Below are 55,211 nucleotides of genomic sequence, written 5' to 3'. Positions count from 1 at the left end.
CCGAGATCGAGACCGATCGGGCTGGCCAGACGAGTGAGTTCCGTCTCCGTCAAACCCGAAGCCCGCAACCGAGCCATGCGGTCGTCATGGGTTCGGCGCGATCCCATCGCGCCGACGAACGCCAGCGATGGAATGCGCAACGCCACCTCGAGCAGTGGCACGTCGAATTTGGGGTCGTGGGTCAACACACAGACGACGGTGCGTTCGTCCACCTCCCCCGCCGCGAACTGCGCGGACAGATAGTCGTGCGGCCACGCGACCACAACCTGCTCGGCTGCGGGAAACCGCTGCGGAGTCGCGAAGACTGCCCGTGCGTCGCAGACCGTGACTCGGTACCCGAGGAATGCGCCCTGTTGCGCCACCGCGGCAGCGAAATCGATGGCTCCGAACACCAGCATCCGAGGCGGCGGAGCGTGGCTCGAGACGAACACCTCCATCCCCTCGCCCCGTCGCTGGCCGTCGGGGCCGTAGGTCAGGACAGCCGAACGGCCAGCGGCGAGAAGCCCTTTCGCATCGTCGGCCACGGCAGCGTCGGCACGCTCACTGCCGAGCGAGCCTCGGGTGCCCGATTCTCCGACGACGATCCTGCGGCCGAGCCGTTCCGGATCGCCGTGCGCGACAACTGTCGCCATCGCCACGGGCACATTGGCGCGAACGTCCGCGACGAGGGCCTCGAATTCGGGAAACGTCTGTCGGGTGAGCACTTCGACGAACACGTCGAGCGTTCCGCCGCAGGTGAGCCCGACGGCGAACGCATCGTCGTCCGATACCCCGTATCGGGTGAGCACCGGAGCACCGGTACGCATGACGTCCTGCGCGAGTTCGTAGACCGCGCCTTCGACGCAGCCGCCCGAGACCGAACCGGCCACCGCACCGTCGGAACCGACGACCATGGACGCTCCGACCGGACGCGGCGCGGAATCGAAGGTGCGGACCACCGTCGCGACCGCTGCCACGTCGCCGGACTGCCAGGTGCGCAACGCGTCGTCGAGGATGTCGTGCACAGCACCTCCTTCGACCTGGGGTCGGAACGCTTCCGAAACCACCGCTTTCCCGCTGCGACCATCGCCCAACCCATGCCGGCGCGATCGGCGTATACGGAAAGGTACACTCGTCAACCGTGCTCGAGCGGGTCCGCCCGCACGTGCCAGCCTCCGTAGCTCAGGGGATAGAGCAAGGGCCTTCTAATCCCTTGGTCGCAGGTTCGAATCCTGCCGGGGGCACCCTCTGACCAGCACAAACGTAAGTCGGTTCGGCTCACTGTGGTTGACTTCGCATAACGAAGGGTCACACGTGCATCAGCTCACTCTCGGAGTCCTCTCACGTTCGCGCAAGCCCGATGAGCGGCGACTACCGATTCACCCACTGCATTTCGATCGAATAGATGCCGATATTCGCGCCCGAATGTTCCTGGAATCCGGCTACGGCGAGCCGTTCGGAATTTCGAATGAGCACCTGGCCACCCAGGTGGCGGGCATTCGCACACGCGAGCAACTCGTCGCCGAGTGCGATGTGATCCTGTTGCCCAAGCCCCAGGCCGAGGATCTCGCATCCTTGCGCCCAGGGCAGACACTGTGGGGCTGGCCGCACTGCGTACAGGACGAAGAACTCACCCAGATCGCCGTCGACCGCAAGCTGACGCTGATCGCCTTCGAGGCGATGAATCACTGGACCCACGAGGGCTCGTTCAATCTGCACGTGTTCCACAAGAACAACGAGTTGGCCGGCTACTGCTCGGTGCTGCACGCACTGCAGTTGATCGGGTCGACCGGTGATTACGGTCGCCGGTTGCGGGCTGCGGTCATCGGTTTCGGTGCCACCGCTCGCGGTGCGGTCACTGCACTCAATGCCCATGGCATTCACGATGTGGACGTTCTCACCCAGCGCGGCGTCACTGCGGTGAGTTCGCCGATCCACTCGGCCAACATCGTCAACTTCGATCTCGACGACGCCGATCCACGCCAGAGTCGGGCCCTCACTCCCGACGGCCGCGTACCACTGTCGAGCTTCCTCGCCGACCACGACGTCATCGTCAATTGCGTTCTGCAGGATACCAATTCACCACTGACGTTCCTGACGAACCAGGACCTGCCGACTCTCGCGCCGGGCACCCTCGTGGTGGACGTCTCGTGCGACGAGGGCATGGGATTCGAGTGGGCCAAGCCCACGTCGTTCGCCGATCCCATGTTCACCGTGGGCGACAACGTGCGGTACTACGCCGTCGACCACAGCCCCTCCTACCTGTGGAACTCTGCCACCTGGGAAATCAGTGAATCGCTGCTGCCGTACCTTCGGATCGTGCTCGACGGACCCTCGGCGTGGAGTGCCGATTCCACCATCGAGCGTTCGATCGAGATCAGGAGCGGCATCATCGTGAACCCGAATATCCTTGCCTTCCAACATCGCAGTGCGGAGTACCCGCACACCGCAGCGTGAACGAAGCGCACGGCATGAGCATCACGTGGATCGAGGACGGTAGCGAGCGGACGTGCCGCTGGCAGTCGGAGAACGGCGCTCCCGCACCCCGCACGGTACGCATCGTCGACGATTCGACGACGGCAGACGTTGCGTACAAGCTGGCCACGATCGGCGAAGCTCTGTTGTGGCGCGGCGATTACAACAATGCTCGGCAGCTGCTGTCGGCGATGACCCGGCGGGTACCACCGGCCAAACAGTCCTCCGACGCGTCACCTGCGGAGCAGTTTCATCTGCATCGTCAACATCGAGCCAGACGTGCCCGCGTGCTGGGAATGCTTCTGGTGGAACTCGATTCGAGCTGTCGACTCGACCTGGGCCGGGCTCCGGACGTCCGTGCAGCCGTATCGGAGGCACTCGGCCCCGACGCCACGCCGTGCGTGCTGTCGCTGCGCGAGCTGCTTGGCATGGTCGGCGCACACGAATGGCGACGCAAGGGTGTCTTCGTGCCGGCGCTGGATGCCTCGATCCACCCACACTACGGCGTCTTCTCCCCCGTCCGCGGCGAGTACATCCAACTCGTCGCCGGCGCACCGCTGCCGGACACGGACCGAGCGTTCGACATCGGCACCGGCTCGGGCGTTCTGGCTGCAGTGCTCGCCCGCCGCGGCGTGACCTCGGTGGCCGCGACCGACAAGGATCCGCGGTCGATCGCGTGCGCACGAGCCAACATCGATGCTCTCGGATTTGCCGATCGGGTCGAGGTGGTGCAGGCCGACATCTTCCCGTCCGGGCGTGCGGGACTGATCTTGTGCAATCCGCCGTGGATTCCCACGAAACCCACGTCGGGCATCGAACATGCGGTGTACGACCCCGGGTCGCGAATGCTCAAGTCCTTCCTCAGCCGACTCCGCGGGCACCTGACGCCGAACGGTGAGGCCTGGCTGATCGTGTCCGACCTCGCCGAGCTGCTCGGATTGGTCACGCGCGCAGAACTTCTCACCGCCATCGACGCGGCAGGCCTGGCTGTCGTCGGCCGAACCGACACCACCCCGACGCATTCGCGCGTCACCGACAGCTCCGATGTGCTGCACGCGGCACGCTCACGCGAAACCACGTCACTGTGGCGGCTCCGCGCACGCTGACAGTGGACACACGACAGCGCCGCCCGAGCAATGCTCGGGCGGCGCTGGTGGATCCGGTACTTCTTACCGTTCGCGGGTCTCGAACTCGCCGTTGATCACGGTGCCCAGCGGCGCGTCACGCTCCGCCTTCTTCGCCGCCTCACGCATTTCGATTCCGTCGGTGATCAGATCACCGATTTCACGAGTGACGTCGCGGACGGCTCCGGCGATGATCACCACGATCCGGCCGACGTGAGTCGCGGCCGATTCGGTGAACTCCTGCACGGTGTCCTTGTTGCGCTCGAACTTTCCTACCAACAGGACCGCCCCCTTCGAAGTCGTCACGCTGCGCTGGTCTTCTTACGCTCGACGATAACACCGGCCGGAGCCGCCGATCCCGTGAGCGAGTTGGGCAGGGCGAGCTTGAAGATCTTGCCCCACACGGTGCCGATCTGGTGGAAGAAGCCACCGGTGTTGTACGGCAGGTCGTACTTCTCGCACAGGGCCTTGACCTCCGGCGCGATCTGCGGGTAGCGGTGCGCGGGCAGATCGGGGAACAGGTGGTGCTCGATCTGGTGCGAGAGGTTGCCCGACATGATGTGGAACAGCGGAGTTCCCTCGATGTTGGCCGATCCCAGCATCTGCCGCACGTACCATTCGCCGCGGCTCTCCTCGGCGGTCTCTTCCTTGCTGAAGGTCTGGACTCCGGTCGGGAAGTGGCCGCAGAAGATGATCGAGTAGGTCCACACGTTGCGGATGAGGTTGGCGGCGACGTTGCCGACCACGGTGGACGCGAAGAACGGCCCGGTCAGCGCGGGGAAGATCACGTAGTCCTTGAGCGCCTGCTTGCCCGCCTTGCGCCACATGCCCTGCAGCAGCGGCTTGACGTCGTGCCACTTGCGCTTGCCCGCGACGATGTTCTCCGTCTCGAGGTCGTGCAGCATGACGCCCCACTCGAAGAACGTCATCAGCAGGAATGCGTACACCGGGTTGCCGAGGTAGTACGGATTCCACTTCTGGTCCTGGTCCATCCGCAGGATGCCGTAACCGATGTCGCGGTCCATGCCGACGATGTTGGTGAACGTGTGGTGCATGTAGTTGTGCGAATGCTTCCACTGGTCTGCCGGACAGACGGTGTCCCACTCGAACACCTCGGAGTTGAGGCCGGGCTCACGCATCCAGTCGTACTGGCCGTGCATGACGTTGTGGCCGATCTCCATGTTGTCGAGAATCTTCGCCACTCCGAGGGCACCGACACCTGCGAGCCATGCAGGCGGAAGGAAGGGCAGGTACATCAACGCGCGTCCGGCGACCTCGAGGCCGCGCTGCGCCTTGATGATCTTGTAGATGTATTCGCGGTCCTCGTCACCGAGCTTGGCGACGGTGCGGGCGCGCAGGTCGTCGAGTTCGCGGCCGAGCTCCTCCACCTGTTCGTAGGTCAGCACGGTCGGCTGGTCCGGCAGGGTCTCGTCACGGCGGAAGGGCAGGACGGTGGTGGGCAGGATCGAGAGAATCGTTCCGAGCATCTGATGATCTCCAATTCGATCGGGTCGAGATGGGTCTTGGGGTTGTCGCTGTTCGAGGTCGATCTAGATGTCGATGTCGACGTCGCCCACGGCGACGGACACGCACAGCTGGATCTTCTTGTCCGATTCGGTGTCGGTCTCACCGGTCTTGATGTTCTTGGTGCAGCCGGATTTCTTCACCGAGGTGCAGGTGAAGCAGATACCCATCCGGCAGCCGTTGGCCGGTGAGAGTCCCGCCGCCTCGGCCTGTTCGAGCAGCGTCTCGCCGTCGTTCTCCGAGGACACGTCGCTGCCGGAGAACGTGGTGGTGCCGGTGACGTCGTCGCTGACGGTGGCGAACGAGGGCGTGAACTCCTCGAGGTGCAGCCGCTCGCTGAGACCTGCGTCGTCGAAGTACGACGTCACGCTCTTCATCAGTCCGGGAGGTCCACACAGGAAGGTGTCGGCCTCGGCGAACCACGGGGCCACCGCATCGAGATGTTCCTGGCCGAAGAACCCGTGCAGGTCGCCGCCGGTCGTCTGCTCGGTGTACGCGAAGACGATGTTCACGTTCTCGTGCTGGGCGGCGATCTTCTCGAGGTCCTTCTTGTACGCGACGTCGTTTTCGGTGAACGCGTAGTGCAGGAAGGTCAGGTCGCTGCTGTACCCCTCGTCCAGCAGCGACCTGAGCATGGACAGCACCGGCGTGATACCGCTGCCACCGCTGATCAGCAACGTCTTTGCCGGGCGTGGTTGGGGAAGCTCGAACGTGCCGTCCGCCTGCGACAGGCTGACCACCAGGCCGACGTACGCGTTCTTGTGCAGGTACTGCGACACCAGACCCTCGGGATGCGCCTTGATCGTCAGTTCGATCCGGCCGTCCTTGCGGTACTGCGAGCACGCGGGCGAGTAGCAGCGGGTGTGGCGTACTCCGTCGATGACGAGTCCGACCTGAACGAACTGGCCGGCCTTGAAACCCTTCCACTGACGCGTGGGACGGATGGTGAGCGTCAACGAGTCTTCGGTGGACCGGTGTATCTCGGTCACTTCGCCGCGAAGGTCACGAACGGTCGTCATCGGGTCGACGAGTTCGAGGTAACGATCGAGCGCGTGGGGCGTGGCCATGGCCTCGATCAGGGAAAGAAGCGAGAACTTGCGCGAACCCGAGGCCCGCGACGGACGTTCTTGAAGCGTCATTCCATCCTCCCTTACCGGATCGAAACCTACGACCCATTCAGTGAACGATTGTGCACTAACATGAGTGTGGCAGAGCGACACCGGTACCTGTCAACGTTTATGTGACCGCCGTTACAGAGCGAATCGACAGTTCTGTGGGTGCCGGGGAGGAACCGGAAGGGAGATCACAGAATGCGCGCCCATAAACTGGACGTTGTGACAGAACCGGGGACCCGCGCCGAGCGCAAGGAGCGCACGCGGCAAGCACTGATCGAGGGCACCCTGGACCTGCTCCGCGAGCGTTCTTTCGCCAGCGTCAGCCTCCGTGAGGTCGCTCGATCCGCCGGCATCGTCCCCACCGCGTTCTATCGACACTTCGCCTCCATGGAGGACCTCGGCGTCGCTCTCGTCGAGGACAGCATGCGGATGCTGCGACAGATGCTGCGCGACGCCCGACGCAACCCCAGCACCAAGACGGCGACCGAGTCCTTCGGCATCCTGGTTCGCCAGGTTCGCTCCCACGAGGATCAATTCCGCTTTCTCAGTCGCGAACGGTACGGCGGCGTGACCGGAGTGCGCCGCGCCTTCGCCACCGAACTACGACTGTTCGTCAGCGAGCTGACCATCGACCTGTCCCGCATGCCCGGTCTGGAGCGGTGGGACGTCGCCGATCTGGAGATGACCGCAGACCTGCTCGTCTCGACGATGCTCACTGCGGTGGTCGGCCTGTTGGAAATCGACAGACCGGGTAGTCAGAACGAGAAGGATCTCATCGAGCGGACCGAGAAGCAGATCCGCATGATCATGCTCGGGATGAGCCGATGGGAACCACGACGGGCTTGACCGTTCGAGAACGAGACGGCCGCGAAGGGATGTTCATGACCGAGTTAAGTGTCGGCGAGTACGTGTTCGAGGTCGAGATGTCGGGACCACCGGACGGTGTTCCGGTGGTTGCGCTGCACGGCTTTCCGCAGACCAACGCGTCGTGGACCGCGGTGACGCCCGGCCTGGTCGGCGCAGGTTGTCGCGTGATCGCCCCGAACCAGCGGGGCTACTCCCCCGGTGCCCGTCCGGTCGGCGTCGAGCACTACCGCATCGAACATCTCACCGGCGACATTCTCGGATTGCTCGACACGCTCGAGCTGCCGTCGGCGCATCTGGTCGGACACGACTGGGGTGCGGTTGTCGCGTGGCATCTCGCAGCCGAACATCCGGACCGCGTCCGCACTCTCACAGCGGCGTCGGTCCCGCATTCGGCCGCGTTCAACTGGGCCATCCGCGAGGATCCGGATCAGCAGGAGCGGTCCACGTACTTCGGGCTGCTCCGAAAACCGGAGAAGGCCGAGCGAGTTCTGGTCGAGAACGACGCCCAGCGGCTGCGCGCGATGTTCGGTGCGGACAGCCTCGACGACGAATACGTTCGGCATCTCACCGTCCCTGGGGCGCTGACGGCCGCATCGAGCTGGTACGCCGCGATGACCAGGGAGTTCGCAAACCTTCCTCCGGTAACCGTGCCCACCACCTACGTCTGGAGCAACGGCGACACCGCCATCGGTCGAGCGGGAGCGGAGCGCTGCGGCGAATTCGTCGATGCGCCGTACAGATTCGTCGAATTGGACGGAATCTCGCACTGGATCCCGGAAGAAGCGCCCGAAAAACTGACGGCCGAGATCCTGGCCCGTATCGACTCCGCCTAGACCCGTTCGGGAGCCCGCACCTTCAGCAGCGCCAGCAGTCCGGCAGCGAGGACGATGATCAGCCCGGCGATACCCGCGCGGTCGGCGTCGAACATCCACACGAACAGACCGAACAGGGACGGTGCGAGGAACGAGGCGGCGCGTCCCGTCGTAGCGAACAGTCCGAAGAACTGACCTTCGCGTCCTGGTGGAGCCAGCCGGGCCAGGAAGGTGCGGGCGGACGACTGCGCCGGCCCGACGAACAGACACAGGATGAGCCCGAAGATCCAGAACATCGTCGGTCCCGAGACGAACAGCAGAATCGTCCCGGCGGCGATCATGCAGGTGAGCGAGAAGACGATCACTTTCTTCGGGCCGATTCTGTCGTCGAACCGTCCGGCCACGATCGCTCCGAGCCCGGCTATGACATTGGCAGCGACACCGAACAGCAGGACGTCGCCCGCTCCGATGCCGTAGACGCTGACGGCCAGTACGGCTCCGAAGGTGAAGACCCCCGCCAATCCGTCCCGGAACAGTGCACTGGCTATCAGGTAGTAGACCGCGCGACGGTCCACGCTCCACAGCTCCCGGACATCGCGAACCAGCACACGGTACGAGGCCGCGAACCCGGCTTCAGCGGCCTTGGGATCGGCGACGGCGCGGGGTACCTCGGGAACGGCGAACAGCACCGGGATGGCCGAGACGGCGAACCATACGGCAGCGAGCAGAGCGACGAGTCGAATGTTCAGTCCGCCGTCGGTGCTCAGCCCCAGAACTCCGCGGGTGTCGCCGTCGCCGGCAATGAAGCCGACGTAGCACAGGAGCAGCAGTACGATTCCGCCGAAATAGCCCATCGACCAACCGAACCCGGAGACTCGGCCGATGTTCGCCGGAGTGGAGACCTGCCGCAGCATCGAGTTGTACGGGATGCTGGCCAGCTCGAACATGATGGATCCGAGACCGAGCAGCAACAGGCCGAGCCACAGATAGTGGTAGTCGTCTCGGACGAAGAACAGGCCCGCCATGGCGACGACCGTCAGCGCGGTCAAGACCCCCAGCAGCCACTTACGTTTGCCGCGCGCGTCGAAGTACTGCCCGCAGACCGGCGCGAGGAGTGCGATGACAACGCTGGATATGGCAATCGACCAGCTGAACCAGGTGGTGGCCGAGATGGAACCGGGCAGATCGTCGCCGACGGCGTCGGTGAGATACACCGAGAACACGAACGTGAGAATGACGGCGTTGAACGCGGCCGAGCCCCAGTCCCAGAACCCCCAGGCGGTGACCTGCTTACGCGTTGTGGCGACTCCGACGACAGCGGCCTCCGGCTGGGTTCCCATGGTTGCCAACACTAGACCGCGGCATCCGAATTCATCGGTGCACCTAGTTGCATAGTCACCGTGTTGCATACATACTCTCGGGTGTGGCTTTGGAACACGCGATTCTGGTTTCCCTCACCGAGCTCAGCGGCTCGGGGTACGAGCTCGCCCGCCGCTTCGACAAGTCGATCGGATTCTTCTGGAGCGCAACGCATCAGCAGATCTACCGGACGCTGACGCGGATGGACGCGGCTGGATGGATCACCGGAGAAGCAGTCGCGCAGGACGGCCGTCCGGACAAGAAGGTCTACTCCGTCAGCGCTGCGGGTCGCGCGGAGCTCGATCGCTGGATCGCCGCTCCGACCGATCCTTCGCAGCTACGCGAGGAACTCGCCGTCAAGATCCGCGGGGCCGCCAACGGTGACATCGATGCTCTCAAGATCGAAGTCGCCCGCCATCGCGATGTTCATGCCACCCGCCTCGACGTCTACCGACTGATCGAGAAGCAGGACTTTCCGGCCCCCGCTGCCCTCACCGGCACCGCGTTGCATCAATACCTGGTGCTGCGCGGCGGAATTCGCGTCGAAGAAGGATTCACCGAGTGGTGCACCGAGGTATTGGAGAAGCTGTGAAGACCGAGCAGACTGCTGGCCCGTATCCGATTCTGTTGTCTCCGTTGGATGTCGGCGCAACCACGCTGAAGAACCGCGTGATCATGGGATCGATTCACACCGGCCTCGAAGATCGCGCCCGCGACACCGGCCGCCTGGCGGCCTATTTCGCCGAGCGTGCCCGCGGCGGAGTCGCGCTGATCATCACCGGGGGCTATGCGCCCAATCGCACCGGTTGGCTGTTGCCGTTCGGAGCCAAGCTGACCAATCGCATCGAAGCCCGTCGGCATCGCCGGATCACTGCTGCCGTCCATGACGAAGGCGGCAAGATCGCCTTGCAGATCCTGCATGCCGGGCGCTATTCCTACCAGCCGCTGAGCGTGTCGGCGTCGTCGATCAAGGCTCCCATCAATCCTTTTCGGCCGCGGCGACTGACATCGAGGGGCGTCCGCTGGCAGATCCGCAACTACGTACGCTGCGCCCGGCTCGCACAGAGCGCCGGCTACGACGGCGTCGAGATCATGGGCGGAGAGGGTTACTTCATCAACCAGTTCCTCTCCGAGCGCACCAACAAGCGACGCGACGAGTGGGGCGGTTCGGCGAAGAACCGTCGGCGGATGGCCGTGGAGATCGTGCGGCAGACGAGGGCAGCCGTCGGCCCCGACTTCATCGTCGTGTTCCGGCTGTCGATGGCGGATCTGGTCGAACAAGGCCAGAGCTGGAACGACATCGTCGCGCTGGCCGAGGACGTCGAAGCTGCGGGTGCAAACATCATCAACACCGACATCGGCTGGCACGAGTCGCGGGTGCCGACCATCGTCACCTCGGTTCCGCGCGCCGCATTCGCGGACATCACCGGCAAGCTCGAAAAACACGTGTCCATCCCGGTCGCCGCGTCCAATCGCATCAACATGCCCGAGATCGCCGAGAACATTCTGGCTCGCGGCGATGCGCAGCTGATCGCGATGGCCAGGCCGATGCTGGCCGATCCGTTCTGGGTCGAGAAAGCCGCCACCGACTCCGCCGACCGGATCAACACGTGCATCGCCTGCAATCAGGCCTGCCTGGACCACGCCTTCGTGCACAAGAAGGTCTCGTGCCTGGTCAACCCGCGTGCCGGACGCGAGATCGACCTGCAACTGCTGCCGACGAAGAAGACCAAGAAGGTAGCGGTCGTCGGAGCCGGACCCGCAGGCCTGGCCGCCGCGCTCAATCTCGCGCAACGCGGACACGCCGTCAGCCTTTTCGAGGCCAGAGACGAGATCGGCGGACAGTTCGGAATCGCGCGACTAATACCCGGCAAGGAGGAGTTCGCCGAAACGATCCGGTACTTCTCCAGTGCACTTCGCAGCGCAGACGTCGCCGTTCACCTCGACACCCGAGTCACCGCCGCCGAACTCGTCGCAGGCGAGTTCGACGAGGTGGTGCTGGCCACCGGCGTCACTCCCCGAATGCCGAGTATCCCCGGCATCGAGCACCCCTCGGTGCTGTCGTACGCAGAACTGGTGCGCGACGGCAAGCCCGTCGGCGATCGGGTCGCGGTCATCGGTGCAGGCGGTATCGGCATCGACATCTCCGAGTTCCTCACCACCGACGCCTCCCCCACCTTGGATCTGAAGGAATGGAAGCAGGAGTGGGGCGTCACCGAGCCCGAGGCCGCGCCGGGGGCGTTGACTACTCCGGTACCCGCACCGTCTCCGCGTGAGGTGTATCTGCTGCAACGCAAGCCGGGACGCATCGGCGCCGGGCTGGCGAAGACGACCGGCTGGGTTCATCGAGCTGCATTGAAAGCCAAAGGCGTGCAACAGCTTTCCGGTGTCAACTACGAGAAGATCGACGACGCGGGCCTGCACATCTCCTTCGGTGACAAGCACGAGCGTCCGCGCGTTCTCGAGGTGGACACCATCGTTGTCTGCGCCGGTCAGGAATCGGTTCGCGACTTGGTCGACGAGCTGAAGGCCGCGGGCACCACGACGCACATCATCGGCGGTGCGGACGTCGCTGCGGAGCTCGACGCCAAGCGGGCCATCGAGCAAGGCACCCGGCTCGCGGCCACGATCTGATCTGTCCGCTAGCCTGTCTCACCGTGAGCCTGCCCAAGCCCAGCCCAGATGCCCGCGCCGTCGTCACCGGAGCCTCTTCCGGAATCGGTGAAGCCCTGGCCACCGAACTCGCCGCCCGTGGTCATTCACTGATCGTGGTGGCTCGACGCGGCGAGTTGCTCGAGGCGTTGGCCGCAAAGCTCACGGCCGAGTACGGCGTCACCGTCGAGGTGCGTCAGTCGGATCTGTCGAACCGTGAGCAGCGACAGGAACTGGTGACCGAGCTGTCCGAGCGCGAGATCTCGATCCTGTGCAACAACGCAGGGATCGCAACGTTCGGGCCGTTGTCCGGTCTCGATCCCGCGTACGAGCGCGACCAGGTCGAGCTCAATGCCGTTGCGGTGCACGACCTCACACTGGCGGTCATGCCCGGCATGATCGGTCGTGGAGCGGGCGGCATCCTGATCACCGGTTCGGCGGCAGGCAACATGGCCATCCCCAACAACGCGACGTACGCTGCGACCAAGGCCTTCGTGAACACGTTCTCGGAATCGCTGCGCGGTGAGCTCGCGGGTACCGGAGTCAACGTCACCCTCCTCGCTCCCGGCCCGGTCCGCACCGAGACACCGGACCCGGCCGAGGCTTCGATCGTCGACAAGATGGTTCCCGATTTCCTGTGGATCGACAGCGCCTACACCGCGAAGGTGTCTCTCGAGGGCCTCGAGAAGAACAAAATGCGCGTCGTACCGGGTCTGCTGAGCAAGGGCATGTCGGCGGCCGGCCAGTACAGCCCGCGGAGCATCTCCGCACCGATCATCGGCAGCTTCTACAAGAAGCTCGGCAACTGATACCCGAATTTTGGTCGTTCCGCGGGCTCCACTCCCGACTGAGCGAGCTCAGCGTCGGCGGCGACGTCCGGTTCCGAAGATGCTGCGCGAGATCTCCCGCCCGGCGGCCGAGGCGGCCGATCGAAGGAAGCTCTTGACGGCAGGGTTGCCCATGATCCGCTCTGCGGCCGACGGCCCATCCGGCTCGCTCGGCGGTAGATCCGGCAGATCCGCAGGCAGGGGCGGGATGTCGAACTTCTCGGCCGGGGCCGGTACGTTCGCCACCCGCGCGTTCATCCGCTCGTAGGCCGACTCGCGATCGATCGTTTCTCGGTATTTCGAGGACAGGGTGCTCGACGATGCGGCCGCCGCGATGGCGTCGTTGCCGATGGTGTCCATCAGGGAGCGGGGCGGCCGAATCTTGGTCCACGCCACGGGAGTCGGTGCACCCTTTTCCGAGAGCACAGTCACGATCGCTTCGCCGGTACCCAACGAGGTCAGCGCCTTTTCCAGGTCGTAGGCGTCGGTCTTGGGGTACGTGCGGACCGTCTTGTTCAAGGCCTTCTGATCATCGGGCGTGAAGGCGCGCAGGGCGTGCTGAATCCGCGCCCCCAATTGCGAGAGAACATCGTTGGGGACGTCGGTGGGCAGCTGCGTGCAGAAGAAGACACCGACACCCTTGGAGCGGATGAGCTTGACGGTCTGCTCCACCTGCTGCAGAAACGCCTTCGAGGCGTCGGCGAACAGCAGGTGTGCCTCGTCGAAGATGAAGACCAGCTTGGGCTTGTCCACGTCACCCACCTCGGGCAGCGTCTGGAACAGATCGGCCAGCACCCACATCAGGAACGTGGAGAACATCACCGGCCGCGAAGCCTGCGCCCCGAGCTCGAACAAGGTGATCACGCCTCTGCCGTCCTGCCCGACGCGCAGCAGGTCCTCGGTCTCGAGCTCGGGCTCGCCGAAGAAGGTGTCGCCGCCGTCCGCTTCGAGGTTGACCAACGCGCGGAGAATCACGCCTGCGGTGGCCGAGGAGACGCCGCCGATGCCCTTCAGGTCGGCTTTGCCCTCGTCGCTGGTCAGGTGCATGATCACCGACCGCAGGTCTTTGAGATCGAGCAGGGCGAGCCCCTGCGAATCGGCCCAGTGGAAGATCAAGCCGAGAGTGGATTCCTGAGTGTTGTTCAGCCCCAACACCTTGCTGAGCAGAATCGGGCCGAATGCAGTGATGGTGGCGCGCACCGGGACGCCGATTCCGTCGGTACCCAAGGAGAGAAACTCGACCGGATGGCCGGAGGGAGCCCAGTCCGGAATACCGGTGTCCGCTGCTCGGCTGCGGATCTTTTCGTTGTCTGCTCCCGGCTGCGACAGGCCGGACAAGTCACCTTTGACGTCGGCCATGACCACGGGAACGCCTGCGGCGCAGAGCTGTTCGGCAATGCCCTGCAGCGTCTTCGTCTTTCCGGTTCCGGTGGCCCCGGCCACGAGGCCATGTCTGTTCAATGTGGCCAACGGAATTCGGATACGAGCGGACGGATCGGTGACGCCGTCGAGCACCACGGTTCCCAATTCCAACGCGGCCCCCTCCGACGCGTATCCGGCGGCGATCTCGGCGGCCTTACCGGTCGAGCCCGGAGCCTGTCCGGCTTCCGCTGCGAGCGCCTCGGCTTCGGCGGCGTCCGCTGCAGCCAGAGCTTCGGCGGCGACCCGTGCCGCTTCGACGGCGGCGGCCTTGGCAGCCTTCGCCTTCTCTGCCGGGCTGAGCGTGGGTGCAGGCTGCGTCGGGTCGACTGTCATGTCCGCGTCCTCCATGAACGTGTGCTGATGCTGAACTGGCTCGATCGCCACCGCAAACCCTAGTGGCACAGCGGCTCGCACTAGTGTGGTGCGAGTGCAGGACAAACTTGTGTGGATCGATTGTGAAATGACCGGCTTGGACCTGAGCAAGGACAAGCTGATCGAAATTGCGGCGCTGGTGACCGACAGCGAGCTCAACATCCTCGGGGAGGGTGTCGACATCGTCATCCATGCCGACGACGACGCGTTGGCGAACATGCCTGCCGTCGTCACCGATATGCATGCCAAATCGGGCTTGACCGACGAGGTGCGCGCGTCGACGGTGACGCTGGAGGAAGCCGAGCAGCGCGTCCTGGCGTACATCAAGGAGCATGTCCCGGTAGCCGGAACGGTTCCCCTCGCGGGAAACTCCATCGGCACCGATCGCGGGTTCATCTCTCGCGACATGACCGCGCTCGACACCTACCTCCACTACCGCATGATCGACGTCAGCTCGATCAAGGAACTCGCCCGCCGCTGGTACCCGCGTATCTACTACGGACAGCCACCCAAGGGCCTTGCGCACCGCGCTCTCGCGGACATCAAGGAGTCGATCAAGGAGCTGCAGTACTACCGCCGGACTGCCTTCGTAGCGCAGCCGGGGCCCTCCACCAGCGATATTGCAGCTGTCGTTCACGATCTCGACACGCAGTCAGGGGCGGATTAGCAACCCGGGATTCAACCCGCTAGTATTGTCGACGCTGCTGATGGAGAGCCCGAAAAGGTTCTGCGGATGCGTGCAATGGTGGGCGTAGTTCAGCTGGTAGAGCACCAGGTTGTGATCCTGGATGTCGCGGGTTCGAGTCCCGTCGCTCACCCCATACGAACAAGGCCGGTCTCCTCGTGAGGCCGGCCTTTTTCGTGTCTCCATTCCCCGAGCGACGAGCCCTCCGGTCCCGCCGCAACCACGCTGACCTCGAATTACGTTGTTGTAATTCAACTTTCAGGTTTCTTGTGGGGTTAATGTGACGTACGGTTACCAATGGCACTTTTGGGGAAGAAAAGTACCAATGTGATTCATGTGTTTTTTGCTACGTGAGTTCAGCGTGCCCCGAAGCGTCACCGAACATGTTCTTACGTCCTGCGCGCACCCATCCGAGGTGCGCGGAGGACGCAGACGAGGAGGCTTTTCGTGGGTCGCAGAATGCACAGAGTCATAGCGGGTTCGATCTTGTCGGCAGCACTGTGCATCGGCACAACCGGCTTGCTCAGCCCAGCGGTGGCCACCGCTCAACCCACCATCGAACTCCCCCAGATCCCGATACCGCAGCCCGACGCGCAGCAGCGGGCCGCGATTCTCGCGGCTGTCCTGGACGCCACCGGCGTCCTGATCAACCAGGTCGCAGCCATCGTTCTCGACAGCGACGTGCTCTCCGCACCGGACTCACCGGACGCTCCGAGCACGGTGGAAGTACCCGAGATCGAACTCCCGACCGCTCCGCCGACCGTCGGGCTCGGTGGAGCAGTGCTGCCCATCGATGCAGGCGACTACCGCATCACCTCCGGCTACGGCGGGCGCAACAACCCGACCGGCAACGGCGCGCAGTTCCACCAGGGTGTCGATTTCGCTGCGGACAGCGGAACTCCGATCCACGCGGTCACCGGCGGAACCGTCGTTCAGGCCGGAGATGCAGGCGACGGCTACGGCAAGCTCGTGCGGGTCAAGAGTGGCAACACCGAGACCTACTACGGCCACCAGTCCAGCATCGCGGTGTCGGTCGGCGACGAAGTGGCACCGGGCGATGTACTCGGCGCAGTCGGCAGCACCGGAAACTCGACCGGACCGCATCTGCACTTCGAGGTGCGCAACAACGGTTCGAGCGTCGAACCGGTGGCCTACCTGAAGACGCTGGGTATCGATCCCTCGCTATACCAGACCCGCGACCGAAGCTGATCGGCCGAACTCCGCTTCGATCAGACCGTAGTGGCGTTCCCGGCCTTCCACTCGTCCCACGGGACGTTCCAGTCACCGAGGCCGTCGGTACCCGACAGCGTCCCACCGACGGTGTTCTTCACGACGACGATGTCGCCGCGCTTGGTGTTGTCGTAGACCCACTTCGCGTTGGTGGGGCTCAGGTTCAGGCACCCGTGCGAGGCGTTGGAGTAACCCTGCTGTCCCACCGACCACGGTGCGGAGTGGAAGAAGATGCCGCTGTAGGACATCCGCGTCGCCCAGTCGACCGGGGTGCGGTATCCGCTGGACGAATTCACCGGCACACCGTAGGTCGAGGAATCCATCACGAGATGCTCGAAGCGGTCGCCGATGATGTAGACGCCGTTGTCGGTGGGCGTGCTGTCCTTGCCCATCGATGTCGGCATGGTGATGACGTCCTGACCGTTGACGTTGAACGTCACCTGCTTGGTGTTGTCGTCGGCGGTGGCGATGACCGCATCACCGATCGTGAACGAGGTCGTGGCGTTCTCCTGACCGAAGATGTCGTCACCCAGATCGCGTCCGTACACGTTCACCGCCACGTCGACCTTGGTGCCCGGTGCCCAGTAGTTCTGCGGACGCCAGCGAACTTCCTTGTTGTTGACCCAGTAGAATGCGCCCTCGACGGCAGGCGTCGTGGTGACGGTGATGGCGTTCTGTGCGGCCACTTTGTCGGTGATCGGTTCGTCGAACTGAACCGCGACCGGCTGACCGATTCCGACGATGTCGCCGGGGTTCGGCAGAACGAAGGGCTTGGTGAAGTTGCCGGGCTGGCTGGTGGTGAAGCTCGATACCGTGCTCGACGCTCCCCCGAGTCCGTACGCGTCGGCCTGGACGCGGTATTCACGGTCGTAGCCGAGCGGTTCGGTGTTGGTCCACGACAATCCGTCGGGCGAGATCGCGCCCGAGACCGGCTCGCCCTCCGGGTTGAGCATCGTCACCGAGGACAACTTGCCGTCGGCGACCGAGACGGTCACCGGGTCCGCCGGGGAGAATCCGACGGCTCCGTCGAGGACGCTCGAGGTCAGCTTCGGCTTCATCAGCTCGGTCATCGGGTTGGAATCGATCGGCACCGACGGTTCGGAGACGTCCGATGCAGAACTACATCCCGACAGGACTGCCACCGAAGCAACCACTCCCACCGCGGCGAGTACGAATCCGCGATACACCCTCATGAATCACACCACTTCCCACTTCGAGCCCGACCCGGACGATTGTGCCAGCGGAAAATCGGACACTCCACTCGACAGCCCGTTCGATGAGTAACGTTCGAGTACCAATCGCAGACCAGGAAGTTCGTGTTACCTCCCATCCGCCTCTCACCAGCTCCCGGGCGGACATCACCGCTCCTGGCGGGGCACGGTGAGGACAACGTCATATCCGGCTAACTGACGTGTAATGACGGCGCACCCTGGGCCGGGCACTGTGGAATCCATGGTCACCACGGTGAAGACACTCTGCGCGTACTGCGGCGTGGGATGCGGCATGGTGCTCGAGATCGGCGGCCGAACCGCGTCCTCCGATGCCACCCCGACCAGGCCTGTAGTGACCAAATCCGTCGGCGACAAGTCCCACCCGGCCAACTTCGGCCGACTGTGCACCAAAGGGACCACCACCGCGGACATGCTCGCGGGGCCCGGGCGGCTCGAGAAGGCCCAGATTCGCCATCGCCGCGGCGAGCAACCGGAGAGCACGGACACCGCGGTGACGATCCACGACACCGCTCGGCGGCTGCGCACCATCATCGACGAACACGGGCCCGATGCGCTCGCGTTGTACGTGTCGGGGCAGATGTCGATCGAGGCCCAGTACCTGTCCAACAAACTGGCCAAGGGGTTCATCGGCACCAACCAGATCGAATCCAATTCCCGACTCTGCATGGCGAGCGCAGGAACCGGATACAAGCAATCACTGGGAGCCGACGGCCCGCCCGGGTCGTACCAGGACTTCGACCACGCCGACGTGTTCTTCGTCATCGGCTCCAACATGGCCGACTGTCACCCCATTCTGTTCCTGCGGATGATGGACCGCGTCAAGGCAGGGGCGAAGCTGATCGTCGTCGATCCCCGTCGCACCGCCACAGCGGACAAGGCCCACCTGCATCTGCAACTCGAGCCGGGGTCGGACCTGGCGCTGCTCAACGGTCTGCTGGCGCTCATAGCGGAGAACGGCGACCTCGACACCGAGTTCATCGCGGAGTTCACCGACGGCTGGGACGCGATGCCGGAGTTCCTCGGCGACTACACCCCGGAGAAGGTCTGCGCCGCAACCGGTCTCGACGAGAAGGACCTACGAGCCGCGGCCGCGATGATCGGCGGTGCAGAGAACTGGATGAGCTGCTGGACGATGGGTCTGAACCAGTCGACGCACGGAACGTGGAACACCAATGCGCTGTGCAACCTCCATCTGGCGACCGGTGCCATCTGCAAGACCGGCAGCGGCCCGTTCTCCCTGACCGGGCAACCGAACGCCATGGGTGGTCGGGAAATGGGATACATGGGCCCCGGGCTGCCGGGACAACGAGCGGTGGTCAACGACGCCGACCGCGCATTCGTCGAGGATCGATGGGGCGTTCCGCGCGGAACGCTGCGCACCGACGTCGGCGGCGGAACCATCGAGATGTTCTCCAAGCTCGCTGCCGGGGAGATCAAGGCCTGCTGGATCATCTGCACCAATCCGGTTGCCTCGGTGGCCAACAGAACGACGGTGATCGACGGTCTCGAGCGCGCCGAGTTGGTCATCACTCAGGATGCGTTCGCCGATACCGAAACCAACGACTACGCCGACGTGATGCTGCCCGCCGCGTTGTGGACGGAAGCGCACGGAGTGATGGTCAATTCCGAACGCAATCTCACGCTGTTCCAACCGGCGCTCGAGGCACCGGGCGGTGCACTACCGGACTGGAAGATCATCGCCGACATGGCGTGCGCGCTCGGATATGCAGATGCCTTCACCTATGCGAGCGCCGAGGAGGTGTTCGAGGAGATCAAGCAGTTCTGGAATCCGAACACCGGCTACGACATTCGCGGAGTCACCTACGAACGGTTGCGCGAGAGTCCCATCCAGTGGCCGTGCCCGCCCGACGCGACCACCACCCGGCATCCGATCCGATACCTCAACGACGGAGTCAGCCAACGGCAACGAGTGTCCGACGACGGTTCGATCCCCGCACTGTCCTTCCCCACTCCGAGCGGTCGGGCCCAGTTCTTCGCCAGGCCTGCGATGGCACCCGCGGAGATGCCCGACGACGACTACCCGTTCGTGCTCAACACCGGACGCCTGCCACACCAGTGGCACACCATGACCAAGACCGGCAAGGTCGCCAAGCTGAACAAACTCGATTCCGGCCCGTTCGTCGAGGTACACCCACTCGACGCCGACCGGCTCGGCGTGATCGACGGCGACAGTGTCGAGGTCGCGTCCCGCCGAGGCCGAGCCGTCCTTCCTGCCGTCGTCACCGATCGAGTGCTCCCGGGCAGCTGCTTCGCGCCCTTCCACTGGAACGAAAAATTCGGTGAGTACCTCGCCATCAATGCCGTCACCAACGACGCCATCGATCCGTATTCTCAGCAGCCCGAGTTCAAGGCGTGCGCGGTCACTCTCACCAGAGTTGCTGCAGCCCAATCACCCTCACCCGTGGGCGACGAACCTTCCCACGATCCCGTCGAGGCGCTCGCCACGATCGTCGGTCTCCCTGCGCGTCCTTCTCAGCCGCTGACGACCGTCGAACAGCGTTATATCGCAGGGCTTCTCGAAGGTCTGGGCAGTGAGGCCGGCCGCAGCGCCGCCGGAACGCCCACTCTGCCGTCGCGCACTCCCCTGTCCCCCGAGACCCACGCATGGCTCGACGGCGTTCTCGCGGGCCTGTTCTCGCGTGGACCCGCCACCGGCGGTGCTGGTGCCGATGTACCGGCCGAGACCGCCGATCCGGGGCGACGGCCGGTGCTGTTGCTCTGGGCCTCGCAAACCGGCACCGCCGAGGAGTACGCCCAGGCCTGCCTGTCCCACCTGCGGGGAGCAGGCGTGTCGATCGCAGAGCACTCGATGGATACGTTCACCGTCGATTCTCTGCCCGCCGAGGCCGATGTGCTGATCGTCAGCAGTACCACCGGTGACGGCGAAGCACCCGACAACGGAACGACGTTCTGGGACAGTCTCGTCGCCGAGCCCGCCACGGAGCTTCCGGGAATCCGTTATGCGGTACTCGCTTTCGGCGACTCCAGCTACGCAGACTTCTGCGGCCACGGACGCAGGATCGACGAGCGCCTCACCGAGTTGGGTGCCCGGCGACTTCTCGAGCGGGTCGACTGCGAGCCCGACTACGAGAACGAGGCGGCGGCGTGGCTCGATGCGGTGGTCGAGAGGCTTCGACGCGATGACGACACCACCACCGAAGCAGCGGTGGAGTCCCCTGCACGCACCGTTCCGCAGACCCGAGCGGAGCCGGAACAGTACAGCAAGAAGTCACCGCTGGTGACGACTCTCGTACGTAATCGAGTACTGACCGCACGCGGATCCGTCAAGGACGTCCGCCAATTCGGATTCCATGTACCCGACGGGACTCTCGAGTACGAGGTCGGTGACGCACTCGGAGTGTGGCCGCGCAACAGCGATGCCTACGTCGACGAGTGGCTCGAGGCCACCGGACTGGACCGGGACACCGCTGTCGATCTCGCTGGACACGGTTCGATGTCGCTGCGCACAGCGCTGAGCCGCCACCTCGAAATTGCTCGTGCAACACCGGATCTCCTGAAGTTCGTCCACCGACGGACTGCGGACGACGATCTCGAGTCGATGCTGCACCCCGACAACAAGCATGCGCTGTCCGACTGGATGTGGGGTCGTCAGTCGATCGACGTGCTTGCTGCCCATCCGGTTCGAGCTTCGGTGGACGACTGGTTGGCAGTTCTCAAACCGTTGCAGCCACGGCTGTACTCGATTTCGTCGAGTCCGAAGGAGAACCCCAACGAAGTACAGGTGACCGTCTCGGCGGTGCGGTACAACGTGCACGGAGTTCCCCGGCGCGGCGTGTGCTCGACCTACCTGGCCGACCATGCGTCGAATCACGACGTGGGAATCTTCGTGCAGAAGTCGTCGCATTTCAAGCCGCCGGAGGACCCGACAACCCCGATGATCATGGTCGGCCCGGGTACCGGTGTCGCCCCCTTCCGTGCCTTCCTGCACGAGCGTCGCGCGCTCGGGCACACCGGCCACAACTGGCTGTTCTTCGGTGAACAGCACGCCGACACGGACTTCTACTATCGCGACGAACTGACGGCGATGCTCGGCGACGGTTCGCTGAACCGCCTGGACGTCGCATTCTCACGCGATCAGAAGGACAAGGTCTACGTCCAGGATCGGATGCGTGAACACGGGGCCGAGTTGTGGAACTGGATTCACCGCGGTGCCCACTTCTACGTGTGCGGCGACGCGTCCCGAATGGCCAAGGACGTCGACGCCGCGCTGAAGGGCGTGGTGGCGCAGCACGGCAAACTCGCGCCGAGCAGTGCCGAGGCCTACGTCAAAGCTCTTGCCGCAGAGAAGCGATACGTCCGCGACGTCTACTGAGTCGGTGGAACCGAGACGAAACGTGCCATCGGTCGATCAACGGCCGGAATGCTCCGCGGCGTAGGCGTCGACGCGTCCGTAGGCGATCTTGGGCGACCAGTCTCTGTGCACCAAGCCGAAGTTCTGTTCGGTGTCGGCGGTGTCGGAACCGGCGTCCCGGAGGCTGTAGACATAGGCCGGCCCCAGCCAGTCGTTACCGAGAACCGCGTCGAGGACAATCCCGATGCTGTCCGCCTGCGTCTGCTCGCTGACACTGTTGGGATTGGTGCCGGTGGGGGCTCCGAACTCGGTGATCCAGATCTGTTTGCCGCTGTCACCGCCGGCGATCATCGTGTCGCGCATGGACCACATCTTCATGGCGGTGTTCCACGACGCCGTGCTGGGGTCGTTGGGTAGGTAGGGCCACGTGTACGGGTGAACGTTGAAGGCGTCGAAGTACTTGTTCGATCCCTGCGCGTACATCTTCGACAGGAACGTCGTACCCGCGATGTTGCCGTTCGTGTCCTCGGCGGGTGCCATCCCGCCCGCGAGCACGGTGGAATCGGCTTGCACCTGCTTGATCGCCGTATAGGTCGCCTTGATCAGCGCCGAGTACGCCGTCACGTCGGGGGCAGGCTTGAAGAACGTCACGATGTTCGGCTCGTTCCACACCTCCCATATCTCGATCCGGCTCTGGTAGCGCTGAACCACAGTCTTGGCGAACGCCGCGAAGGTGGCGGGGTTCGCAGGACGGGAGTGCGAATCGTTGACGGCGGCGGCTACTCGCGCCCACCTCGGGGTGTACGCGATGATGCCGTGCACGCACATCCCGTGGGCCACAACAGCGTCGATCACCCGGTCGGTTCGGTTCCAATCGAATCTGCCCCGGGTCGACTCGATGGCAGACCAGTCGATGTCGAGACGAACCGCGAAAGCTCCGGCGTCACGAGCGAGCGTGAGTTCCCGATCGAGATCCGCAGGAGACAGCCCACCTATGGTCGCTCCGGGTGATACTCCGATCCGGACCGCGTCCGATTGCCGCGCACATCCTGAATCTCCTGCGGGCGCTTGCTGCGTTCGCAGAGCAGATGCAGCTGCGGGTACCGCCCCGGCCGCGAACGACAACAGCATGACCATCAGTGCTGCACTCGCTCGTCGCGTCGCATTCCTTCTCATCGGCAGATGCTAGCAACGACCAGGAACGGAATATCGCGGTATCGATATTGCTCTGTTGTTTCGTGCTTTGTCTCACTCCTCGGCAGCACAAACACACCGGAAATTCGAATAGTGGAATACACCGACGCGAGCGTCGGTATGACAACCCGGCCTGTACTACTATCTGGACAATGACGACAGGATTTCCCGGTTTCGACGACCGTCTGAACGATCTGCTCGCCCGGCAGGCAGAGAAATCCGGTCTTTCCACCGACGAATTCGTTCGAGGAGCGGTGGTCGACCGACTCGTGCGGGAACTGTCCGAAGATCAGGATTCCGACGTCGGCGCATTGCTTCGTGCGCTGCAGGAGGGCTCGGAGAGAGGCGTCGGCCCAGCCGAGGTCACGCGAGTGTTCGGCACCCCGATCGACGACCCCGACAGGTTGGCCGCTGTAGCTCGAACCGGACTGATGGACACCGGATCCGACGCGGGTTACGACCGGGTCGTCAGCATGGTCGCCGATGCTCTGAGTGCCCCGTCGGCCGCATTCTCGCTTCTCGACGACAAGCGTCAGTACTTCAAGAGCGCCCTTGGACTTCCAGCGGAACTCGGTGGCGCACAGGAGGTCCCCATGGACGGGTCGATCTGCCGCTACGCGATCGATCTCGGGCAACCATTGGTGGTCGAGGACGCACGATTGAACGACATCCTCAAGGACCACCCCTCCGTTCAGAGCAACCTTCTCGTGTCCTACCTCGGAGTTCCGCTCACCGACGACGCCGGCAACTCGGTGGGCACCCTGTGCGTGTGGGATCAGCAGCCGCGACAGTGGACTACGGGTCATGTGCAGATACTGCAGGATCTGGCGTGGATAATTCGCGAGCGCGTTTTCGAATAAGCAGGCTTTTACCCGACGAAAATAAGCATTCTCGGCCTACAACCGACTTCAGGTTTTTTTCGATAAGTCGACCAGGTAGCCGCTTTCGCGCCGGTATACATTGAATGGGATATATGGGACCAACCGATCCGAACTAGCCACCGGAAGTAGCTGTGCCTGAGACACTGGATTCACCGCGCACTCGCCCGAATGCTGCCGAGGCCGACACCGTTGCAGTTGGTCGCCCCCTTGTCGATCGGCTCAGAGTCGATCCACTCAATACCGCGATCACCGTCGCAGTGGATCTGCTCGCCGCAGCCGTCGCTCTGATCGGAGCATTGCTCTGGCACTCAGGCAGCCTCACCGACACCGGTTGGCTCCCATGGCTGTTCCTGCCACTGCTGATCGGAATCCTCGCCGGAAAGTCGATGTACCGACGCAGTCTCCGGCGCAACTTCCTCGACGAGATCGGTCCTGCCGAAACCGCTGTCGCGTTCGCGTCGCTCGCCCTGTTGGTCCTGATGTTTCTGGCGGACACCGACTACCGGCCCAGCGAGGTCGTGTTGCGACTGTGGTTGCTGAGCGCATTCACGATCGCAGTCGCCCGCTTGATACGTGTCGTCGTCCAGCGCACGCTGCGCATCAAGTTCGGATCGGCAGCGCCGACCATCGTGCTGGGCAACGATCCGATCGCGCATCAACTCGTCTCGCGCACAAGGCAGTTCCCCGAGTACGGTCTCGAACCCATCGGTTATGTGGGTGAGGCACCGGTCGCCGACATCCCTTCGAGCAACGAGGTGCCCCACCTACCGCACCTCGGACTTCCCCGCAATTTCGAAACGGTTGCCCGCGGGACCGGTGCCGAGGAGTTGATCGTCGCGTTCGCACCGACCGAGGATCGCGAGTTGATCGCCGCCATCAGGACTGCGCACCGCCTCGGTATGCGAGTGTGGGTGGTGCCCAGGCTATACGACGCCGTGGGCGTCAACACTCGCGTCGAGCACATCGGCGGTCTGCCGCTGATGGTGCTACCGCATGTGAACCCCAAGGGGTGGCAATTCGCCCTCAAAGGACTTCTCGATCGAGTCCTGACCGCATTCGGACTCCTGCTGCTCTCCCCCGTCTTTCTCACACTCATGCTGCTCGTACGCCTGAGCTCACCTGGCCCGATCTTCTTCAAGCAAGAGAGAATCGGCCGCGACGGATTGCCGTTCGATTGTCTGAAGTTCCGCTCCATGCGACCTCCACGTGCGTCCGACGCCGAGTTCGAGCGAAAGGCCGGGGACGCACCCGGCGGTGTCGAAGGTGTCGACCGACGAACGCGCATCGGAAAGATCATGCGACAGACCTCGATGGACGAACTTCCACAGCTGCTCAACGTACTTCGCGGCGACATGAGTCTGGTCGGTCCGCGCCCGGAACGCCCCGAATACGTCGACCTGTTCGAGATGCAGATCCGTAGGTACGGGGAGCGGCACCGCGTCAAGGCAGGCGTGACGGGATGGGCTCAGGTGCACGGCCTCCGCGGCCAGACGTCCATCGCGGACCGCGCCGAGTGGGACAACTACTACATCGAGAACTGGTCGGTGTGGCTCGACGTCAAGATCCTGTTCCTCACCGTCCTGGCCGTGCTGAAGCGCGCCGAGGACTGATCGTGGTCTCCGCCGAACACGGCCACGTTCGGGTCACCCCGTGATCACGTACGTCGCGCTCGCTTTCGGCGCAGCGGTCGTCCTCGCGCTCGGCTGCGCGGTGGCATCGGCGATCTACCGCCGCCCGCAGCGCGGCGTGCTGTTGCTCGCAGCATTCGTTCCGCTGCACGGCCTTCTGGTTCTGGTGCCCCTGCCAGGGGTGGTGTCCGGCTGGAAGGAAGGCCTGGTCGTCTTCACGGTTCTGTGCGCGTGGTTACGCCGACCGCGACACGTCCGTGGCTCGATGCCTCGGGTCTTCATGCCGTGGTGGCCCGCCGCTGCTGTCTTCGTCGTGTTCGGCAGCGTGTCTGCGTTCGCCACCTTCGGAATCGTCGGCGTGTTCGGCATCAAGGTGACCTTCTTCTACATTCTGCTGGTGGTCGTCATGTGGCTCGCGCCGTTCGACGCCACGGACCGAGACCACCTCGTCTCCGTTCTCATGGGCATGGGCGTGTTCACGTCGGCGGTCGGTATCGCGCAACTTCTGGCCGGGCCCGCCGCACTGGTGTCGCTGGGTTACGAATACGGCACTCAGGTCCGCACATCGGGCGGGCTACTGCGCACGTTCAGTACGTTCAACCTCCCGTTCCCGTTCGGGCTGTACGTGATGTTGGCGTTGCTGGTCGGCGGTGCGGTGGCGCTGGCCGATCCGCGCCGACGGCGAAACATGTTGTTTCTGTTCGCGTCTCCAATGATGGTGGTCGCGATGTCCAGTTCGATCGTGCGAGGGGCCATCCTGGGACTCGCGGTCGGGGTCATCTACCTGATCGCTGTGCGGTTTCGGTACCTCGCTGCGCCGCTGGCTCTGGCGGCGCTGGCCGTGGCGGTCACCGTTCCCTTCGTTCCCAGGATCACGTCGGTCTTCTTCTCGTCGAGCAGTCTGGGTCAACGCGGTGACGGCTGGGCCAACATCATCGCCAGCATCCTGGTTCATCCCGTCGGGACGGGGCTGGGATCGAGTGGGTCTGCGGCAGACCGCATTTCCACCGCCGAGGGTGTCGCATTCACGCAGTCCGGGCTCTCGACCAATTACCAACCCGACAACTACTACGTCAAGGCACTGCTCGAACTCGGACCGATCGGCCTGTGGGCAGTGGTCGCATTGCTCGTGACGTCGCTGCTGTGGTGCACGCGCCTGTCCCGAGCACTACCGGGCAACGACGGTGCGCTCGCCCTGGGCGTCGGTGCTTCCATCGTCGCAGCGATGTTCGCCAGTCTCGTCTCGACGTATTTCGAGATCTTTCCGATCGATGTCTATTTCTGGCTCTTGTTAGGAGTGGTGGGATGCGCAGCAGCGCAACACGAATCATCTTCGGGGCGCTCGCCCTCAGACCGGGAGGAAGCGGAGTACAGACCTACATTCGCGAGCTCCTGAACGAGCTCCCCCAGTGCCTACCCGCTGCCGATCTCGCCGCGACCGTCCAGCGCGACGCCGTCGGTGAGCTCCCACCCTCGGTCACGGCGTTGGAACGGCCTGTCACCAGCGGTGCCGCTCGTGCAGTGCTCGGTGCCCTCCCCGTCGGTCGTTGCGATGTGGTGCACGGCCTGGACGTCGACCTGCCGTTTCTGACCAAGGCCTTCACGGTGGCCACGGTGCACGACCTATCGGTCATCGACATGCCGTCGGCCTCCAGTCGATTTCGCGCGTTGGGCGAACAGAGACTGGTACGGCGCGCACTGCGCCGCGCAGATCTGCTCATCGCGGTCTCGCAGTTCACCGCCGATCGAATCAAGGCGGTCAGCGGCCGCGACGCCACGGTGGTCGGTCTGGCACCCGCAGCGTGGGCCGCTGTCCCCACCGACAGCCGGATAGATCTGGTTCGGCGCAAGTACGACTTGCCGGACCGTTTCGTGATGCAGGTCGGAACGGTGGAGCCCCGCAAGAACGTTCAGCTCGTGGCCGACGCAGCGGAGAGTCTCGGAATACCGTGTCTGCTGGCCGGGGCCGGCTCCACCGGTCCCCACGCCCCTCGCAATTCGCGGGGGCTCGGGTACGTCGATGTCGAGGATCTGCCCGGCCTCTACGCTGCCGCGACAGTCACTGCGTACGCCTCTCGGTACGAGGGCTACGGGCTTCCGCCGGTGGAGGCGATGGCGTCGGGCGGCGCGGTCGTCGCCAGTGCCGTCGGTGCCCTCCCCGACGTCGTCGGCGACGGTGCCGTTCTCGTCGAGTCCGAGAACGTGGACGACTGGGTACAGGCGATGAAACCACTCGCTTTCGACGGGGACGCGCGCGCAGCTCTTCTCGACGCGGCAGCCGTAGCCACCCGCGAGATCAGCTGGCGTAGAACGGCGGAGCTCACCGCCGACGCGTATCGAGCCGCGGGCATCGTCTGATGGCCGAGGAGCTCGCGCTCGACGGCACCGAGCAGCCACCGGACTACCGCGCCATCGCAGCGGATCCGAAAGCCGCGGCCAGAGCGACGATTGCCGTTCTGATCAGCAGAGTGATCATCGCGACGCTGGGGTGGGTGGGCAGCGTCGTCGTCGCGAGGTCCCTCGGACCGGACGAGTGGGGCCAGTTCAGCTTCGTCTTCGCGCTGCTGGGCTTGATGTCCGTCGTGACCGATCTGGGGGTCGGACGCGTCGTGCTGGCGAAATTGATGGACGACGATTCCGAGGAAATCGGTCGAACGGCGTCGGCGTTCCTGGCGCTCCGAACCGTGCTCGGTTTGGTGGGGTACGTACTGGCCGTCGCATACGTTCTGCTGCTGCAATATCCGAGCGAGGTGGTCCTCGCGACGGTGGTCGGCGGACTGGTGGTCGTGTTCGCAACCCCGGGTCACGCCCTGAGGGTGCTCTTTCAGAGCCGTCACCGCCTGGTACTCGTGGCCGTTGCCGAAAGCGCCGGGCAAGCAATCCAATTGGCGTTGACCGTGCTGGCCGCCGTGCTGGCCCCCACCCTGCTGATCTTCGTTCTCCCGGCCGTGGCCAACGAAGTGTTCAAGTTGGTGACCAAGGGTTTCGGCATCGGCAACCGTTCCATGGGCCTGCGACCGTCGCGGCACATCGACATTCGGCGCTGGGGGCCCTACCTGAAAGAGGCCGTACCACTCGCGATCGGCTTCGCCCTCACCATCGCGATGCTCAAGATCGACATGCTGATGCTCAGCCTGCTCGACACGTTCGAGGCCGTGGGACTGTATTCCATCGGCTACAAATTCTCGGACATGATCGACACCTTCGTGTTGGCGGCAGTCGCACCGATCAGCACCTTGCTCGTCGCGTCGTGGCCCCACGACGCCACCGCATTTCGCGCACGCTCGCGTTCGGCCGCACTGCTGTTCGCACTCTTCGGCGCAATGGCTGTCGCGGCGTTCGTACCGTCGGCCGAGCCGTTGATCGGGCTGCTGTACGGCGAACGGTTCGTCGACGGAGCCGACGCAGCCCGATTACTCGTCATCGGCGCGGCACTGATGTCGTTGGTGATGCTGGGAATCTTCCTGCTCGCGTCGGCCGGAATGCAGCGACACTACCCCGTGGTGGCACTGGTCGGTCTGGCCCTGAACGTCGGGTTGAACCTGTTCCTGATCCCGCGGATGTCGTACGACGGAGCCGCCATCTCCACCGTCGTGACGATCGGCACCACTCTCGTTCTGCTGTGGATCGTGATCGCGCGAAGCATGCCCATATCCGGACTGCTTCCCGTGCAATCCATTTCGGTGATACTGGTGGTCACCGCAGCCACTACGGTCGGCGGCTGGTTCCTGGTGCAACACTATCCGGGCCTGTGGCTGCTCGTCTCGGTTGCGGCAGCGTTGCTGGTCGCAATCGTGCTCTACGTGTTCGTCGCCATCGGACTCGTCGAGTCACCACTGCCGGGACCGGCCGAGAAAGGACGTCACCGTGCGCGTTCCGAATGACCATCGACACAACGGACACATCGCCCGATTCGGACCCCGCCCTGCGGAGTCGAAGTCGGGTTTCGCGAAGGTAGAAGACCGTTGCGCCCGTTCTTCGAATGTTGTTGATGTGCAGTTCCATTCACGAGCGGCACGGCAACGCGAACGGCATACTAGCCCGGCTATCATCGAGCCTGTCGGCTCCACGAATCTCCGAAGCGGTACGTCCGCTCGCATCGACGACGGAAGGGTACACGGTTGATGGCCGTCCACGATGCCGTACACCGGGGCGACGTGCCCCCACCTATCGACCTCGCGGGACACATGCGGGAACTCGGCCGGGCATTGCTGCCCGCCGTGATCGTTGCTGTGCTGGTGGGTGCGGGCGTGTTCTACCTCAGGAGCGAACTCACCGACAAGCAGTACGCCGCGTCGGTCGTGGCCGAGATCGAACCGGCCCAAAGCCTCGTTCCCGGTGACGCGTTCATCGAGCAGATGCGCGCACCGTTCGTCGAGTTGGCGACCGACCGCAGTGTGCTCGATCAGGTCCTCACACAGGTCGACTCCGGACTGAACGCTGCCGAGTTGGCGTCGAGCGTCGAACTCTCCCCCGGTACTTCACCTGCACTGCTGACCGTCACGGTGACGACCCGTTCTCCTGAGCTCGCCGCAGATCTGGCTCGCGCGATGGTGTCGACGATGGCAAGTACCAGCACTGCCAACGCGATCCGCGACTCGCGGGAGCGAACGGACGAAGCGCAGTCCGCGATCGACGCGCAACAGGCGCGAGTGGACGCTCTGCCCGCCGACGACCCGAGCCGGCCCGCATCCGTGTCGGAACTGGCCGAACTGCGCACCCGCCTGAGCGAGCTGCAGGCCACTGCGGGCGGAGACCGACTGGTCGTGCTGTCGAACCCCGAACAGAGCACCACAGCGGTGTCACCGAAACCGGTCTCGGAGGCACTCGTCGCTGCGCTCGCTGCACTGATCGTTGCCGCCGAACTGATCGTGTTGCTGCGAGGACGTCTCGGACGCAAGCCCTCTCGGTCCTGGGCTCGTCGGGTGTCTCGCAAATACGGAGCGAAATTCGACCCGACAGCGGGCGACACCATGCCGCCCGCCGTGGCCGCGCGGATCGCAGCGCTCGAACGCGGCGATCGACCCGTCTCCAGGGGTGCTCGGCACGCTGCGCCCAAGGGCGACAACGTGATCGTCCTGTTGGTCGGCGAGGGCGCCGTGACGGCCTCGACTCAGGATCCGGACCGGACAGGCGAACGTCCTCGGGTCACCGAAGAATTCGGGTTGTCGGAGCAGTGGTGGCAGCACACCGACGTGGGCGACGTCGAGACCGTCGTGGTGCTGGTGTCGACACGTGGACGCGACAAGAAGGCGGCAACCGCCGCGCTGCGGCGGCTCGACGACTTCGACATTCCCGTGCACGTGGTCCTGCAGAACAAGAACTCGACCCGACGGGTGGAACAGACCGCGCAGACCATTGCGCCGGAAGGCCAACGCCATGCCAGCTGACAGAATTGCCGTCGTACACGAAAGATTCCACGAGATCGCCGGATCCGAGCACGTCATCGAACAGCTCGCGCTGCACTGGCCTGCGGCCGAGGTGTTCGCGGCGATCTCTCGGCCGGCCGGGGTTCCGTCGGGAATCGGCCGGGAGCCGCACACGACCGCCCTCAATCGTGTGTACAACGCGTTGGGCCAACGGTCGTACGCACCCGTTCTGCCGATGATGCCGCTCGCCTTTCGGCGCATGCCGCTCGACGGTTTCGATGCAATCGTGGTGAGTCACCACGCATTCGCCACTCAAGCCGTGTTCGCCACCGACTCCCCGGTGATCGCCTACGTACACAGCCCGGCACGATGGGCCTGGGACCCCGAACTACGGGCAGGTGAAGGTGGCGGACGAGCAGGAGCAGCGATACTGACGGCACTGTCGGCCGTTGCCCGTCGATGCGAGATCGCTGCCGCCCCGAAATTGAACACAGTGGTGGCCAACTCGACTGCAGTTGCACGTCGTATCGAGGATTGGTGGGGCCGTGACGACGCAGTGGTGGTCCATCCGCCCGTCGACACCGAGGGCTTCGTTCCCGATCCGTCCGTCGAGCGGGAGAACTTCTTCCTCCTCGCCGGTCGCCTCGTTCCCTACAAGCGGCCCGACATCGCAGTCCGGGCCGCTGCCGAGGCCGACGTTCCGCTCGTGGTGGCCGGAGACGGACGAGCAATGGATGCCTGCCGGGCGCTCGCCGGTCCGAAAACGACCTTTCTGGGCCGAGTTTCACACGAGAAGCTCCTCGAGCTGCACCGAACGACGCGGGCCCTGTTGATGCCGGGAGTGGAGGACTTCGGCATCGTCCCCGTCGAATCCATGGCCTGCGGGACTCCCGTGATTGCGCTGGGCGACGGCGGTGCCATGGACTCGGTCGTACCGGGAAAGACCGGAATGCATGTGCCACCGGGGTCGGACGAGGCAGTCGTCGCCGGATTCGCCGACGCCATGCGTTCGTTCGCCCCCGGAGACTTCGACCGCAGGGAGATTCGCACGTGGGCAGAGGGTTTCTCGAGGGCCCAGTTCCGCAGTCGTATGCAGGAGGTAGTCGATGCGGTCCGCTGAACGCCGATATCGTTCGACCGCACTGGACCGAGTCTTCGCCGACACCCGGATAGTGACTGCCGTCGGTCCCGTTCGTGGCCTGGACATCGAGCGCACACGCGCAACGCTGCGCGCCGCCGAACGAGTCGCCCGGACACCTCACGTTGCGCTCGAACCGCGGTCGGATACACGACAGTGGCGCTACCGCAGCGACATCGCCGGAGACAACGTCACTGCCGGCACCGGAGCCACCGAGGATCTGGGCCGTATGCTCACCGACATACGACGGCGAGACGGTGCGAGAGGACCGCTCGAGGTGATCGTGTTCGAGGACCATCTCGCTGTCGACTACTCGCACGGAATCGGCGACGGCCAGATCGGCGTCATGATGCTGGCGGCTTTCTCCGACGACGCCGATGGAACCCTGGTTCCCGCGCTCGCGACAGGATTACCGGCCAGCGCAACGTGGAAAGCGCTGTGGCGTCACTATTCTCGAAAACCGAAGACATTGGCGGACTTCTGGAAGTTGCGCGGTCGCCATCGAGCCGAGGCCGACGGCGATTCTGCTCCACGTCGAAGAATCGAGAACTGGGAGTCCGCGAAAGTCAGCCGCGCCGGGTACATGAACCGAACCCGAGTGGACGAACTCAAGCACTGGACGGCCGAGTACATGCCGGGAGCGACCGCCGCGTCGATCTCGACAGCGCTGTGGAGCGCAGCGCTGCGGGCCGAGGGCGTCGACGTCGACGATCACATCATGGTGTTGTTCAACAGCAGGCGTTATCTCGATCCGGCGCAGCAGAGTTCGCACGGGAACTTTGCCGTCGGCATTCCGCTTCACCTCCCTTCGGGCACGACACCCGTCGGTATCACTGCGGCAATGCGCGAGGTGATCGAATCGGGATGGCCGATAGCGGTGTTGGGAATGTCGCTACTGCGCGATGCTGCGACGCGATTTCGGTCTTCCGCTCGCGCGCAGACCGATTCGGTCGTCGAGGTTCCCGAGACCTTGAGGTTGGCCGTCAGCGACCTCGGGCGACTGCGCGTCTTCGACCACCTCGATTGGGCCGACGACGGCAGGCCGCCGCAGATGGCAGCATCACTCGAGCCCGACGGCCCGGATGGCTGCACGATGCTCATTGCCGAGATTGCGGGTGGGCGGACCTACACGGCATCGTTCTGCAGCAAGATGATCGACGTCGCTGTGGTGGACGCAGCATTGCGGCGCATGTGCGACGACCCCGTCGCGCTACTCCGAGATGCTTTCTGACACAGGAACGAGGCTCGATCATGACCGCTGGATCGACTGTGTTGTTCCTTGCCCACACCGGGCAGGTTTCCGGTGCCGAAAAGGTGCTTCTGGATCTGATCGACGAGGCCGAGCGCCGCGGCTACGACACTGTGATCGCATGTCCCTCCGGCCCCCTGACCGACCGAGTGCCCACGGCGACGCGACACATCCCCATCGGGGAGCTCGGGCTCGGTGGTGAACGAGGAGCCGCCCGAGGCGTCGCAGCGGCACGCATGTCGGCGCGTTGGGTCACCGCAGCCCGCGCGGTGCGTACCGTTGCCCGCGCGCCGGGCACCGTTACCGTCGTGAACTCACTCTTCGCGCTCCCGGTCGCACGGTTGGCCCGTCCTCCTCGCGGTGCGTCGTGGCTCGTCCACGACACCATGACCTCTGCCAAACAGCGCGTGGTGGTGCGGTTCGCACGGTCGGCCGTTCGTGTCGCAGTCTCGGTATCGGAAGCCACCGCTGTACCCCTGCGAGCGGCCGGACTCCCGGTCGTGGTGTCGCACAACGGAGTTCCATGGCCGGTTCCGCGTTTCGGCGGTGAGCTGCACGCCCCTCCTGTCGTCGGCATACTTGCCCTCCTCACGCCGTGGAAGGGCCATCGAGTTCTGCTCGACGCCGTGGCCACACTCCCCGAGATTCGTGTCGAACTCGCAGGCGGCAGCTTCCCCGGTGATCGTGACTACGTCGCAGAACTTCACGAGCGAGCATCTCGATCGGACCTCGCGGGTCGGGTCGAATTCCTCGGGCACACCGACGCGAAATCGGCGCTTCAGAGGTGGGACGTGGTCGTTTCCTCGAGCACGTCGCCGGAGGCGGGCCCGTTGTCGGTGCTCGAAGCGATGTCACACGGGCTGCCGGTGATCGGAACCGACCACGGCGGCACCCACGAGTTCCTCGCCGACGGTGCAGGGATTCTCGTCGAACCCGGCAACGTAGCAGCCCTCGCCGCAGCCATTTCCACGGTCATCGGCGATTCGAACCGACGACGCGCACTCGGGGACACTGCGAGAGACCGTGTTGCCAGCTGCCACGACATCGGCCGGACACTGCCCGAACTTCTGCACCGTCTCACCGACTGACAGACCGCCCGACCGCGCGTATTCGGTTAGGAAATCGAACGAAGCCGACCCCCGGCACAGACGGCTGTGTTTCAATCGGGGCCCGATGGGAACGATGGGGGCTGATATGACTCGCGCCGTGACGAGATCCAACGAGCATTATCAATGGTGTATCGGCGTGATGACCAGCCTCGCGTTGACCACCGCCGTCAAACGCATCGTCTCTGCTGCAGCCCTGGCCATGGCTGTGGTCGTGACCCTCGAGCTCGCATTCGGCTACGGAGCCACGACGGCGATCCCGTCGATCGTGCAGTGGACGTGCATGATCGCCGCGTACATCATGGGCGCGTTCTGGTGGTTCGGTCCATGGCCGACGCTCGGGCAGGCGTTCGCTTTCGTCGTCATCGCCAACTTCGCAATCTTCGGTGCCACCATCACGGCAGATTTCGCACCCGAGGTCACGCTCGGCAAATGCGCGTTCCTCATCCCGATCGGCATGCTGGTCGGCTTCTTCTTCGACAAGTGGCGGCTGGCCACCCACATTGCTCTCTGCCTGCTCGGCACCACGGTCGTCGCGGTCTACATCGTCGTCGAGCGCGGTGTGGATACGTTCGTGGCAGTGGTTCTGTGGGCTCCGATCGTCATCTCCTTCACCGGCTTCGCCCTGCTGCTGCAGGCAACCACCCAATCCATGCGTCTGGAGTTCGAGTAACCGACATGCGAACCTTCTCCCTCCCCCACACCGGGACCGAAGTCTCGAGCATCGTGCTGGGGTTCATGCGCATCACCGATCTGGACGACGACCGGATCAGGAGATTGGTGGCCACCGCGCTCGATGTGGGCGTGACGGTGTTCGACCACGCCGACATCTACGGCGGGTCACCGCACACGTGCGAGAAACGATTCGGCGATGCGGTGACGTTGACCCCGTCGCAACGCGAGCGCATCAGCATTCAGAGCAAGGTGGGTATTCGCGAGGGCTGGTTCGACTTCTCCAGGGATCACATCGTCACCACGGTCGAGGCGTCACTCGAAGCCCTCGGCGTCGATCACCTGGACACCCTTCTGTTGCATCGCCCGGACACCCTCGTCGAGCCGGAGGAGGTCGCAGCAGCGTTCGACCACCTGCACGCGTCGGGCAAGGTCCTCGGCTTCGGCGTCTCCAATCACACGCCCGGCCAGATCGAGTTGCTGAAAACTGCAGTGAATCAACCGATTCTGTTCGATCAAATACAGCTGAGCATCGTGCACTCGCCGTTGATCGCGGCGGGCCTGACCGCCAACATGAGCACCGAGGACCAGTCGATCGACCGCGACAACGGTCTACTGGACTACGCGAGAACGCGCGGCATCACCCTGCAGGCGTGGTCTCCGTTCCAGAGCGGGACGCCGTCCGGCGTGTTCGTGGGCGACCGCGAGAACTACCCGGATCTGAACGTGGCACTGGACGAGATCGCCGACGTCTACGGGTCGACGCCGTCGGCGGTGGCAACGGCCTGGATCACCAGGCACCCGGCCGATATCCAGGTCGTGCTCGGAACCACGAATCCCGATCGAGTCGTCGAAGCCGCCGCCGGTTCGGACCTACGCCTGACCAGGCAGGAGTGGTACCGCCTGTTCCGGACGGCAGGCCACACATTGCCCTGAACGAGGCTCAGCGGCGTCACATCTGCCGTTACCTTTTCGTTACCGACTAGCTATCGGTCCGTGATGATCAGGCCTCGGTTCGGTGACGTTGCGCTGTCAGGATTACCGCACGGCATGCACCGGAACCTGTAGCCCTCGGGTTCCACCCCGTGCACGTCGGTCGTTAGGCCATCCGAACTGAGAGGTTCGCACCGTGACTGTCACCGACCACTTCGATTCTCGCCTCGCACCCGTCGAACGCGGCAATGCTAGTTACTCCATCCGCACCGAGTTCTACTCCCCTCGCCTGACTGTCGTCCGCGCGACGGGCGATGTCGATCTGCGGGCTCGTACCGATCTGGCACAGGCGCTCGACTACGCTCTGCGCGGCGAAACGGTTGTGCTGCTGGACTTGTCTGCGGTCACCTTCATGTACTCGGGGTCTGCGTGCGTGGTCCTCGACGCTGTCGCCCGCAGCGCTGGCCGCCTCGAGGTCTTTGCTCCGACGCGGCCCGCGCGCATCGTTCTCGACGCACTGGGCGCGGCGACGATCGGGGCGGATCCGCGCGCTGCCTGACCGGTGGAGGTTTGCGGTCCGGCCGATTCGGCAAACCCGAGGAGGACAGCGACTCCGGACGGCACATGTGCCGCGAGTCGTCTCCACGGAATCGAAGCGGCTCGTTCGACTTGCCGCGTGGAGCATTTCACGCACACCGAGGCAAGGATCGACAATGTCCGACCAGTTCAGCAAATCCGACCCGACCAGCGCGTTTCCGATGCCCGATCGGGCCGAACAGAGTCGTCTCGAGCATCCCGGTCTGACCCGCGACATGGTCACCGCTCCCGATCACGGCGAGGATTCCTACCGTGGATCGGATCGCCTGCACGGCCGTAAAGCATTGATCACCGGCGGCGACTCGGGTATCGGCCGTGCCGTTGCACTGGCATTCGCGCGCGAGGGTGCCGATGTCGTCATTGCACACCTCGAATCCGAAGGTCCGGACGCGCAGACCACTGTCGCCCTGATCGAGGGATCAGGCAGCGCAGGTAGAGCCATCGCCTGTGATCTCACCGACGAGTTGCAGTGCGTGCAATTGGTCGACACCGCGTCCGAGGTTCTCGGCGGGCTCGACATCGTCGTCAACAATGCCGCGTTTCAGATGGCGCAGATGGGCGGGATCGCAGACATCACCACCGAGCAGTTCGATCGCGTACTCAAGACCAACTTGTACGCCCTGTTCTGGATCTCGAAACGCGCCGCCGAAATCATGGACGCGGGTTCCACCATCATCAACACCACCTCGATCCAGGCATCGAATCCCTCTCCCGAGTTGATGGACTACGCCACCACCAAGGCTGGAATCGTGGCGTTCACCAAGGGTCTCGCCGGTGATCTCGCCGAACGCGGAATTCGCGTCAATGCCGTTGCACCCGGGCCTGTTTGGACGCCGCTGATCCCGGCCACGATGCCGTCGGAGAAGTACGAGAAGTTCGGCGAGACCGTCCCGCTGGGACGACCGGGTCAACCCGCAGAGCTGGCACCGGCATATGTCTTCCTGGCATCGAACGAGTCGAGCTACATCACCGGCGAGACCATCGCGGTCACCGGCGGCACGCCGTTCAACTGATCTTGTCGCCCTCTGCGGTGTCGCGCCACGCAAGCAGCACACCGTTTCCCTCCGGTCGTCGCCACGGTAGGAACAATGCGACGGCAAGCGCACATGCCACAGCGGCACCGACGGTCACGAACGACGCGAGCTGAAAGCCCTCCAGCGAGGCCGCTTTCATCGCGTGGATCAGCTCGGCCTTCTGCGTCGCGAAGATCGGGTTGGTGGGCGCTTTCACGATTTCGATGACGCTGACGACCGTTTCGCGAGCGAACGCCTTCTGGTAAGGCTCCATGATCGCGTCGGGTATCGCGTCGATCTTCGGACTCACCTGTGAGGTGTAGATCGACGCGACGATCGATCCGAGCACGGCAACTCCGAGCGTTCCACCGACCTCTCGGGTGGTGTCGTTCACCGCGGAGCCCGCACCTGCTTCGTCGAGCGTCACCGAGGACATGATCGACTCGGTGGCAGGGCCCTGCACGATCGCCAAGCCGAGGCCCATCAGCACCATCGAGACGAGAACCGGCCCCAGATAGGGCGTTTGGACCTCCACCTGACCGGCGACGAACATCCCGATGCTCATCACCATCAGCCCGAAAACGATCACCGCCGTGGTTCCGATGCGTTGCGCAATGATGGTCGCCAGCGGCGCGCCGATGGCGATGGATACCGCGAAGGGCAGTGAGTGAACGCCGAACTGCAGTGGGGTCAGCTCCACCACACCCTGGAAGTACTGGGTGATCATGAACAGGAAGCCGAACATGCCGAAGTACGCCACGGCAATGGCCAAGGCGGGCAGTGAGAATCGTCGATTCCGGAACAGGTTCAAGTCCAGTACCGGAGACGGCGTCCGCAGCTCCCACCAGACGAACGCGACGATGGCTGCCGATCCTGCCAGGTAGGCTCCGATGCTCGTTGCAGACAACCAACCATTGTGTGGCGCTTCGATGATCGCCCAGACCAGCACGGTGATGCCGGCCAACGACAGCGCGATACCCAGGGGGTCGTACTTGCCGACGTGCTCTGCTCTGGATTCCGGTACGCAGGCCAGCGCGGCCACCAGAACGAGCAGTGCCACAGGAACATTGATCCAGAACACCGTGTGCCACGAGAAGTGCTCGAGCAGAAACCCACCGGCAGTCGGGCCGATTGCGATGGCGAACCCGGCCATCGCCGTCCAGGCCGCGATGGCCAGTGCGCGCTCCTTGGCATCGGTGAAGATGTTGATGATCAGGGCAAGGGTCGCCGGAAACACTGCGGCCGCACAGACTCCCATGGCCGCGCGCGCCGCGATCACCTGTCCCAGATCGGCGGCGACAGCGCCGCCGATCGACATCACAGCGATGCCCGCCAGTCCGAAAATCATGACCTTCTTGCGGCCGTAGCGATCGCCGAGATGACCGAACGCCAACAGCAGTCCGGCGAACGTCAGTGTGTATGCGTCGACCACCCACTGCAGGCCGCTCATATCGGCACGTAGCTGCAGTCCCATCGAAGGCAGCGCGACGTTGACGACGGTGTTGTCCAAAACGACGAGCAGCTCGGCTGCGCAGATCACGATCAGCGCGAGGTATCGCCGACGGAACTGCGGCAAGTTCACGGGTTGACTGGAGGTGGTGGGTGACGACATCGGAATCCCTTCGACTATGACGGTCGGCATAGTTCCTGAAGGGAAGTTAGCTGTAACTGATAGTTATAGCAACATCGCCCGGCTCTTTCTGGTCGACGTCAGCGGCCCGCCGAAGCCTCCAGAACCGCCTCGAGCAGGGCCGACAACTCCCCCTCGGTCCGATCCAGAGCCGTGGTCGAGCGCTGCGCCTTGGCCATGATCAGCGCACCTTCGATGGCGGCGATCGCGAATGTTGCCAACGTGTACGACCGCTCGCGAGTCAATCCGCGCTGCCACAGGGATACCGCTATGACGTCCTCCCAGGACGAGAAGGACTCACCTGCCGCGGCCACCGCCTGCGGCGCATGCAGCCCCTCGAGCGCGGCCGGCGCGACAGGGCAGCCCGCCACGAAATCCGTGGCCAGCAGTTCGCTGCGGAATCCCTCGAGAATGGCCCGTACGGTCGCCGACGGACCGGCCGACGCCAGGCCGGCCGAGATCATCGCGCTCATCTCGGCTCCCGCAGTACGCGTCGCCTCTTCCACCAGCTGAGGCTTGCCGCGGGGAAAGTGGTGATAGATCGAGCCGCGGGGAGCGCCCGCGTGATCGATGACGTCGGCCAGCGAGGTGGCGTCGACGCCGCGTCGACGAAACAGCTGGGCAGCGCTGCGCAGCATGTCGTCCCGAGCACTGCTTCGATTCGTCATCCGAACCCCTCCCGTGGACGCCACAATGATTGACGTGACGTTCCGTTACACCTACAGTCGCTCTGTAGCTATGTTGTCCATCATAGCTAAAACCGCAGTCCCGGAACCGGAGCAACGCATGTCCCCTGACACCGACGTGATCGACCTGAGCAGCCCGCTCACCCTTGCCTGCGGGCAGATCCTGCCGAATCGCGTGATGAAGGCGGCGCTCAGCGAAGGACTGTCCACCGCCGAGCACGGCCCGGACTCCCGCCTCGAAACGCTGTACCGCCAGTGGGGCGCGGGCGGCTACGGCCTGGTGGTGACCGGCAACGTGATGGTCGATCGGTCCCATCTCGGCGAACCGGGCAATGTCGTCATCGAGGACGACCGAGACCGTGATGCGCTGGCCCGCTGGGCGAAAGCGACGTCCGACGGCGGTGCCCCCATCTGGATGCAGCTCAATCACCCCGGTCGGCAGGCCAACCCGATCGTCACTCGCACCAAGCCCGTTGCACCCTCCGCCATCGCCCCCAACATCCCGGGCATTCCGGCACCGCGGGCGTTGAGCGAGAACGAGATTCACGACATCATCGGCCGATTCGCCACCGCGGCGGCCGTGGCCGAGACGGCCGGTTTCGACGGCGTCCAGATCCACGGCGCGCACGGCTACCTGGTGTCGCAGTTCCTCTCCCCTCTGTCGAACAGGCGCGACGACGCCTGGGGCGGCGACCTCGACGGACGCATGCGGTTCGTGATCGAAGTCGTCCGCGCAATCAGAGCGGCGGTGTCGCCGAGTTTCGCAGTGGGAATCAAGCTGAACTCGGCGGACTTCCAACGCGGCGGCTTCAGCGAGGAAGAATCGCGCATCACCGTCGAGCATCTCGTTCGGGAATCGATAGATCTGATCGAAATCAGCGGTGGCAGTTACGAATCGCCCGCAATGATGGGCACCGCGAGCACCCGCGATCGGGAGGCGTACTTCCTGGAGTACGCGCGGACGGTGCGCGACGCGGCCGGAACAGTGCCATTGGCGGTCACCGGCGGCTTCCGTACCCGCTCGGTCATGAGCGCGGCAGTGCAATCGGGTGAGTGCGACATGGTCGGTCTCGGCCGTCCGACTGCCCTCGCCCCGGCCGTCGCGAAATCACTGGTCGACGGCACAGTGGATCGGGTCGAATCGCCGCGCGTGGCACTGCGCGTCCCGTCGAAGTCCAGCGCGTTCAAGCAGATCAACGGCGCACTCGATCTGCAGTGGCACACCGACCAATTGCAGCTCATCGGCGCTGGGCAACAGCCGAATTCGAGCCGTCCGGCATGGAAGACTGCGGCCACGATGCTGCAGCGCAACGGCTGGGACGCGTTCCGTAATCGTCGAGGCTCCGCTCGGGTGGACACCTCTGCTGCCGTGACGAAGTTCCGCCGCGAGCGCTTGATCGGGAAGTATGTCGCCAATCCCATCGTGAACGGATTGACGTCGCTGGGAGTGACGACCTCCCTGGTGACCGACCTCGAGACCGTAGGACGCAAGACCGGGCTCGCCCGTCGCGTGCCGGTGTCGGCGACATTCGACGATTCCGGTGCGTGGCTGGTGTCGCAGCACGGCACCAGGTCCGGTTGGGGCGCAAACATCACCGACGAGCCCAGAATCCGAATTCGCGTGGGCAACCGATGGCGCACCGGCACAGCCACATTCGTTCCCGATGACGATGTCGTCGTCAGAGCGCGGTCGTTCTCCGGCAATCCCGTCCTCGGACGCATCATCGGAGCCGGCTTCCGAGCTCTCCAGACCGATCCGATCTCGGTCCGCATCGAGTTCGACGACTGACCAACCTGCCGTGAGAGAGAACCGCATCGTGCGGACCGACAAGTTCACCTGCGACGGGGGTCCGCTCTCAGCGCTCCGCTCCCTCGACCTGGTGGGAGAGCTCTACGCTCGGAGGTGATCACCGCTGCCGTCCGACGCCCGTCGGATGGCAGCCACAAGAGTTCCTCCACGCAACGAGTGACACAGGACACACCCGCGGTGATGATGAACTCATGACCCAGTTCCCCACTCTCGACCCCGAACTTGCCGCAGCCGTCACGATGCTTCCGAGTCTCGATTTCGGCGACCTTCCGTCGGCGCGATCGACGTTCACCTCACTCCTCGATGCCATGCTCGCCGATCTCTCGATGGAGGGAGTCTCCCTACGCGAGCTCACCGTCTCCGGGCTCGACGGTGCACCGGACGTCGTCGTCCGATTCTTCACGCCGGAACACGTCGACGGACCCTTACCTGTGCTGGTCTGGATCCACGGCGGCGGATTCGCCATCGGGACGGCCGCTTCCAGTGATCCCTACTGCGTGGATGTCGTCCGGGAACTCGGATTCGCAGTGGCGAGTGTCGAATACCGGCTCGCCCCCGAGACTCCGTTTCCCGGGCCGCTCGACGACTGCTACGCCGCGCTCGCGTACATCCACTCGCACGCGGACGAATTGGGGGTCGACCCGACGCGGATCGCCGTCGGAGGGCAGAGTGCCGGTGGTGGCCTGGCCGCCGGAACGGTTCTCCGAGCTCGCGACGAAGGCGTCGTTCCGGTGGCCTTTCAGCTGCTCGAGATCCCCGAACTCGACGACCGCCTCACCACCGTGTCGATGACCGAGTTCGTCGATACACCCATGTGGCACCGCCCCAACGCAATCCTGTCCTGGCAGTACTATCTCGGCGAGTCCTACACCGGGCCGGACGACCCGAACGTCTCGATATACGCCGCCCCGGCTCGGGCCACCGATCTTGCCGGTCTGCCGCCGGCGTACGTCGCGACGATGGAGCTCGATCCGCTTCGCGACGAGGGCATCGACTACGCGGTGCGGTTGCTGCGGGCGGGTGTGAGCGTCGAACTGCATTCGTTCCCCGGCACTTTTCACGGCTCCGCGCTGCTGGCAACAGCGGAGGTGAGCAAGCGCGGACATGCGGAGGCGTTGGACGCCCTGCACAGGGGCTTGCGCCTTCGCGCACCCGCCTCGTAGCGTCGGTCCATGCAAGGACTGATGTACCGGCTCGCGGAACTCGATGCCGACTCCGCGGGCCTGGTGCGCGTGATCGACTATTTCGATGCCCTGATCAGACACGGCGCGGACACGTCCGCGATGCTGCGCGCCAGCGCTGCTCTGGCCGACTGCGTAGTCGGAATCGATGTCGTCGGCACGTCCGCCGGACACCGCCAGCACGCGCGCTGCGATCCGAAGGGCCGTTGGCTGACTCAGGCTGCAGGCGAGCGGTCGGCCGTCAAGGACGTCGTGGTCGACGACGTCGTCATGGGCTCGGTGTGGATCGAGCGCGCAGGTCCCGCGCTTGCTCTCGACGACATGCTCGTCGATCGGATGGCTCTGACCGCAGCCATCATTCTGGTTCCCCGCCACAGGCCGTCCGCCGCCGAACACACCCGAGCAGTGCTATTTCCGATGGACGACATCGCACTGCTCAGTTCGCTGACCGCGTTGCACATCGAGCCGACCGCGCGTGTCCGAGTTGCCGTTGCTGCTGCCGACTCACCGCCGACAACCAACGCGCCGACGGCCGGACGATCGACGCCGATCACCGTCGAGGACCATGTTCTGTATCTCCTGCCAGGTAGACTGTCGGTTCTTCGGGTGGCTTCCGGCTGTGTAGGCGTCTCGTTGGCCATGCCGGCGTCTGCCATCCACCGACATCTCGGAAACGCTCGGTTCGCACTGGCTCAGGCAAGCGAGTCCGAGCCCGTCGTGACTGCCGATCGTTTCGGCGCGCTGAATTTGTTGGAGACGGGAAATGTGCTGACAGCCAGCGACATACCCGATCTGGTACGTGCAGCCGAACTGCGCACCACCACTCACGGGGTCGAGCTGATCGATACTCTGCGCACGTATCTTGGTTCGGGAAGTTTGCGCGCGACAGCCGACCGGATGCACCTACACCACAGCAGCGTTGCACATCGACTGGCCAAGATGTCGGAGGCCGTCGGCTACTCGGTGGATTCCATCGAGCACCGTGCCCGTGCAACGGCGATGATGATGGTGCTCGACGGCAGTGGTGTCGGAGTCGCATAATCGGTCGATGGCACCGACCCCAACAGGCACGTTGCGCAGCACCGACACCGGCGTCGCTCTCGAGCTGACCAGAACCATCTCGGCTCCGCGTGAAGACGTGTGGGCACGCCTCACCGAATCGTCCCGGACGGCACAGTGGTTCGGTCCGTGGGAGCGGATCTCGCACAACATCATTCGCGTCACAATGGCATTCGAGGAGGGTGCGCCCGCGTCGGACATGATCATCGACGCGTGTGAGCCGCCGGGCCTCCTGGCAGTGCGGTTGACCGGCGAAGTCGAATGGCCACTCGAGGTCCGTCTGACCGAGGCAGGCCCTGCGACCGTTCTCGTGCTTGCACACAGATGCACGAGCACGGACGGTCTGGGCGACATCGGACCGGGGTGGGAGTACTACCTGGACATGTTCATCGCCGCCGGAAACGGCGACCCACACCCGAGTTTCGACGATTACTACCCATCACAGCAGGAGTACTACTCATCTCTTCGCCCGCGGTGAATCAGTGCTTGCGTAACGCGTCGATCAGTTCTTCCTTGTTCAGCTTGGAATAGCCTTCGAGACCCAATTCCTTCGCTCGCTCGGTCAATTCGTCGACCGTCCAGTCCTCGTAGGATCCGGATTCTCCACCCTTCCTACCGATCTGATCTCGCCCCTTCTTCGCGGCGGCGTTCGAGATGCGGGCGGCCTTCTCCTTCGAGTTTCCCTCCTCGCGGAGCTTGTCGTACAGGCCCTGGTCCTTCAGCTGTGGTTGGTCTTCGGTGTCGCTCTTCTTCGCCGGCATCGGAAATTCCTTTCATTGGTTCGTGTCGAAGCGCTACCCGGTCTGCACGGCGACAAACCTCGCTCGACGTCGCGGATCGGGTGTGTGTTTCGAGTTCCATCGGGTAAGCGATCGGGATGCATTCGGATCGACCGCAATCGGCAAGCCGAGACACCACCGGCAACGACGACACCACCGACGCAGACGACGCGGCGCTCTCGGTGGGGGTGGTCAGCGACGATGGCTTCGCGGCGACGGTGGCGACTGCCATTGTCGCCAAGTTGCCCGATCACGCGAGGATCGACGGGCAGCGGCGAGAGATCCGCGTGTCCCGAGCATCGGTGCCGCTCCCGCCCACCGCGACCGGTGCGGCCCCGCTGGGACAGTGGCTCGCGTCGGTGAAGGCCGACGCCGACTACGACATCGTGTTGTGTGTGTCGGAGGTTCCTCGCCGTCTCGGGTCGCGTCCGGTAATCGCCGAGACCCGTGACGGTACGACCGGCGCGCTGTACGTGCCTTCCTTCGGAACGCTGGCAGTTCGACGACGTGCCGTCTCGGCTGCACTGGCCGTGTTGCACGAGTTGATCGAAGCCGACGATTCGTCTCGACCACCGCGGAGGTACTTCAAGTCTCGCTGGGCTTCCAGTGACTCCGAGGAGGGCGACGAGGTGCTGCTGACGTCGAGCATCTTCGGTCGAATCAGGTTGGTGTCGGGGATGATTCGATGCAATCGTCCGTGGCGATTGGTTCCGACGTTGTCGAGCGCACTCGCTGCCGCGAGCGCCGCGTCCGCCTTCGGCGTGTTCTATGCCAGCATCTGGCAGATGGCAGCGTCGATGAGCCTCGGCCGACTGGCCATGATCGGGCTCACCGCAGTGATCGCCATGACCGTCTGGGTCATCTTTCCCAACGGCCTGTGGGAGAGGCGATCGTTCCGAAGTGCCACGATCGACCGCTGGATGTACAACGCAGCCACCGTCGGAACCGTTCTGACCGGCGCTCTCTGTATGTACGCGCTGTTGTTCGCCGTGGTGCTGGGCTCGGCGGCGGTCGTGATCTCACCGGAATTCCTGGCAATGCAGATCGGTCGTACCGCGACTCTGGGCGACTACTTTTCTCTCGCGTGGCTCGCTGCGTCGCTGGGCACGGTGGCCGGTGCAGTCGGGTCGTCGGTGGCAGATCGCGAGGACATTCTCGGTGCCACCTACGGTCATCGCGAGTTGATTCGTCGTCGGTCGGCCACCTCCTCGTCCTGAAAATCGCCACGTGGTTCGCGTTGTGAGCTAGAACAAGAAAAACTGGGTACGTTCGGGATATGCCATACCTGGATCGTGTTGACGGTGTATTCGTGCTCAACCTCGGCAATCGAGGTGTGGACGACAGCGAAAATCGCATGAGCCCCGACTGGGTTGCCGAGATCAATGCACTGCTCGACGAGGTGGAGTCCTCCTCCGGCCCGGCCGCCCTGGTCACGACGGCAACCGGCAAGTTCTTCTCCACCGGCGTGGATCTGTCGTGGGGTGCCGACAACCTCGATCAGATCAATCGGTTCATCGGCACCGTGCAGGAGATGCTGGTGCGCTTCCTGACGTTCCCGATGCAGACCGTCGCCGCTATGCAGGGTCACACCTACGGCGGTGCCGCGTTCTTCGTGATGGCACACGACCACCGCATCATGCGTTCCGATCGAGGCTTCCTGTGCTTCCCCGGCGTCAACATCGGTGCGACCTACAGCCCCGGAACCGTCGACATGGTGCGGGCGAGGTTGGTTCCGCACGCCTTTCACGAGGCGCTGACCACCGGACGCCGCTACGGCGGTGGCGACGCCATGGCGCTCGGTCTGGTCGACGCCGTCTCGACGCAGGAGCGTGTGCGCGACGACGCCATCGCCCGCGCAGCCGCGTTGGCCAGCACCCGCGGTGAGGTACTGGGCGAGATCAAACGCACCATGTACGCCGGTGAGGTCCGTTCCCTGCTGACGCCTGTCGCAGGCGTCGACGAAATGGAATGGGTCTCGAACTAGGCGGCGTTGTCAGTGCACCACCAGAACCGGGCATTCGGAGTGATGCACCAAGTTCTGGCTCACTGATCCCAATATCGCTGCGGTGAAACGATTTCGGCCGCGGCTTCCCACTACCAACACCTGGGACGTAGCGGAGATCGACCGAAGTTCGTGTGCCGCCGAGGCACCGACGGACACGGCCCGAACCGGCACCGTCGGATACTTGTCCCGGTAGGTGTCGACGTTGGCCTGCAACCACTTTCGTTCTGCCTCACGAAGGTGCTGCCAGTCGACCGAGGGACCGTAGTCGAGTTGATCGGTTTCGTGCACCGCGCCCACGTGGACGGCGAGCAGCTCCGCACCCAGGATGCTCGCCATCTCGAACGCTGCCGACAGTGCGCGCTTCGACGGCTCGGATCCATCGACCCCCACCGCGACAGGGGCCGGTTCGGCCCCGGAGTCGTCGCGACGCTCGTGCCATACCAGCACCGGACAGGTCGCGGCGTTGACGATTGCCGTCGTCGAGTACCCGAAGACGATGTCGCGCAACGGCCCCGACTCGCACGCGCCCACGACGAGCATCGCCGCGTCCGCGGAGAGTGCCTTCGCCATACGTGCAGCCGACAGCTCGGACACCTCCGATTTCACCGTCACCTGGGGATCGACTCCGTGCACTACGTCGACGGCGCGGGCGAGTACGCCTTCACCCTCCTGCCGCAGCCGAGTCGGGAAGTCGGTGGTGTTCAGCTCGGCGGCGACGGCCGCACTCCACTCGTCCTTCGGTGCACCGTGGACGAGGTGCACCGATGTCGATGCCGCCCGAGCGAAATGCGCCGCCCATTCGGCCACCCCCTTGTCCGTGGGCGAGCCGTCGACAACGACCGCGAGCGGTCCGTCGAATGTTGTTGCCGCGATCGTGTGGTCCATCGTTCCTCCGTTGGCCGAAGACGGTTTCTACGTCGTCTCCCACGATCGCTGCCCTGGCGACGCGCCACTAGGGCATTTGGCCACCGGTGTGCCGGGTATTTCGGGTCGAGGCCGCTAGGCCCCGGCAACCAGGGGCGCCACTTCGGTGCCGAGTAGCTCGATGCCGCGCAGCAGGTCGCTGTGTGCCAGCCGCGGATTGGTCATCTGCAACGACAGTCGATCCACTCCGCCCAGTTGTTCGCTCACTCGCTGAATCTTGTCGGCCACCGTCTTCGGATCTCCCATGAAGAACGCACCGTTTGGTCCGGCGGTGGCGTCGAATTGCTGCCGACTGGGCCGCGCGAATCCGCGCTCCCGAGAGATCTTGGTGAACATCTCGTTCCAGCCGGGGTAGATGGTGTCTGCTGCGGCCGTCGTGGTCTCGGCAACGAAGCCGAACACGTGCAGTCCCACCTTCAGCTGCTCCGGCGGATGGCCCGCCTGCGCTCCGGCGCGACGGTAGAGGTCGACGAGCGGGGCGAATTGTCGTGGTTCTCCGCCGATGATGGCGATCATCAGCGGGAGCCCCAGAAGCCCTGCGCGAGCGAAGGACTCGGGCGTCCCACCGACCCCGACCCAGATCGGCAACGGTTCCTGCAGCGGACGTGGGTAGATGCCCTGACGGTTCAGCGCCGGGCGGTGCCGACCGGACCAGGTCACCTCGACGTTGTCCCGGATCTGCAGCAAGAGGTCGAGCTTCTCGGCGAACAGCGAGTCGTAATCTGCCAGGTCGAGGCCGAACAGCGGGAACGATTCGGTGAAGGATCCGCGTCCCACGACGAGATCGATCCGGCCCTTGGAGATCAGATCGAGGGTGGCGAACTCCTGGAAGACCCGGACCGGATCGTCGGCGCTCAGCACTTTGACTGCGCTGCCGAGCCGGATGTTCTCGGTCCGCGCGGCTGCTGCGGCGAGAATGATCGACGGAGCCGAGTCGTAGTACTCGCTGCGGTGGTGCTCGCCGATACCGAACGAGTAGAGCCCGACCTGATCTGCGAGGGCGATCTCTTCCAGCAGGTGACCCATTCGCTCCTCGGGAGCGATCACCCGACCGTCGGTCGGGTCGGTCACGGAAGAGACGAAACTGTCTACGCCCAGATGCATGGTGGGGCCTTTCGGTTCGGGGTGGTCGACTCCAACAGCATCGGTGAAGATTCAATTATTCCGATGGGTGTCGAGCTGGCAGCTACTCGCCCCATCGTTTCAGCTCGTCCGCCGCGTAGTACATCTGCTGTGATGCGCCGAAACGAACGAGCAACTGCTGCTTGTCCTCGTAGAACCAGACCACGGTTCCGTACATACCTGCCATGGGCCCACTCAGCGGTGTGACTCCGTCGCCCACCTCGAATCCGTACATACGTGCACCGTACCGATCGAGGGTGCCGAAATCGGACGCCCAGCGTTCGGCTTACCGGCGTCCGCGTTTGCGTGCGCGACGCTCGTCGAGCTTCCGCTTGCCGTAGCCCCACGTGACGCGGCCCAGACCCTCGAAGAGTCGGCTGGAGAGACTTCTGCGGCCACTCATACGGCGGCCCCGTTTCCGATGACGGTCATTCTCGGTCCCTTTCTCTGAAGCAGTAGAACCCTGCGAATAGCCGGTGAAATGACCCGGCACGATCGATAAGTCGAATCGGAACGGAGCAAACACACATCAGTTTGACGTGACCTACATCACGTACGACGCCTGGAGCGTCGAGCTACGCCGGTGTGACGAGTCGATCCATCCACCCGATCAGCTCGGGGTAGGCAGCGACGTTCGCGGCCGTGTGGTCGACTGCGGGCACCCAACCGGTTCCGAAGTCGAACTCCCGGACGGTGATGTCGGTGGCGCCTGCGGCGCGCCAACGCTGCACCAGGATTCGGCTCTGCTCGATCTCGACGGAGGCGTCGTGAACGCCGTGCACGATCATCACGGGTGCGACGGGCGCGGTGAACCCGATGGTGTTCTCCTGCGTCATCGGACCCAGCACGGGCCCGGTCATGAGCGTTCCCAGGGAAGAGCCGTCAGCAGTGAGATCCTCGGATCGCAACGGTCCGTAGGTGAGAGCGTCGACCGTGCAGAAATCCTGCGCCGCATCGAGGGCTGCCCGTCCGCGATCGTTGAAGAGAGCCCGGATCTGTTCGGCCCGGTCGGAGTGAGCGCCGATCAGGCCCCCGATCGTGTACAGCATCGTCGCGGCGGACTCGGATCCGTCCTGGCCCTCGACGCGCAACACAGGATCGGTCGGTGCGGCACCGACGAATGCACCGACCACAGAGACGTCGGGCGCGTAGGTGGACGCGAGCTCTGCAGCAGCGGCCGACGCGACGCCGCCCGCCGAGTATCCGTAGAGCACGACAGGCGCGTCGGTCTCCCCTGCCGCAGCCCGTGCCGAGTCCAGCACGGCGCGGGCACTGGCGACCCGACCCAGAAACTCGTATTCGCCGGGGGTTCCCAGTCCCTGATAGTCCGTCGTGACCACCTGGTACCCCCGCGCCAGTAGTGGCAGCAGTGCCGGCATCGTGGTTGTCAGTCCCAGCTCCGAGGAGCCCGAGCAACGATCGGCAACCCCGTAACTGCCTGGCGCATAAGCGATCACGGGCCGGGGCCCGGGACCGGACCACGCACGCGTCGGCGTGACCAGCAGCCCCGACACAGCCACCGCACGATCGCGAGGATCGGCCGACCGGTACAGAATGCGCTCGGTGTGCGATCCCAGAACGTCGAGCTGTGGCACGGATTCTCGGCGCAGGATGGACCCGGGTGCGTATGCCCCCAGGCCTACGACGGGCTCACTGTAGAAATCGGCACCACCGGGAGCCGCCGAGGCGGGTGCGGCCGAGAGAGCGAGGCACCCGACAAGAACGGACAGGGCGAGGGTGACGAACGGCAGTCTCATCACGCGAGCAAGTATGCGGCCGCGAGCGCCAATCCGCATTCGCTGTTCCGCCGGGCCCGTGCGGTGGCCGCGTGCACGGATCGCCGTCACGATCATGCTGCTACTTTCCCTGCTTGATCCACGTCGGGACCAGGCTGCGAACCTGTGGCGCGCCGGCCAGCAACGGTGCCACTTCACGCTCGTACTCCCGATAGGCGGGATGCTGCAGAAACGAGAGCGCGTCCTCTGCGGTGCGATAGTGCTGAAAGGCCGTGATGCCGTTGGGATCGTCGACATCGAGACCGTAGTAGTAGGCGAGATGTCCGGGGTTGTGGAGCACGGCCGGCGCCATGTGCTTTTCCCACAGGGCTCGGACGGCGTCGCGTTGGTTCGGCAGGGTCTTGTGGGAGACGACGACGGTGACGCCGGGCGGAACGGCGGCTTCAGTTGTCATAGGTGTTTCCTCTCGACGGAACCATCGGTTGCGATGCCCGGCGATCATGCACCATGGGTCGGACATTCGACGGTGGCGCGTTGGTACCAGGAGTCGTATTTGTCCGGCCTGTAGTGTCGCCGATCATGATCGAGAGAGCTGTGGCGCTGGCAAAAACAGTGCGGTTCACCGTTGCGTGACACAGTGATGTGGTCTGCATGGCGACAGAACCGGACATCACTGCTGATCTCGCTGAGCACCATCGCGATCCTGATCGTGACAACCTTGACGGCTGGGTTGTACGTTCCACGCTATCCGCGAATCTCTTGGTCGTTCTTGCGAATGTGTTCGCGCTGGAACGATGTCGGGCCGTGCAGACCGGAGACCGCACTGACTTTGTCGACGCTGTCTGCGCTGCTTCTACCGTTGCTGCTCGGAATGTTCGTCGGAGTCCCTGCTTTTGCCCGTGAATTGGACGCACGCACCCACGTATTGGCTCTGACACAGTCCACCACTCGAATTCAGTGGTACCTCGCGCCCGTCATCGTTGTCTTCCTACCCATCTCGGCGGCCATGACATGTCTCGGCGTGGCGCTGCATTGGGCCACGGGCCTGTCTCGGGATTCCTCGAGCGCTGATTACAGACCGTCCGTCAGTTTCTCGTGGTTCGATTTCCCTCACTTCGAAACAGCAGGCGTCGTCCTCGGCGCTTACACCCTGCTGATGCTGCTCGTCGGCAGCACTCTGGCGCTGACGTTCCGCAGCGGAGTCATGTCCATGCTGGGTACCCTTTTCATCTTCCTGTTCGTCGTTCCGGTGGCGTTCACATGGATCGCGCGCGAGCACTACGGATCGCCCACAGTCGAAAGCCAGCCGATCAACGGCCTGTATCGCGAATCGGAATATCCCCCGAACCCGTACTACACCACCGATGGAACGTGGGTCGTCGACGCCGGGTACGTCGACAGCAGCGGCGCGGCCGTCAGACCAGAAACAGCTCGTTGCGCGCAGCCGTACCCGGACGACTACGGGAGTCCACGTACCGGGGAGACGAACGAAGAGCGTTTGGAGCGCACTCGACTCGAAACTCTGGACCGCGCGGCACGATTCGACGACTGCCTAAGCAGCCAAGGCGTCGACCGCTTCGACATCCGGTACTACACCGAAGACAAGTTCTGGCATTTCCAAGCCATCGAAACCGGCCTCATGCTCACATTCGGTCTCGTTGCAAGTGGGGTGGGAATCCTTGGGGTCCGGCGACTCACCTGAGAAAGACCGTCGACAGCTGGAGACGAACATCGACTCGTGCAACAGATGAAAAATGTCTGCGAGGGGTTCTCGGCGAGCGTACAAAATACCGACCCCGATGCCACAGTGGTCGAAGCAAGAAGGGAATCCATGAATACAGCGCGTCCGCGATCCTCGACATCTGTCTGGTCGACTGCGGCTGTGATTATTGTGATCGTGGCAGTCGGCGTCGTCGTGGCAGGACTGCTGCACAACCCTCAGCCCGATGCTTTAACGATCCCCGGGTGCGACGAGGTTACACAGCCCGAGGACTTGCACCGAGTCAATTTCGCCTACGTCCCGAACGAGTCCTACGACGATCCGGATTTCCCGTGGTTCTCGCGAGCCAAGGCGGCCGCGATGTCCAATGCACTGGCCGGAGCGCTACCCAGGGGTTCCACCGTAGAACCCGATTAGATGGGGCCGAGCTTGGTGTTCGGACCGATCAGTAGTTCCCCGGGGGGAGGCATCGCCGGCGGGGACACCAGTGCGAGTGGAGTCCTGTCGATCGGCAGCGTCGAGGGTGGCCTGACGGTGACTGTGAGCAAGTCCGATCAGCCCCCAGGCCCGTGTTTCGCCGGCTACGTCGACGAGCGACGCACCCTGGCCGACGGAATCGTCGTCGATATTTCGGATGGCGAGACGAACAGACGCGTTCAGGCCTTTGTGCCGGACGGCAGTCGGATCGATGCGTCCTCGGCTGGATTGCTCACGGTCGAACAATTGATCGGAATCGTGATTGCACCGGGTCTGAGGGTGAGCGTTCCAGTGCCCTCCTGATCGGTATCGAAAACGATCACCGGTGTAGTGGACGCCGCGAGGTGAGCTCGTTTCGAGTGCGGATCCGTGCGCTAGACGCGCTCCACCGGCCTGCGACCGTCAGACATCGTCCACTCCGCCGGACGCGTGTCGACCAGTGTCCAGCCGGTGCGTTCGTACAGTTCGATCGCGTTGCTGGAGCGCTCGATGACGTCGAGCATCGATGCACCTCCAATTCGCACCTGCCGCAACAGCGAATCTCCGACGAGTGAGCCCCGGTGTCCCGGTCGCACGCCGAGCTGTCGCTACCCGACGCTTTTCTCCCTGGGTCGCGAAGCGGATGTGGATTTCTCAGAGGAGAGCGAGCGACGGGTAGTGCTTCACTGCGACGTCCAACGTGTCGCCACTGAAGACCGTCTCGTACATCTGCTCGAACGGTAGCTTCGCTGCGCTCACCGCGTGAAAGACGCGCTCTCCGAGCGTACTTCGGTCACCTCGCCCGCGTACGGCAATGTTGATATCGAACAGACGTTGCCCGGGGCGACGCCGACGCCCAGAACTGGAGTGGATCTCGTCGAATTGGCCTGCACGCTCCGAGGTCAAGTTGGTCCGCGTCTCGTAGCGTCCCACCTCGTCGAGCACGGGTACCGCCGCAGATTCCACAGCAGCTGCAAACGACCGGGATTCGGAATCCGTTGCGTAGAACTGAAAACCGAACTCGACGATGATCGACTCGTCGAACAGCTCTGGTGGATCGGGCGGTAACTCGGACACGCTGGCCGCATGTACATCCGATCCTCCGGCGCGACCGAGATTCCCGTCTGCGCTCTCGACCAGACACAACATTGCGTGTCCGAACAACGCCGCCAACCGCGCTTGGCGGGCAAAGACATCCAACAGGGTTACCGCAGTGTGTCGATCGAGGTTCACCAGAGAATCGAAGTCGGTAATCGCCAAGACTGTTCCACGACAGTTCGGGTCGCTCCCATACTGATAGCTGGCCACGTCGCTGAGCACGTCGTTGAAAGTGTCCAAGCCCTGGCCGTAGTCGTCGGGAAACGACATGCTCGCTGCAAATGCCGAGTACATCTGGGATACGGCGCTCCACGATTTGGCGTCGAACGAATGGATCAGATAATTCAGGTCGGACAAATGTCCGGTAGCCGTATCGAGGCTGAATCGATCCTTGTAGCGATGAACGGCGCCGTTCTGAAGTAACTTCCAATCGAAGCCTTGTTGCTGTGCCACGAACAGTTCGTGATCGGTTGGGTCGAACGTGACTGCACGACTGGATGTTTCGAGAGATTTCGTACGCATTGACAGCATGATGTGCGCGAGGTCTTCGAAACTGAGGTCGTCACGGCTGAAGACGATGTATTTCCATCCGCCGTCGATCCACTCGTACCTTGTGTGCCTGCGTTCGAGGTCGGCGATGGTGATGTCCACATTGCCACCCGTCGGGCCCACGGCCGGAACCCGCGCGAAGTATGGGTTGTTCTCGACAGGGAGATGCATGACGATCGAACCGCTCTCGAGATCACCCCCTACAACATCGACATTCATCCGACCCGGCCACCACCGCGGCAATGGCGGACGCAAGTCACGCAGCGCACGCTTGTAGTTGCTGTTGGCGGGCTGATCCTGCCATGGGGGCATGGGCATGATGTGAGCATCTCATGAGACACGAACAACCAAAACGGTTTCCGGCCATCCCGAGAACACCGCAACGATGCTCCGGACGCCCGACCGATTGACGTTACGTGGCGGTACCGATCGACAGTAACGCCTCCAACTGTGCTGCCCAGTAGACGAATTCACAATTAGGATTGTCTGGAACAGTGATTCATGAGACCGTGCGGTATGCGATCGTACGAGGACTACATGTTCATCCCTGCCCAGTACGAAGGCTGGATCGGAAACGGGTACGTCTCGACAATAGTTTGCGCAGCGTCGTCGTCGGACGTCATCCAGGCACTTCAAGCCGACGACAGTGAACGCGTCACGGCATCGGG

51 protein-coding genes and 2 tRNA genes are annotated in these 55,211 nt (G+C 64.1%); 35 read left to right on the top strand and 18 right to left on the bottom strand.

The window, feature by feature from the left end; translation table 11 throughout:
• Window positions 1-1,004, bottom strand: a 1,004-nt coding sequence (locus tag A2J02_RS11060) for an XdhC family protein (RefSeq protein ID WP_068050030.1), incomplete at its 3' end; no start/stop codon positions are given.
• 146 nt (window positions 1,005-1,150) lie between these two features.
• Between A2J02_RS11060 and A2J02_RS11055 the strand changes: the two genes are divergently transcribed.
• The 3 genes from A2J02_RS11055 (at window position 1,151) to A2J02_RS11045 (ending at window position 3,560) form a co-directional block, all read left to right on the top strand.
• Window positions 1,151-1,223, top strand: a tRNA-Arg gene (locus A2J02_RS11055).
• Window positions 1,224-1,293: 70 nt separating this feature from the next.
• Window positions 1,294-2,436, top strand: a complete 1,143-nt coding sequence (locus tag A2J02_RS11050) for a N(5)-(carboxyethyl)ornithine synthase (protein WP_068050027.1) — start codon at window positions 1,294-1,296, stop codon at window positions 2,434-2,436.
• A 14-nt stretch (window positions 2,437-2,450) separates the two neighbouring features.
• Window positions 2,451-3,560: a methyltransferase gene (locus tag A2J02_RS11045; RefSeq protein WP_068050054.1), complete on the top strand. Its 1,110-nt coding sequence runs from the start codon at window positions 2,451-2,453 to the stop codon at window positions 3,558-3,560.
• A 63-nt stretch (window positions 3,561-3,623) separates the two neighbouring features.
• On the opposite strand, the gene A2J02_RS11040 is transcribed toward A2J02_RS11045, so the two are convergent.
• From A2J02_RS11040 to A2J02_RS11030, 3 genes are all read right to left on the bottom strand, one after another.
• Window positions 3,624-3,857, bottom strand: coding sequence for a hypothetical protein (locus tag A2J02_RS11040; RefSeq protein ID WP_032394788.1), 234 nt, complete (start codon window positions 3,855-3,857; stop codon window positions 3,624-3,626).
• 23 nt (window positions 3,858-3,880) lie between these two features.
• Window positions 3,881-5,065, bottom strand: a complete 1,185-nt coding sequence (locus A2J02_RS11035; RefSeq protein WP_068050025.1) for a fatty acid desaturase family protein — start codon at window positions 5,063-5,065, stop codon at window positions 3,881-3,883.
• A gap of 63 nt (window positions 5,066-5,128) precedes the next feature.
• Window positions 5,129-6,241, bottom strand: coding sequence for a ferredoxin reductase (locus tag A2J02_RS11030; RefSeq protein WP_068050023.1), 1,113 nt, complete (start codon window positions 6,239-6,241; stop codon window positions 5,129-5,131).
• Between the two features lie 171 nt (window positions 6,242-6,412).
• Here A2J02_RS11030 and A2J02_RS11025 point away from each other — a divergent pair, with 171 nt between their 5' ends.
• Entirely contained in the window at window positions 6,413-7,063 is a 651-nt protein-coding gene (locus A2J02_RS11025) for a TetR family transcriptional regulator (protein ID WP_179272127.1), read from the top strand.
• Between the two features lie 29 nt (window positions 7,064-7,092).
• Window positions 7,093-7,917: an alpha/beta fold hydrolase gene (locus tag A2J02_RS11020; protein WP_068050019.1), complete on the top strand. Its 825-nt coding sequence runs from the start codon at window positions 7,093-7,095 to the stop codon at window positions 7,915-7,917.
• On the opposite strand, the gene A2J02_RS11015 is transcribed toward A2J02_RS11020, so the two are convergent.
• A complete protein-coding gene (locus tag A2J02_RS11015) occupies window positions 7,914-9,236 on the bottom strand; it encodes an MFS transporter (protein ID WP_068050017.1) in 1,323 nt (440 codons plus the stop codon). The genes A2J02_RS11020 and A2J02_RS11015 overlap by 4 nt on opposite strands.
• Window positions 9,237-9,319: 83 nt before the next feature.
• Here A2J02_RS11015 and A2J02_RS11010 point away from each other — a divergent pair, with 83 nt between their 5' ends.
• Genes A2J02_RS11010 through cmrA form a run of 3 tightly spaced genes read left to right on the top strand, consistent with a single transcriptional unit; the run spans window position 9,320 to window position 12,716 of the window.
• Window positions 9,320-9,847, top strand: a complete 528-nt coding sequence (locus A2J02_RS11010) for a PadR family transcriptional regulator (protein WP_068050015.1) — start codon at window positions 9,320-9,322, stop codon at window positions 9,845-9,847.
• Window positions 9,844-11,889, top strand: coding sequence for an NADPH-dependent 2,4-dienoyl-CoA reductase (locus A2J02_RS11005; protein WP_068050013.1), 2,046 nt, complete (start codon window positions 9,844-9,846; stop codon window positions 11,887-11,889). The genes A2J02_RS11010 and A2J02_RS11005 overlap by 4 nt, the downstream gene beginning before the upstream one ends.
• A 23-nt stretch (window positions 11,890-11,912) precedes the next feature.
• Complete coding sequence (gene cmrA / locus A2J02_RS11000) at window positions 11,913-12,716, top strand: mycolate reductase (RefSeq protein WP_068050011.1); 804 nt, start codon at window positions 11,913-11,915, stop codon at window positions 12,714-12,716.
• A gap of 48 nt (window positions 12,717-12,764) precedes the next feature.
• Here the strand turns inward: cmrA and A2J02_RS10995 are convergent, their stop codons facing one another.
• Window positions 12,765-14,489 (bottom strand): helicase HerA-like domain-containing protein, encoded by a 1,725-nt coding sequence (locus A2J02_RS10995; RefSeq protein ID WP_068050052.1) that lies wholly within the window; start codon window positions 14,487-14,489, stop codon window positions 12,765-12,767.
• Window positions 14,490-14,583: 94 nt separating this feature from the next.
• Between A2J02_RS10995 and orn the strand changes: the two genes are divergently transcribed.
• The 3 genes from orn (at window position 14,584) to A2J02_RS10980 (ending at window position 16,422) form a co-directional block, all read left to right on the top strand.
• Window positions 14,584-15,195, top strand: a complete 612-nt coding sequence (orn, locus tag A2J02_RS10990) for an oligoribonuclease (protein ID WP_082898768.1) — start codon at window positions 14,584-14,586, stop codon at window positions 15,193-15,195.
• A 78-nt stretch (window positions 15,196-15,273) separates the two neighbouring features.
• A tRNA-His gene (locus tag A2J02_RS10985) sits at window positions 15,274-15,349 on the top strand.
• Between the two features lie 323 nt (window positions 15,350-15,672).
• Window positions 15,673-16,422, top strand: coding sequence for a M23 family metallopeptidase (locus tag A2J02_RS10980; RefSeq protein WP_231911434.1), 750 nt, complete (start codon window positions 15,673-15,675; stop codon window positions 16,420-16,422).
• Window positions 16,423-16,442: 20 nt separating this feature from the next.
• Here the strand turns inward: A2J02_RS10980 and A2J02_RS10975 are convergent, their stop codons facing one another.
• Window positions 16,443-17,636 (bottom strand): L,D-transpeptidase, encoded by a 1,194-nt coding sequence (locus tag A2J02_RS10975; protein WP_068050004.1) that lies wholly within the window; start codon window positions 17,634-17,636, stop codon window positions 16,443-16,445.
• A 259-nt stretch (window positions 17,637-17,895) separates the two neighbouring features.
• Between A2J02_RS10975 and A2J02_RS10970 the strand changes: the two genes are divergently transcribed.
• Window positions 17,896-22,029 (top strand): bifunctional nitrate reductase/sulfite reductase flavoprotein subunit alpha, encoded by a 4,134-nt coding sequence (locus A2J02_RS10970; protein WP_082898769.1) that lies wholly within the window; start codon window positions 17,896-17,898, stop codon window positions 22,027-22,029.
• 36 nt (window positions 22,030-22,065) lie between these two features.
• Here A2J02_RS10970 and A2J02_RS10965 read toward each other — a convergent pair whose 3' ends face one another.
• Complete coding sequence (locus tag A2J02_RS10965; RefSeq protein ID WP_068050000.1) at window positions 22,066-23,184, bottom strand: endo-1,4-beta-xylanase; 1,119 nt, start codon at window positions 23,182-23,184, stop codon at window positions 22,066-22,068.
• Between the two features lie 170 nt (window positions 23,185-23,354).
• Between A2J02_RS10965 and A2J02_RS10960 the strand changes: the two genes are divergently transcribed.
• The 13 genes from A2J02_RS10960 to A2J02_RS10900 all read left to right on the top strand — a co-directional run bounded on the left by A2J02_RS10960 (window position 23,355) and on the right by A2J02_RS10900 (window position 37,788).
• The gene (locus A2J02_RS10960; protein WP_068049997.1) at window positions 23,355-24,062 is read left to right on the top strand and encodes a GAF domain-containing protein; all 708 of its coding nucleotides are present in this window, start codon (window positions 23,355-23,357) and stop codon (window positions 24,060-24,062) included.
• A gap of 152 nt (window positions 24,063-24,214) precedes the next feature.
• Window positions 24,215-25,693, top strand: a complete 1,479-nt coding sequence (locus tag A2J02_RS10955) for a sugar transferase (RefSeq protein WP_231893812.1) — start codon at window positions 24,215-24,217, stop codon at window positions 25,691-25,693.
• Between the two features lie 40 nt (window positions 25,694-25,733).
• Window positions 25,734-27,107, top strand: a complete 1,374-nt coding sequence (locus tag A2J02_RS10950; RefSeq protein WP_068049995.1) for an O-antigen ligase family protein — start codon at window positions 25,734-25,736, stop codon at window positions 27,105-27,107.
• Window positions 27,017-28,069: a glycosyltransferase family 4 protein gene (locus tag A2J02_RS10945; protein WP_068049993.1), complete on the top strand. Its 1,053-nt coding sequence runs from the start codon at window positions 27,017-27,019 to the stop codon at window positions 28,067-28,069. The genes A2J02_RS10950 and A2J02_RS10945 overlap by 91 nt, the downstream gene beginning before the upstream one ends.
• On the top strand, window positions 28,069-29,595 hold the full coding sequence (locus A2J02_RS10940; protein WP_068049991.1) for a flippase: 1,527 nt from the start codon (window positions 28,069-28,071) through the stop codon (window positions 29,593-29,595). Before A2J02_RS10945 ends, A2J02_RS10940 begins: the two co-directional genes overlap by 1 nt.
• Before the next feature lie 240 nt (window positions 29,596-29,835).
• The gene (locus tag A2J02_RS10935) at window positions 29,836-31,101 is read left to right on the top strand and encodes a hypothetical protein (RefSeq protein WP_231893813.1); all 1,266 of its coding nucleotides are present in this window, start codon (window positions 29,836-29,838) and stop codon (window positions 31,099-31,101) included.
• Window positions 31,091-32,200 carry a glycosyltransferase gene (locus A2J02_RS10930; RefSeq protein WP_068050046.1) on the top strand — a complete coding sequence of 370 codons (1,110 nt, stop codon included), beginning with the start codon at window positions 31,091-31,093 and terminating at the stop codon, window positions 32,198-32,200. Before A2J02_RS10935 ends, A2J02_RS10930 begins: the two co-directional genes overlap by 11 nt.
• Complete coding sequence (locus A2J02_RS10925) at window positions 32,187-33,449, top strand: hypothetical protein (RefSeq protein WP_231893814.1); 1,263 nt, start codon at window positions 32,187-32,189, stop codon at window positions 33,447-33,449. The genes A2J02_RS10930 and A2J02_RS10925 overlap by 14 nt, the downstream gene beginning before the upstream one ends.
• 20 nt (window positions 33,450-33,469) lie before the next feature.
• The gene (locus tag A2J02_RS10920; protein ID WP_068049989.1) at window positions 33,470-34,555 is read left to right on the top strand and encodes a glycosyltransferase family 4 protein; all 1,086 of its coding nucleotides are present in this window, start codon (window positions 33,470-33,472) and stop codon (window positions 34,553-34,555) included.
• 160 nt (window positions 34,556-34,715) lie between these two features.
• Entirely contained in the window at window positions 34,716-35,246 is a 531-nt protein-coding gene (locus tag A2J02_RS10915; protein WP_231893815.1) for a giguanylate cyclase, read from the top strand.
• Window positions 35,247-35,251: 5 nt separating this feature from the next.
• On the top strand, window positions 35,252-36,181 hold the full coding sequence (locus A2J02_RS10910; RefSeq protein ID WP_068049985.1) for an aldo/keto reductase: 930 nt from the start codon (window positions 35,252-35,254) through the stop codon (window positions 36,179-36,181).
• A gap of 193 nt (window positions 36,182-36,374) precedes the next feature.
• Complete coding sequence (locus tag A2J02_RS10905; RefSeq protein ID WP_068049983.1) at window positions 36,375-36,737, top strand: sulfate transporter; 363 nt, start codon at window positions 36,375-36,377, stop codon at window positions 36,735-36,737.
• A 154-nt stretch (window positions 36,738-36,891) separates the two neighbouring features.
• On the top strand, window positions 36,892-37,788 hold the full coding sequence (locus A2J02_RS10900) for a glucose 1-dehydrogenase (RefSeq protein ID WP_068049981.1): 897 nt from the start codon (window positions 36,892-36,894) through the stop codon (window positions 37,786-37,788).
• Here A2J02_RS10900 and A2J02_RS10895 read toward each other — a convergent pair.
• Window positions 37,781-39,400 carry an MFS transporter gene (locus A2J02_RS10895; protein ID WP_068049979.1) on the bottom strand — a complete coding sequence of 540 codons (1,620 nt, stop codon included), beginning with the start codon at window positions 39,398-39,400 and terminating at the stop codon, window positions 37,781-37,783. The two genes, A2J02_RS10900 and A2J02_RS10895, sit on opposite strands and share 8 nt — an antisense overlap.
• Window positions 39,401-39,498: 98 nt before the next feature.
• On the bottom strand, window positions 39,499-40,086 hold the full coding sequence (locus A2J02_RS10890; protein ID WP_231893816.1) for a TetR/AcrR family transcriptional regulator: 588 nt from the start codon (window positions 40,084-40,086) through the stop codon (window positions 39,499-39,501).
• A gap of 118 nt (window positions 40,087-40,204) precedes the next feature.
• On the opposite strand from A2J02_RS10890, the gene A2J02_RS10885 reads away from it, so the two are divergent.
• From A2J02_RS10885 to A2J02_RS10870, 4 genes are all read left to right on the top strand, one after another.
• Window positions 40,205-41,893, top strand: a complete 1,689-nt coding sequence (locus A2J02_RS10885; protein WP_068050041.1) for a nitroreductase family deazaflavin-dependent oxidoreductase — start codon at window positions 40,205-40,207, stop codon at window positions 41,891-41,893.
• A gap of 212 nt (window positions 41,894-42,105) precedes the next feature.
• The gene (locus tag A2J02_RS10880; protein ID WP_068049975.1) at window positions 42,106-43,077 is read left to right on the top strand and encodes an alpha/beta hydrolase; all 972 of its coding nucleotides are present in this window, start codon (window positions 42,106-42,108) and stop codon (window positions 43,075-43,077) included.
• A 9-nt stretch (window positions 43,078-43,086) separates the two neighbouring features.
• The gene (locus A2J02_RS10875; protein ID WP_231893817.1) at window positions 43,087-44,136 is read left to right on the top strand and encodes a helix-turn-helix domain-containing protein; all 1,050 of its coding nucleotides are present in this window, start codon (window positions 43,087-43,089) and stop codon (window positions 44,134-44,136) included.
• A gap of 7 nt (window positions 44,137-44,143) precedes the next feature.
• Entirely contained in the window at window positions 44,144-44,632 is a 489-nt protein-coding gene (locus tag A2J02_RS10870; protein WP_068049974.1) for an SRPBCC domain-containing protein, read from the top strand.
• A gap of 1 nt (window position 44,633) precedes the next feature.
• Here the strand turns inward: A2J02_RS10870 and A2J02_RS10865 are convergent, their stop codons facing one another.
• Window positions 44,634-44,915, bottom strand: coding sequence for a Rho termination factor N-terminal domain-containing protein (locus tag A2J02_RS10865; protein ID WP_068049973.1), 282 nt, complete (start codon window positions 44,913-44,915; stop codon window positions 44,634-44,636).
• A gap of 116 nt (window positions 44,916-45,031) precedes the next feature.
• Here A2J02_RS10865 and A2J02_RS10860 point away from each other — a divergent pair, with 116 nt between their 5' ends.
• Window positions 45,032-46,150, top strand: a complete 1,119-nt coding sequence (locus tag A2J02_RS10860) for a hypothetical protein (RefSeq protein WP_082898770.1) — start codon at window positions 45,032-45,034, stop codon at window positions 46,148-46,150.
• A gap of 137 nt (window positions 46,151-46,287) precedes the next feature.
• Entirely contained in the window at window positions 46,288-46,917 is a 630-nt protein-coding gene (locus tag A2J02_RS10855) for an enoyl-CoA hydratase/isomerase family protein (protein WP_231893818.1), read from the top strand.
• Between the two features lie 9 nt (window positions 46,918-46,926).
• Here A2J02_RS10855 and A2J02_RS10850 read toward each other — a convergent pair whose 3' ends face one another.
• From A2J02_RS10850 to A2J02_RS10835, 5 genes are all read right to left on the bottom strand, one after another.
• Window positions 46,927-47,823 (bottom strand): universal stress protein, encoded by an 897-nt coding sequence (locus tag A2J02_RS10850; protein WP_068049969.1) that lies wholly within the window; start codon window positions 47,821-47,823, stop codon window positions 46,927-46,929.
• Between the two features lie 114 nt (window positions 47,824-47,937).
• Window positions 47,938-48,966, bottom strand: coding sequence for an LLM class flavin-dependent oxidoreductase (locus A2J02_RS10845; protein ID WP_068049968.1), 1,029 nt, complete (start codon window positions 48,964-48,966; stop codon window positions 47,938-47,940).
• A gap of 82 nt (window positions 48,967-49,048) precedes the next feature.
• Window positions 49,049-49,219, bottom strand: a complete 171-nt coding sequence (locus A2J02_RS27675; protein ID WP_156516187.1) for a hypothetical protein — start codon at window positions 49,217-49,219, stop codon at window positions 49,049-49,051.
• Window positions 49,220-49,559: 340 nt separating this feature from the next.
• Window positions 49,560-50,741 (bottom strand): lipase family protein, encoded by a 1,182-nt coding sequence (locus A2J02_RS10840; protein ID WP_068050034.1) that lies wholly within the window; start codon window positions 50,739-50,741, stop codon window positions 49,560-49,562.
• Between the two features lie 100 nt (window positions 50,742-50,841).
• Window positions 50,842-51,174 (bottom strand): putative quinol monooxygenase, encoded by a 333-nt coding sequence (locus tag A2J02_RS10835; RefSeq protein WP_068049965.1) that lies wholly within the window; start codon window positions 51,172-51,174, stop codon window positions 50,842-50,844.
• 375 nt (window positions 51,175-51,549) lie between these two features.
• On the opposite strand from A2J02_RS10835, the gene A2J02_RS10830 reads away from it, so the two are divergent.
• The 3 genes from A2J02_RS10830 (at window position 51,550) to A2J02_RS10820 (ending at window position 53,220) form a co-directional block, all read left to right on the top strand.
• A complete protein-coding gene (locus A2J02_RS10830) occupies window positions 51,550-52,422 on the top strand; it encodes a hypothetical protein (RefSeq protein WP_156516186.1) in 873 nt (290 codons plus the stop codon).
• A 180-nt stretch (window positions 52,423-52,602) separates the two neighbouring features.
• Window positions 52,603-52,857: a hypothetical protein gene (locus A2J02_RS10825; protein ID WP_156516185.1), complete on the top strand. Its 255-nt coding sequence runs from the start codon at window positions 52,603-52,605 to the stop codon at window positions 52,855-52,857.
• Window positions 52,858-53,220: a hypothetical protein gene (locus A2J02_RS10820; RefSeq protein ID WP_068049960.1), complete on the top strand. Its 363-nt coding sequence runs from the start codon at window positions 52,858-52,860 to the stop codon at window positions 53,218-53,220.
• Between the two features lie 71 nt (window positions 53,221-53,291).
• Here the strand turns inward: A2J02_RS10820 and A2J02_RS28910 are convergent, their stop codons facing one another.
• Both A2J02_RS28910 and A2J02_RS10810 read right to left on the bottom strand, forming a co-directional pair.
• Complete coding sequence (locus A2J02_RS28910) at window positions 53,292-53,420, bottom strand: hypothetical protein (RefSeq protein WP_269454875.1); 129 nt, start codon at window positions 53,418-53,420, stop codon at window positions 53,292-53,294.
• Window positions 53,421-53,550: 130 nt separating this feature from the next.
• Entirely contained in the window at window positions 53,551-54,861 is a 1,311-nt protein-coding gene (locus A2J02_RS10810; RefSeq protein ID WP_156516184.1) for a barstar family protein, read from the bottom strand.
• A 183-nt stretch (window positions 54,862-55,044) separates the two neighbouring features.
• Between A2J02_RS10810 and A2J02_RS29040 the strand changes: the two genes are divergently transcribed.
• The coding region (locus tag A2J02_RS29040) for a DUF6461 domain-containing protein (RefSeq protein ID WP_442971470.1) at window positions 55,045-55,211 on the top strand (167 nt) is incomplete at its 3' end.

It is taken from the genome of Rhodococcus sp. EPR-147 (genome assembly GCF_001647185.1).
In the GTDB taxonomy this organism is placed as follows: Bacteria; Actinomycetota; Actinomycetes; order Mycobacteriales; family Mycobacteriaceae; genus Rhodococcoides.
This window is presented reverse-complemented; position numbering and strand designations above follow the sequence as displayed.

What these genes read in the sequence shown, in the direction of transcription:
- A2J02_RS11045 (WP_068050054.1), top strand. Translation starts at nt 2,451, where the DNA reads ATGAGCATCACGTGGATCGAGGACGGTAGCGAGCGGACGTGCCGCTGG.
- A2J02_RS11035 (WP_068050025.1), bottom strand. Translation starts at nt 5,065, where the DNA reads ATGCTCGGAACGATTCTCTCGATCCTGCCCACCACCGTCCTGCCCTTC.
- A2J02_RS11030 (WP_068050023.1), bottom strand. Translation starts at nt 6,241, where the DNA reads ATGACGCTTCAAGAACGTCCGTCGCGGGCCTCGGGTTCGCGCAAGTTC.
- A2J02_RS11025 (WP_179272127.1), top strand. Translation starts at nt 6,413, where the DNA reads ATGCGCGCCCATAAACTGGACGTTGTGACAGAACCGGGGACCCGCGCC.
- A2J02_RS11020 (WP_068050019.1), top strand. Translation starts at nt 7,093, where the DNA reads ATGTTCATGACCGAGTTAAGTGTCGGCGAGTACGTGTTCGAGGTCGAG.
- A2J02_RS11015 (WP_068050017.1), bottom strand. Translation starts at nt 9,236, where the DNA reads ATGGGAACCCAGCCGGAGGCCGCTGTCGTCGGAGTCGCCACAACGCGT.
- A2J02_RS10995 (WP_068050052.1), bottom strand. Translation starts at nt 14,489, where the DNA reads ATGACAGTCGACCCGACGCAGCCTGCACCCACGCTCAGCCCGGCAGAG.
- A2J02_RS10980 (WP_231911434.1), top strand. Translation starts at nt 15,673, where the DNA reads ATGCACAGAGTCATAGCGGGTTCGATCTTGTCGGCAGCACTGTGCATC.
- A2J02_RS10975 (WP_068050004.1), bottom strand. Translation starts at nt 17,636, where the DNA reads ATGAGGGTGTATCGCGGATTCGTACTCGCCGCGGTGGGAGTGGTTGCT.
- A2J02_RS10970 (WP_082898769.1), top strand. Translation starts at nt 17,896, where the DNA reads ATGGTCACCACGGTGAAGACACTCTGCGCGTACTGCGGCGTGGGATGC.
- A2J02_RS10965 (WP_068050000.1), bottom strand. Translation starts at nt 23,184, where the DNA reads ATGAGAAGGAATGCGACGCGACGAGCGAGTGCAGCACTGATGGTCATG.
- A2J02_RS10960 (WP_068049997.1), top strand. Translation starts at nt 23,355, where the DNA reads ATGACGACAGGATTTCCCGGTTTCGACGACCGTCTGAACGATCTGCTC.
- A2J02_RS10945 (WP_068049993.1), top strand. Translation starts at nt 27,017, where the DNA reads ATGCGCAGCAGCGCAACACGAATCATCTTCGGGGCGCTCGCCCTCAGA.
- A2J02_RS10940 (WP_068049991.1), top strand. Translation starts at nt 28,069, where the DNA reads ATGGCCGAGGAGCTCGCGCTCGACGGCACCGAGCAGCCACCGGACTAC.
- A2J02_RS10935 (WP_231893813.1), top strand. Translation starts at nt 29,836, where the DNA reads ATGGCCGTCCACGATGCCGTACACCGGGGCGACGTGCCCCCACCTATC.
- A2J02_RS10930 (WP_068050046.1), top strand. Translation starts at nt 31,091, where the DNA reads ATGCCAGCTGACAGAATTGCCGTCGTACACGAAAGATTCCACGAGATC.
- A2J02_RS10925 (WP_231893814.1), top strand. Translation starts at nt 32,187, where the DNA reads ATGCGGTCCGCTGAACGCCGATATCGTTCGACCGCACTGGACCGAGTC.
- A2J02_RS10920 (WP_068049989.1), top strand. Translation starts at nt 33,470, where the DNA reads ATGACCGCTGGATCGACTGTGTTGTTCCTTGCCCACACCGGGCAGGTT.
- A2J02_RS10915 (WP_231893815.1), top strand. Translation starts at nt 34,716, where the DNA reads ATGACCAGCCTCGCGTTGACCACCGCCGTCAAACGCATCGTCTCTGCT.
- A2J02_RS10910 (WP_068049985.1), top strand. Translation starts at nt 35,252, where the DNA reads ATGCGAACCTTCTCCCTCCCCCACACCGGGACCGAAGTCTCGAGCATC.
- A2J02_RS10900 (WP_068049981.1), top strand. Translation starts at nt 36,892, where the DNA reads ATGTCCGACCAGTTCAGCAAATCCGACCCGACCAGCGCGTTTCCGATG.
- A2J02_RS10895 (WP_068049979.1), bottom strand. Translation starts at nt 39,400, where the DNA reads ATGTCGTCACCCACCACCTCCAGTCAACCCGTGAACTTGCCGCAGTTC.
- A2J02_RS10890 (WP_231893816.1), bottom strand. Translation starts at nt 40,086, where the DNA reads ATGACGAATCGAAGCAGTGCTCGGGACGACATGCTGCGCAGCGCTGCC.
- A2J02_RS10885 (WP_068050041.1), top strand. Translation starts at nt 40,205, where the DNA reads ATGTCCCCTGACACCGACGTGATCGACCTGAGCAGCCCGCTCACCCTT.
- A2J02_RS10880 (WP_068049975.1), top strand. Translation starts at nt 42,106, where the DNA reads ATGACCCAGTTCCCCACTCTCGACCCCGAACTTGCCGCAGCCGTCACG.
- A2J02_RS10875 (WP_231893817.1), top strand. Translation starts at nt 43,087, where the DNA reads ATGCAAGGACTGATGTACCGGCTCGCGGAACTCGATGCCGACTCCGCG.
- A2J02_RS10870 (WP_068049974.1), top strand. Translation starts at nt 44,144, where the DNA reads ATGGCACCGACCCCAACAGGCACGTTGCGCAGCACCGACACCGGCGTC.
- A2J02_RS10865 (WP_068049973.1), bottom strand. Translation starts at nt 44,915, where the DNA reads ATGCCGGCGAAGAAGAGCGACACCGAAGACCAACCACAGCTGAAGGAC.
- A2J02_RS10860 (WP_082898770.1), top strand. Translation starts at nt 45,032, where the DNA reads ATGCATTCGGATCGACCGCAATCGGCAAGCCGAGACACCACCGGCAAC.
- A2J02_RS10855 (WP_231893818.1), top strand. Translation starts at nt 46,288, where the DNA reads ATGAGCCCCGACTGGGTTGCCGAGATCAATGCACTGCTCGACGAGGTG.
- A2J02_RS10850 (WP_068049969.1), bottom strand. Translation starts at nt 47,823, where the DNA reads ATGGACCACACGATCGCGGCAACAACATTCGACGGACCGCTCGCGGTC.
- A2J02_RS10845 (WP_068049968.1), bottom strand. Translation starts at nt 48,966, where the DNA reads ATGCATCTGGGCGTAGACAGTTTCGTCTCTTCCGTGACCGACCCGACC.
- A2J02_RS27675 (WP_156516187.1), bottom strand. Translation starts at nt 49,219, where the DNA reads ATGTACGGATTCGAGGTGGGCGACGGAGTCACACCGCTGAGTGGGCCC.
- A2J02_RS10840 (WP_068050034.1), bottom strand. Translation starts at nt 50,741, where the DNA reads ATGAGACTGCCGTTCGTCACCCTCGCCCTGTCCGTTCTTGTCGGGTGC.
- A2J02_RS10835 (WP_068049965.1), bottom strand. Translation starts at nt 51,174, where the DNA reads ATGACAACTGAAGCCGCCGTTCCGCCCGGCGTCACCGTCGTCGTCTCC.
- A2J02_RS10820 (WP_068049960.1), top strand. Translation starts at nt 52,858, where the DNA reads ATGGGGCCGAGCTTGGTGTTCGGACCGATCAGTAGTTCCCCGGGGGGA.
- A2J02_RS28910 (WP_269454875.1), bottom strand. Translation starts at nt 53,420, where the DNA reads ATGCTCGACGTCATCGAGCGCTCCAGCAACGCGATCGAACTGTACGAA.
- A2J02_RS10810 (WP_156516184.1), bottom strand. Translation starts at nt 54,861, where the DNA reads ATGCCCATGCCCCCATGGCAGGATCAGCCCGCCAACAGCAACTACAAG.